Annotated in this window: 60 protein-coding genes (2 of these 60 only partly in view); 13 read left to right on the top strand and 47 right to left on the bottom strand. The window is 31.1% G+C overall.

The genetic code is table 11. The features are described 5' to 3' along the window. The 4 genes from D1815_RS12195 to D1815_RS12180 all read left to right on the top strand — a co-directional run. A protein-coding gene (locus tag D1815_RS12195) for a hypothetical protein (RefSeq protein ID WP_035084936.1) crosses the window boundary here: on the top strand, position 1 shows a 1-nt sliver of it. 401 nt of this gene lie to the left of the window's left edge; just 1 of its 402 coding nucleotides falls inside the window; the start codon falls outside the window, past its left edge; its stop codon straddles the left edge of the window (only 1 of its three bases is visible, at position 1). Positions 2-145: 144 nt separating this feature from the next. Further along, complete coding sequence (locus D1815_RS12190; RefSeq protein ID WP_118387243.1) at positions 146-1,414, top strand: alpha/beta hydrolase-fold protein; 1,269 nt, start codon at positions 146-148, stop codon at positions 1,412-1,414. A gap of 82 nt (positions 1,415-1,496) precedes the next feature. After that, entirely contained in the window at positions 1,497-2,252 is a 756-nt protein-coding gene (locus tag D1815_RS12185) for an isocitrate lyase/phosphoenolpyruvate mutase family protein (protein WP_118387241.1), read from the top strand. A 3-nt stretch (positions 2,253-2,255) separates the two neighbouring features. After that, on the top strand, positions 2,256-3,305 hold the full coding sequence (locus tag D1815_RS12180; protein WP_118387239.1) for a bifunctional transcriptional activator/DNA repair enzyme AdaA: 1,050 nt from the start codon (positions 2,256-2,258) through the stop codon (positions 3,303-3,305). Between the two features lie 88 nt (positions 3,306-3,393). On the opposite strand, the gene D1815_RS12175 is transcribed toward D1815_RS12180, so the two are convergent. Further along, positions 3,394-6,624 carry a chondroitinase-B domain-containing protein gene (locus tag D1815_RS12175; RefSeq protein ID WP_118387237.1) on the bottom strand — a complete coding sequence of 1,077 codons (3,231 nt, stop codon included), beginning with the start codon at positions 6,622-6,624 and terminating at the stop codon, positions 3,394-3,396. A 326-nt stretch (positions 6,625-6,950) separates the two neighbouring features. Between D1815_RS12175 and D1815_RS12170 the strand changes: the two genes are divergently transcribed. The 3 genes from D1815_RS12170 (at position 6,951) to D1815_RS12160 (ending at position 9,702) form a co-directional block, all read left to right on the top strand. Beyond that, a complete protein-coding gene (locus D1815_RS12170; protein WP_118387235.1) occupies positions 6,951-7,361 on the top strand; it encodes a DUF3010 family protein in 411 nt (136 codons plus the stop codon). A 144-nt stretch (positions 7,362-7,505) separates the two neighbouring features. After that, a complete protein-coding gene (locus D1815_RS12165; RefSeq protein WP_027392620.1) occupies positions 7,506-8,885 on the top strand; it encodes an exonuclease domain-containing protein in 1,380 nt (459 codons plus the stop codon). Between the two features lie 94 nt (positions 8,886-8,979). Next, positions 8,980-9,702 carry an alpha/beta hydrolase gene (locus D1815_RS12160; protein WP_158594433.1) on the top strand — a complete coding sequence of 241 codons (723 nt, stop codon included), beginning with the start codon at positions 8,980-8,982 and terminating at the stop codon, positions 9,700-9,702. 69 nt (positions 9,703-9,771) lie between these two features. Here the strand turns inward: D1815_RS12160 and gcvP are convergent, their stop codons facing one another. Continuing rightward, the gene (gene gcvP, locus D1815_RS12155) at positions 9,772-12,624 is read right to left on the bottom strand and encodes an aminomethyl-transferring glycine dehydrogenase (RefSeq protein WP_118387233.1); all 2,853 of its coding nucleotides are present in this window, start codon (positions 12,622-12,624) and stop codon (positions 9,772-9,774) included. A 135-nt stretch (positions 12,625-12,759) separates the two neighbouring features. Here gcvP and D1815_RS12150 point away from each other — a divergent pair, with 135 nt between their 5' ends. Continuing rightward, entirely contained in the window at positions 12,760-13,587 is an 828-nt protein-coding gene (locus tag D1815_RS12150; protein WP_147404144.1) for a hypothetical protein, read from the top strand. Here D1815_RS12150 and D1815_RS12145 read toward each other — a convergent pair. Genes D1815_RS12145 through D1815_RS12135 form a run of 3 tightly spaced genes read right to left on the bottom strand, consistent with a single transcriptional unit; the run spans position 13,576 to position 14,693 of the window. Then, a complete protein-coding gene (locus D1815_RS12145) occupies positions 13,576-13,830 on the bottom strand; it encodes a hypothetical protein (protein ID WP_027392617.1) in 255 nt (84 codons plus the stop codon). The two genes, D1815_RS12150 and D1815_RS12145, sit on opposite strands and share 12 nt — an antisense overlap. A gap of 42 nt (positions 13,831-13,872) precedes the next feature. After that, positions 13,873-14,133 carry a hypothetical protein gene (locus tag D1815_RS12140; RefSeq protein WP_035085016.1) on the bottom strand — a complete coding sequence of 87 codons (261 nt, stop codon included), beginning with the start codon at positions 14,131-14,133 and terminating at the stop codon, positions 13,873-13,875. Between the two features lie 5 nt (positions 14,134-14,138). After that, complete coding sequence (locus tag D1815_RS12135; protein WP_027392615.1) at positions 14,139-14,693, bottom strand: sigma-70 family RNA polymerase sigma factor; 555 nt, start codon at positions 14,691-14,693, stop codon at positions 14,139-14,141. A gap of 177 nt (positions 14,694-14,870) precedes the next feature. Between D1815_RS12135 and D1815_RS12130 the strand changes: the two genes are divergently transcribed. Then, positions 14,871-15,434, top strand: a complete 564-nt coding sequence (locus D1815_RS12130; protein ID WP_118387229.1) for a hypothetical protein — start codon at positions 14,871-14,873, stop codon at positions 15,432-15,434. Between the two features lie 166 nt (positions 15,435-15,600). On the opposite strand, the gene D1815_RS12125 is transcribed toward D1815_RS12130, so the two are convergent. The 11 genes from D1815_RS12125 to D1815_RS12075 form a co-directional block, all read right to left on the bottom strand. Further along, entirely contained in the window at positions 15,601-16,062 is a 462-nt protein-coding gene (locus D1815_RS12125) for an SRPBCC family protein (protein WP_118387227.1), read from the bottom strand. Beyond that, a complete protein-coding gene (locus D1815_RS12120) occupies positions 16,059-16,976 on the bottom strand; it encodes a TIGR01777 family oxidoreductase (RefSeq protein WP_118387225.1) in 918 nt (305 codons plus the stop codon). The genes D1815_RS12125 and D1815_RS12120 overlap by 4 nt, the downstream gene beginning before the upstream one ends. A gap of 10 nt (positions 16,977-16,986) precedes the next feature. After that, the gene (locus tag D1815_RS12115; RefSeq protein ID WP_118387223.1) at positions 16,987-17,427 is read right to left on the bottom strand and encodes a hypothetical protein; all 441 of its coding nucleotides are present in this window, start codon (positions 17,425-17,427) and stop codon (positions 16,987-16,989) included. A 4-nt stretch (positions 17,428-17,431) separates the two neighbouring features. Next, positions 17,432-18,313: a methyltransferase domain-containing protein gene (locus D1815_RS12110; protein ID WP_118387221.1), complete on the bottom strand. Its 882-nt coding sequence runs from the start codon at positions 18,311-18,313 to the stop codon at positions 17,432-17,434. A gap of 15 nt (positions 18,314-18,328) precedes the next feature. Next, positions 18,329-18,739 carry a hypothetical protein gene (locus D1815_RS12105; RefSeq protein WP_108802930.1) on the bottom strand — a complete coding sequence of 137 codons (411 nt, stop codon included), beginning with the start codon at positions 18,737-18,739 and terminating at the stop codon, positions 18,329-18,331. A gap of 19 nt (positions 18,740-18,758) precedes the next feature. Next, positions 18,759-19,103 carry a hypothetical protein gene (locus D1815_RS12100; protein WP_118387219.1) on the bottom strand — a complete coding sequence of 115 codons (345 nt, stop codon included), beginning with the start codon at positions 19,101-19,103 and terminating at the stop codon, positions 18,759-18,761. Then, entirely contained in the window at positions 19,078-19,452 is a 375-nt protein-coding gene (locus D1815_RS12095; protein WP_118387217.1) for a hypothetical protein, read from the bottom strand. Before D1815_RS12095 ends, D1815_RS12100 begins: the two co-directional genes overlap by 26 nt. 95 nt (positions 19,453-19,547) lie before the next feature. Next, complete coding sequence (locus D1815_RS12090) at positions 19,548-20,051, bottom strand: GbsR/MarR family transcriptional regulator (RefSeq protein ID WP_118387215.1); 504 nt, start codon at positions 20,049-20,051, stop codon at positions 19,548-19,550. A 525-nt stretch (positions 20,052-20,576) separates the two neighbouring features. Next, complete coding sequence (locus D1815_RS12085) at positions 20,577-22,598, bottom strand: M3 family metallopeptidase (RefSeq protein ID WP_118387213.1); 2,022 nt, start codon at positions 22,596-22,598, stop codon at positions 20,577-20,579. Between the two features lie 583 nt (positions 22,599-23,181). After that, positions 23,182-23,667 (bottom strand): 5-(carboxyamino)imidazole ribonucleotide mutase, encoded by a 486-nt coding sequence (gene purE, locus D1815_RS12080; RefSeq protein ID WP_108802935.1) that lies wholly within the window; start codon positions 23,665-23,667, stop codon positions 23,182-23,184. Positions 23,668-23,738: 71 nt separating this feature from the next. Continuing rightward, complete coding sequence (locus D1815_RS12075; RefSeq protein ID WP_108802936.1) at positions 23,739-24,896, bottom strand: 5-(carboxyamino)imidazole ribonucleotide synthase; 1,158 nt, start codon at positions 24,894-24,896, stop codon at positions 23,739-23,741. 169 nt (positions 24,897-25,065) lie between these two features. Here D1815_RS12075 and D1815_RS12070 point away from each other — a divergent pair, with 169 nt between their 5' ends. Both D1815_RS12070 and obgE read left to right on the top strand, forming a co-directional pair. Continuing rightward, a complete protein-coding gene (locus D1815_RS12070) occupies positions 25,066-26,172 on the top strand; it encodes an adenylate kinase (protein WP_108802937.1) in 1,107 nt (368 codons plus the stop codon). A gap of 96 nt (positions 26,173-26,268) precedes the next feature. Next, entirely contained in the window at positions 26,269-27,267 is a 999-nt protein-coding gene (obgE, locus tag D1815_RS12065) for a GTPase ObgE (RefSeq protein ID WP_118387211.1), read from the top strand. A gap of 6 nt (positions 27,268-27,273) precedes the next feature. Here the strand turns inward: obgE and D1815_RS12060 are convergent, their stop codons facing one another. The 6 genes from D1815_RS12060 to D1815_RS12035 form a co-directional block, all read right to left on the bottom strand. Then, positions 27,274-27,597 (bottom strand): GNAT family N-acetyltransferase, encoded by a 324-nt coding sequence (locus tag D1815_RS12060; protein WP_027392602.1) that lies wholly within the window; start codon positions 27,595-27,597, stop codon positions 27,274-27,276. A 99-nt stretch (positions 27,598-27,696) separates the two neighbouring features. Beyond that, positions 27,697-28,113, bottom strand: a complete 417-nt coding sequence (locus tag D1815_RS12055; RefSeq protein ID WP_118387209.1) for a DoxX family protein — start codon at positions 28,111-28,113, stop codon at positions 27,697-27,699. 21 nt (positions 28,114-28,134) lie between these two features. Beyond that, positions 28,135-28,587, bottom strand: a complete 453-nt coding sequence (locus D1815_RS12050) for a carboxymuconolactone decarboxylase family protein (RefSeq protein WP_118387207.1) — start codon at positions 28,585-28,587, stop codon at positions 28,135-28,137. 76 nt (positions 28,588-28,663) lie between these two features. Beyond that, positions 28,664-29,239 carry a Crp/Fnr family transcriptional regulator gene (locus D1815_RS12045; protein WP_027392599.1) on the bottom strand — a complete coding sequence of 192 codons (576 nt, stop codon included), beginning with the start codon at positions 29,237-29,239 and terminating at the stop codon, positions 28,664-28,666. 38 nt (positions 29,240-29,277) lie between these two features. Next, complete coding sequence (locus tag D1815_RS12040) at positions 29,278-30,327, bottom strand: SMP-30/gluconolactonase/LRE family protein (protein WP_118387205.1); 1,050 nt, start codon at positions 30,325-30,327, stop codon at positions 29,278-29,280. Positions 30,328-30,342: 15 nt separating this feature from the next. Beyond that, positions 30,343-31,791, bottom strand: coding sequence for an amidohydrolase (locus D1815_RS12035; protein ID WP_118387203.1), 1,449 nt, complete (start codon positions 31,789-31,791; stop codon positions 30,343-30,345). 304 nt (positions 31,792-32,095) lie between these two features. Here D1815_RS12035 and D1815_RS12030 point away from each other — a divergent pair, with 304 nt between their 5' ends. Further along, positions 32,096-32,692, top strand: coding sequence for a fasciclin domain-containing protein (locus D1815_RS12030; RefSeq protein ID WP_027392596.1), 597 nt, complete (start codon positions 32,096-32,098; stop codon positions 32,690-32,692). A gap of 71 nt (positions 32,693-32,763) precedes the next feature. On the opposite strand, the gene D1815_RS12025 is transcribed toward D1815_RS12030, so the two are convergent. The 24 genes from D1815_RS12025 to D1815_RS11905 all read right to left on the bottom strand — a co-directional run bounded on the left by D1815_RS12025 (position 32,764) and on the right by D1815_RS11905 (position 56,720). Continuing rightward, positions 32,764-33,699 carry a hypothetical protein gene (locus D1815_RS12025; RefSeq protein WP_118387201.1) on the bottom strand — a complete coding sequence of 312 codons (936 nt, stop codon included), beginning with the start codon at positions 33,697-33,699 and terminating at the stop codon, positions 32,764-32,766. 546 nt (positions 33,700-34,245) lie between these two features. Beyond that, positions 34,246-35,256, bottom strand: a complete 1,011-nt coding sequence (locus D1815_RS12015; RefSeq protein WP_118387197.1) for a transglutaminase domain-containing protein — start codon at positions 35,254-35,256, stop codon at positions 34,246-34,248. Between the two features lie 15 nt (positions 35,257-35,271). Next, positions 35,272-35,949, bottom strand: a complete 678-nt coding sequence (locus tag D1815_RS12010) for a carboxypeptidase-like regulatory domain-containing protein (RefSeq protein ID WP_027392593.1) — start codon at positions 35,947-35,949, stop codon at positions 35,272-35,274. A 590-nt stretch (positions 35,950-36,539) separates the two neighbouring features. Next, positions 36,540-37,190 carry a CPBP family intramembrane glutamic endopeptidase gene (locus D1815_RS12005; RefSeq protein ID WP_118387194.1) on the bottom strand — a complete coding sequence of 217 codons (651 nt, stop codon included), beginning with the start codon at positions 37,188-37,190 and terminating at the stop codon, positions 36,540-36,542. A 115-nt stretch (positions 37,191-37,305) separates the two neighbouring features. Continuing rightward, positions 37,306-38,145 (bottom strand): LytTR family DNA-binding domain-containing protein, encoded by an 840-nt coding sequence (locus D1815_RS12000; RefSeq protein ID WP_118387192.1) that lies wholly within the window; start codon positions 38,143-38,145, stop codon positions 37,306-37,308. 50 nt (positions 38,146-38,195) lie between these two features. Then, on the bottom strand, positions 38,196-38,957 hold the full coding sequence (locus D1815_RS11995) for a DJ-1/PfpI family protein (protein WP_118387190.1): 762 nt from the start codon (positions 38,955-38,957) through the stop codon (positions 38,196-38,198). Positions 38,958-39,151: 194 nt separating this feature from the next. Beyond that, positions 39,152-39,727, bottom strand: a complete 576-nt coding sequence (locus tag D1815_RS11990) for a hypothetical protein (RefSeq protein WP_035084928.1) — start codon at positions 39,725-39,727, stop codon at positions 39,152-39,154. Positions 39,728-40,033: 306 nt separating this feature from the next. Further along, entirely contained in the window at positions 40,034-41,281 is a 1,248-nt protein-coding gene (locus D1815_RS11985) for a hypothetical protein (RefSeq protein WP_118387188.1), read from the bottom strand. Between the two features lie 151 nt (positions 41,282-41,432). Then, positions 41,433-42,941, bottom strand: coding sequence for a serine hydrolase (locus D1815_RS11980; RefSeq protein ID WP_162897361.1), 1,509 nt, complete (start codon positions 42,939-42,941; stop codon positions 41,433-41,435). 107 nt (positions 42,942-43,048) lie between these two features. Next, positions 43,049-43,600 carry a helix-turn-helix domain-containing protein gene (locus D1815_RS11975; RefSeq protein ID WP_240337552.1) on the bottom strand — a complete coding sequence of 184 codons (552 nt, stop codon included), beginning with the start codon at positions 43,598-43,600 and terminating at the stop codon, positions 43,049-43,051. A gap of 626 nt (positions 43,601-44,226) precedes the next feature. After that, positions 44,227-45,441 carry an alpha/beta hydrolase-fold protein gene (locus tag D1815_RS11970; RefSeq protein WP_118387184.1) on the bottom strand — a complete coding sequence of 405 codons (1,215 nt, stop codon included), beginning with the start codon at positions 45,439-45,441 and terminating at the stop codon, positions 44,227-44,229. A gap of 123 nt (positions 45,442-45,564) precedes the next feature. Then, positions 45,565-46,302, bottom strand: a complete 738-nt coding sequence (locus D1815_RS11965) for a LytTR family DNA-binding domain-containing protein (protein ID WP_118387182.1) — start codon at positions 46,300-46,302, stop codon at positions 45,565-45,567. A gap of 357 nt (positions 46,303-46,659) precedes the next feature. Next, positions 46,660-47,100, bottom strand: coding sequence for a hypothetical protein (locus tag D1815_RS11960; protein ID WP_120650534.1), 441 nt, complete (start codon positions 47,098-47,100; stop codon positions 46,660-46,662). Between the two features lie 102 nt (positions 47,101-47,202). After that, positions 47,203-47,763: a DUF2004 domain-containing protein gene (locus D1815_RS11955; protein ID WP_118387178.1), complete on the bottom strand. Its 561-nt coding sequence runs from the start codon at positions 47,761-47,763 to the stop codon at positions 47,203-47,205. Positions 47,764-47,996: 233 nt separating this feature from the next. Beyond that, positions 47,997-48,512: a hypothetical protein gene (locus tag D1815_RS11950; protein WP_118387176.1), complete on the bottom strand. Its 516-nt coding sequence runs from the start codon at positions 48,510-48,512 to the stop codon at positions 47,997-47,999. A gap of 386 nt (positions 48,513-48,898) precedes the next feature. Further along, entirely contained in the window at positions 48,899-49,528 is a 630-nt protein-coding gene (locus D1815_RS11945) for an MAE_28990/MAE_18760 family HEPN-like nuclease (RefSeq protein WP_118387174.1), read from the bottom strand. Further along, the gene (locus D1815_RS11940) at positions 49,529-50,587 is read right to left on the bottom strand and encodes a DUF262 domain-containing protein (protein WP_118387172.1); all 1,059 of its coding nucleotides are present in this window, start codon (positions 50,585-50,587) and stop codon (positions 49,529-49,531) included. A 221-nt stretch (positions 50,588-50,808) separates the two neighbouring features. Beyond that, positions 50,809-51,243, bottom strand: coding sequence for a cupin domain-containing protein (locus D1815_RS11935; RefSeq protein WP_027392581.1), 435 nt, complete (start codon positions 51,241-51,243; stop codon positions 50,809-50,811). Positions 51,244-51,258: 15 nt separating this feature from the next. Beyond that, a complete protein-coding gene (locus D1815_RS11930; protein ID WP_118387170.1) occupies positions 51,259-51,792 on the bottom strand; it encodes a cytochrome b/b6 domain-containing protein in 534 nt (177 codons plus the stop codon). 5 nt (positions 51,793-51,797) lie between these two features. Next, a complete protein-coding gene (locus D1815_RS11925; protein WP_118387168.1) occupies positions 51,798-52,415 on the bottom strand; it encodes an O-methyltransferase in 618 nt (205 codons plus the stop codon). A 111-nt stretch (positions 52,416-52,526) separates the two neighbouring features. Beyond that, on the bottom strand, positions 52,527-53,063 hold the full coding sequence (locus D1815_RS11920) for a hypothetical protein (RefSeq protein WP_147404303.1): 537 nt from the start codon (positions 53,061-53,063) through the stop codon (positions 52,527-52,529). 61 nt (positions 53,064-53,124) lie between these two features. Next, positions 53,125-54,579, bottom strand: coding sequence for a nuclear transport factor 2 family protein (locus D1815_RS23930; protein ID WP_233557631.1), 1,455 nt, complete (start codon positions 54,577-54,579; stop codon positions 53,125-53,127). Positions 54,580-54,684: 105 nt separating this feature from the next. Beyond that, positions 54,685-55,563: an AraC family transcriptional regulator gene (locus D1815_RS11910; RefSeq protein ID WP_027392576.1), complete on the bottom strand. Its 879-nt coding sequence runs from the start codon at positions 55,561-55,563 to the stop codon at positions 54,685-54,687. A gap of 62 nt (positions 55,564-55,625) precedes the next feature. Beyond that, the gene (locus D1815_RS11905; RefSeq protein WP_118387164.1) at positions 55,626-56,720 is read right to left on the bottom strand and encodes a serine hydrolase; all 1,095 of its coding nucleotides are present in this window, start codon (positions 56,718-56,720) and stop codon (positions 55,626-55,628) included. A 138-nt stretch (positions 56,721-56,858) separates the two neighbouring features. On the opposite strand from D1815_RS11905, the gene D1815_RS11900 reads away from it, so the two are divergent. Beyond that, positions 56,859-57,446 carry a hypothetical protein gene (locus tag D1815_RS11900; protein ID WP_118387162.1) on the top strand — a complete coding sequence of 196 codons (588 nt, stop codon included), beginning with the start codon at positions 56,859-56,861 and terminating at the stop codon, positions 57,444-57,446. A 55-nt stretch (positions 57,447-57,501) separates the two neighbouring features. Here D1815_RS11900 and D1815_RS11895 read toward each other — a convergent pair whose 3' ends face one another. After that, on the bottom strand, positions 57,502-57,671 hold the end of the coding sequence (locus D1815_RS11895; RefSeq protein WP_118387160.1) for a hypothetical protein. It continues 553 nt past the right edge of the window; the window shows 170 of its 723 coding nt (coding positions 554-723); its start codon lies off the right edge, out of view; its stop codon occupies positions 57,502-57,504.

The following is a 57,671-nucleotide window of genomic DNA, read 5'->3' as shown; positions in this document are numbered from 1 at the left end:
ATTATATTATGATACGGTGTTTCATTGCTTTAGGTTTTTACAGATAATCAGTTTAATTAAAATTACCATATTTTTAATAGTATCATAATTGATGTTTCTTATTTTGCAACGCAAAGATTATTCTACCTGATTTTAAATCATTTTTATGAAACATTTCCTCCTCTTATTGGTATTAGTTATAACGTTTAATACTTTTGGTCAGGTTGTAGATAATGCGTTGATTCCTGTGGAACGAAACTTTCTTAATTCTAGTATTTTAGGAGAGAAAAGAAGTTTTCAAGTGTATTTGCCACCTAGTTATTTTTATAGCGATCAAGGGAACTTTCCAGTTATCTATTTAATGGATGGAGACTATAATTTTTATCATGATTCTGGATTGGTAGAATTTCTGTCAAGTGTAGCAGATAAAATACCGGAAATGATTTTGGTCGCGATTTCTGACAAAGGAAGTGCAAAGTATCGAGAATATTGTCGTCCCAACGCAGAAGGCTCAGAAGGTGGAAGTGCAAATAAGTTTATGTCATTTTTGGAACAAGAATTAAAACCTTTAGTGAATAAGAAATACAGGACATCTTCTTATGATATATTAGTAGGACATTCTATGGGAGGTTTATTTGTTGTAAACCATTATCTAGAAAAGCAAACTGCATTTGATAGTTTTATTGCGATTGATCCTTCTTTATGGTGGAATGATTATATACTTAATAAAACAGCAGATACGGTTTTTGAAAATCAAAAAGAATTAAGTGCTAACTTATTTTTGTCTTTAGCCAATACGCAGGGTATGGGTGTGAGAGGTTTTGTTGGGGTATTAGATAAATACTTTCCTTATGATACTAATTGGAGTTTTACATATTATAAGGATGAGAATCACGGATCCGTTCATATGATTGCATTGAAAGAGGCATTAATTCAATTATTTAAAGATTGGGAGGTTAGTAGAGATAAATTTTACTCATTTTCATCTGCGAAAGATCTAATAAATTATTATAAAAAATTAAATACAGAATTCGATACTAAGTTTTCGTTACCAGCTTATAATTTTGGTAATATGATGAATTATTATTATCGCAAAAATTTAAGAGAGGATATAGCAATTTTGGAATCGGAGATAGAAATTCATTTCCCAAATTCATTAGATACTTTTTATAGTGTGTTAGGAGGGTATCAGTTAGAAGATAAGAAATATAATGAAGCGGAAGTAACTTTTAAAAAGAGTCTGGAAAGCCATCCTAACTCGTTCCGTGCTTATGATGGTTTGTCAAAAATATATACCGCTAGAAAAAAAATAAAAGAAGCTGAACAGGCGAGTCGTCAGTCTATTTTACTAGCTACAAAAGCCAACGCAAGGCAATGGCAATTAAATGAATTACGATCTAATTTAGATTTGATTCTTAAGCTTTCCAAAAAATAAATTCTTCAGAATAAAAATACTTGTCAAGTTTTCGGTTGCTGAATAAATATCGTCATCGGTACTTTGTGAAAAACAAAAAACGATGAATTTTAAAGAATTACATAATCAAGAAAGACCATTGCTTTTAGGAAATGTATGGGATGTTCCTAGTAGTAAAATGGCAGAAAAACTAGGTTTCCAGGCGATAGGAACATCGAGCTCCGCCATTGCTGCTCTATTAGGATATGAAGATGGCGAACAAATGGAATTTTCTGAATTAAGATATTTTGTCGAACGAATTAAAGTAAATTCTAATTTACCTTTATCTGTAGATTTGGAGGCTGGGTATAGCAGAAACCCTATAATTATTACGGAGCATATAAGAAAAATGGCTGATTTAGGTGTTTCGGGAATTAATATAGAGGATAGTATTGTTGATGATAAAAGAATATTGTTACCAGCGAAAGAATTTGTTAATAAGTTGGAAAGAATAATGAATGTAGTATCAAAAGAAAATTTGGATATTTTTATAAATGTAAGAACAGATACTTTTTTGTTAGAACATCCTAATGTGCTTGAGGAAACTAAAAAACGAATACAATTGTATGAAAAGACAGGTGCGGATGGAATTTTCATTCCCTGTATTAAAAAAGAGTTAGAAATTAAGGAAATTGTAGATTATACTCAATTACCTGTCAATGTAATGTGTGTCCCTGATTTATTAGATTTTGATACTTTGAAAAAATTAGGAGTACGAAGAATTAGTATCGGTAATTTTTTGTTTGATAAAATGTATAGTCAATTGGGTAGCATTACCAAAAGGATACTAGATCAACGATCATTTCAATCCATTTTTTGAGATATGTTAGTAACTGAAAATGATAAAATAGAATTATATTATAAAGCTTTATTGGAACGAAAAGAAAGCTTTGTGGGTATCTTTTTTGTAGGAGTAAAAACAACTTCTATTTTTTGTATAGCGACTTGTAGAGCTAGAAAACCTAAATTAGAAAATGTAGAGTTTTATACATCGATTAAAGATGCTTTGGATAATGGATACAGACCTTGTAAAATTTGCAAACCAACAGAGAATGCCAATATGGCTCCTGATCATGTAGAAAGAGCAATAGCTTTAGTGCGACAAAATCCAAAAGAGAAAATTACTGATAATCAATTGCGAAAATTGGCAATTAGCCCAGAGATTGTGAGAAGATGGTTTAAGAAAAGCTACGGAATGACATTTCAGAGTTATCAAAGAATGTATCGAATTAATAATGCTTTTCAAGAAATAAAAAAAGGTAAAAACGCCACACATACAGCCTTTGATATGGGCTATGAGTCTTTAAGTGGTTTTGGGTACACTTTTAAAAAGATGATAGGAGATTCTCCAAAAAAAAGCAGTGATAAAAAAATAATTTTAATTGATAGATTAACAACACCGTTAGGTCCAATGTTTATTTGTGCTACCGAACAGGGAGTTTGTCTTTTAGAATTTGTAGATAGACAATTACTAGAAACAGAATTTGAAGATTTGCAGAAGCGATTGAATGCTTCGATACTGGCAGGAAATAATAAACATATTAAACAAGCTAAAAGAGAGGTGGCTGAATATTTTGACGGAAAACGAAAGGTTTTTGATGTTCTTCTTGAAACACCAGGAACTGAGTTTCAAAATATAGTTTGGGATGGCATAAAAGAAATTAAATATGGAGAAACAATAACATATCAGCAACAAGCAGAAAGGATATGTAAACCAAAAGCGATTAGAGCCGTAGCTTCTGCTAATGGATGTAATAGAATATCCATAATAATTCCTTGTCATAGAGTTATAGGAAAAAATGGAAATATGACAGGATATAGTGGAGGAATAGAACGCAAAAAATGGTTATTGTCACATGAAAAAGATAGTTAGTTTTTGGGACTATGTGATATAAAAACTATGGCTGAATAGTTAGTGTAACCTAAAAAATCAGCCATAGTCTGAAAGGAATAAATATTTTTTAGTAATTATTACTAATTACTTTTTTCGTTTTAATTACTTTGTTTGCAGAGTTCAATAACCTCAGGAAATAAATACCCTTAGGTAAGTTTGTGATAAAACTAACGTTGTTAGATGAGGAGTTCGGTATAGATTTACCAGCAACTTCTCTACCAAATACATCTATTATTTGTGCTTTGGTAATTTCGGTATTGTTTTTTGGTAATTGAATCGTAAGGTTTGTTGTAAAAGGATTCGGATATATCAAAATTTCATTATTCTCTAAAGGTTCGCTTCTGTTTGATAAACTTTGACTACTACCAGAACAGATTACTTCAAATTCTTTAATAGATGACCAATTGCCAGAATATCCAGATGCACCTGTTATTGTAAGTTTGACATATCTAACTGATTGCTCCGAAAAATCCCTGTTAATTACTGAGCCGCCAGAGGTATTATTGGAAGCATTTGTTAAAATGGAAAAACCAGAAGTAGGGGAGTTGCTAGAACCTTCTACAATGAACTGATATGCTCTGTCATTATACGGATATAAGTTAATTTCGTTGATAGTATATTCTTCTCCTAAATCTATTACCGCGTTTTGCGGAAACCCTTCTGCAGACCATCTGTTATCGGTATTGTCATCCAAAATATTGCTTGCTGGATTTTCTGTTTGTTGGTTGCTGTAACTAGAAAGGTTTGCGTTTAATGATAGATTACTTCCTGCAATACAATTTGGAGTATCAATAGAAGAACCAAAAGCTCTAAATTCTAATATACTAATCCAAGGTCCTGAATAACCTGACGCTCCGGAAACAGCTACTTTAATGAAACGAGCATTAACAGGAGAGAATAGATCGGTTACGGGAGCAGCAACGGTTCCAGGAGTTGAGTTATTGCTTCTGTCAATTATTTCCGTGTATGGCCCATTAGATTCTGTAGCTATCTCTATGGTATATTGATAGGCTCTATCTTGGTAAAAAACCAGCTCTGTTTTATTAATACTATAAATAGCTCCAAGGTCTACTGTAAAGGAATTAGGAAAGCCATTAACAGACCAACGTGACGTAGTAGAATTATCTACAAGATTGGAAGCAATATTATTGCTATCTGGTGTACCTGTAGCAGTGATTGGTTTATTTAAAGCTAGATTTGTTCCTGTTGTTGGGGTAATTACATTTATAGTAGTGGTGTCTGTGAATCCTCCGTCATCTGTTGTAACTGTTATAACGGCTTCTCCAACATTAGTGGCGCTAATCAATCCATTCGAATTAACTGTTACAACAGTTGGATTATTACTGGTGTAAGTAATATTTTGATTGGTTGCGTCCGATGGAGATATGGTGGCTGTTAACTGTAATGTATTTCCAATTTCAAGAGTGGTATCGTTGGGTGTAAGAACCACAGAATCTATCAAAATGTCTGATACAATACCTAATTGCGTAATTGTAATAGTTCTAGTTATTGAACCTCCAGCCACCGTTATTATCCCGGTTCTGGAGGTGTTTTGGGAATTAGCAGTGACCGTTATTGTAGCATCTCCATTATTTGTTCCAGATAAAGGGCTTACAGTAATCCAAGAACTATTATCAGATATTGTCCAGTTAACGTTGGATGTTATGGTGAGTGTTTTGCTTTGAGAACTAGCACTAAAATCATCAATGTTGGATACGGCTAATATATCAGTTGGTGGTGTGTTACTACAAGAACCAAGAGGATTTCCAATAGAATTAACAAAGCAAGCACCAACGTTAGATCCTACATCATTATTAGAGTAAGGAGATTGTGGTATGTTGGACCCTGCACTAGTGCCAGAAATATTAAAAATCTCACCATTACTACTAGCGGATAAATTTGCTGGAGAAAACCCATTAACAGATGCCCCTAAGCTTGTATTGTTATATACGTTTCCGGAATAAGTTACTGAAGAACCGATATCTGAAAAATCTCCAGGATCATCTTCGGTTATAACATCGGTAATATTTGATGAGTTATTAGAGAAGAAAACAACATTGTTAGAAACGTTACCGGTATTACTACTTGTACCCTTATCTCCATTAAAAAATAATGGTGCATTTGTATTTACTATAGTGTTGTTTGAAACAGTAATATCTTCTGATTTTTGATACCCATTAGAAACACTTGTGGAGTTGCAATTATCTTGAGAATTGGTGGAACCTCCCATAAATGTAATTCCATTATTCCATTTTGCTTGATCAATAACGGTAATACAATCCTGAATGTAATTGTTAATAATCGAATGATCACTATCAACGATTCGAATTCCTCCTGTTCCATCAACATTTTCTCCTAAAAAATAATTCCCTTCTACCGTAGCACCAGAACCATGACGTAGTGTTAGAGAACCTCTACATCTTCTAAAAGTGTTGTTTTGGTAAATGTTATTGTCACTTTTATTAGTAATAATTTCATTTTCTCCATCAGCTTCAACAAAATAGTTATTACTAACTGTTGTTCTACAATCTACATTTTGGAATTCGCTTGTACCCACGCGAATTGTTTCACTATCACCAGAATTTGATAGTGAAGGATCCATTTTTTCATATTTGTAAAAATAATTGTTGCTTATTGTGTGACCGACAATGTCACATCGATTAGTTTCTGCATTGTACTCTAGTTCTACTAGCACTAAGGCACCAGCAGTAGATTTATTTAAAAAAGAACAATATAATACACTATTATTGTTTCCGTATAATACAATCCACCTATGTTTCACGATTGCCCCATCTTGTTCGGCTTCTGCTGCATCACCTGGTTCAACCCCTAAACCATCAATTACGCAATTTCGTATTGTAGAATTTTGTGCATATGTAGTTCCATTTCTGAATTGGATGAAATTACTAGCTCCGTAACCTCCTTTCCAATGAAACCCTTCGACTATTAAATAATTCCCAGCAATATCCATTTGTAGTCCATTATTAAAAACAACGCCACCTGGAGTTTCGGCTTTTAATGTAATTGGATTTGATGAGGTACCATTAGCTCTAAATACAAGTCGTTCATCATCATTATAGACTCCATCTTCCCAAATAACAACATCACCTGGAGATAAGCTTAAATTGTTGAAATCATCTATTGAACTAATTGTGTATTCAGTAGCAAAAATGTGAGACGAAAACAGAAAAGAAATTATAAATAATTCTTTCAGCCTTCTTTTTTTTAGTAACCCTGTATTGTGAAAAACGGCAAAATCATATTTTTTTTCAGACCAAAATGTGCGAAGATTTTTCATATAAAATGTGTTAAATAGTTTAGTTGTAAAAATGAGCTAGCCTTCGAATTTTTGGTTTGATGTTTTAAAAGCTAGTATTAATTTTGTGTTTTAAATTGGTTGACCAATTTAAGGTTTTTTAATGATATGTCAATTTTGTTTTACTTTAAATGTGATAGACATATTAATTTCGTTAATTAATTGAATAAATAAGAGTGGTTGCATTCCTGATGTATAAGAATAAATATTAAGAAAGCTTATATCATTCTAGGTTGGTTTTGTTAAATGAGATTTTCAAATAAATGTTAGAGGATATCTTTTAGAAATTATATACTAACTTTGATAAAATGAAAGTAATCGGAATCGAAATAAATAAAAAAAGAGCCATCTCTGTAGTGTTGTCTAAGGATGAACTGGGTAACTATATAAATCTGACAGGTAAGGATAAATATGTAGAAATTATCGATGATCAAAAAAACGAGGATGTTCAGACTTTCCTAAAGGAGATTCATAATTTTTTTGATACTGTTAAACCTGATCATATTGCTATTATTACTAGACAGACTAAGGGTAAATTTGCAGCGGCTGCGGTTTCTTTTAAATTAGAAGCATTGATTCAATGTTACTCAAAAGCAACAATGAGTTTTGTCTCTAAACAAACCTTGACTGCCTATTATAAAAAGAATGAACTTCCTGTTTCTTATGCGAATACATATCAGGAGAATGCGACTCGGTTAGCTGCTTATCTTCTTAGATAATAGTTAGTGTTTTATATCAAAGATTATAGGCAACAATTTTCTCTTATGTTTACTATAAGTTTTGTTTAGGAAAAATTCCATTGTAAAAGGAAAAATTCCAAATATCGAATATTTCTTTTAGATTTGCATTTCAAAAGAAATGTAATGTCAGAAAAATTATATGCTATTATTGATGTCGAAACTACGGGTAAAGGCATTAATGGTAATCGCATTACAGAAATCTGTATTGTATTGCTAAAAGACGATATTGTTATGGATAAATTTACTTCTTTGGTGAATCCTGAATGTCATATTCCTCCTTTTATAACGGGATTAACAGGAATAGATAATGATATGGTAAGAAATGCACCAAGGTTTCACGAAATTGCAGAGCGAATTATAGAGATGACATCGGATGCTGTTTTTGTGGCTCACAATGTGAACTTTGATTATAATGTGATCAAAGGTGAATTTAAAAATTTAGGATATTCTTTTGTTCGTAAGAAGTTGTGTACAGTTCGTTTATCTAGAAAGTTAATTCCCGGTATGTTTTCTTATAGTTTAGGGAAATTGTGTTCCTCACTTAATATTCCATTAGAAGGTCGACATAGAGCAGAAGGCGATACAGATGCTACTGTTATCTTGTTTCAGCGCATTCTTAGTCTTGATCCAGAATTTGAAATTATCAATAAGTTTTTAAATGTACGATCTAAAGAAGCAACATTACCTCCTCATCTTAAAATAGAAAATATAGATGTATTGCCCGAAGAAACGGGGGTTTATTTGTTTAAAAATCAAAAAGGGAAAGTGATATATGCAGGTAAAGCGAAGAATATTAAACAACGTGTCATTAGTCATTTTTATGATAAAAAAAATAAAGAATATGCTCTAGGTCAGGAAACATATGCCATAGATTATGAGGTTACTGGTAACGAATTAGTAGCGCTATTATTAGAATCAGAAAAAATTCAAAAGCACTATCCGAAATTTAATAGAGCTCAGAAAAAACCAGTAGCTCCATATTGTATTATGTTTTATACGAATAGAAAAGGTGTTGTGCAATTGGCTATAGATAGATCACAAACGTTTGATCACTCTGTGGAGATTTTTTATAGTAGAGCAGAAGCGATAGAGAAGTTGGAACAGCTTTGCGAAATGTTTCAATTATGTCCTAGGTATTGTAGTCTGCAGAGCACTACAGATAACTGCTCTCATTATAAAATTAAGAACTGTAAAGGTATTTGTATTGGAAATGAGTCTGTTGCGTTGTATAATATGAGAGTGCAAAAAGCATTGTCTTCTCTTAGGAGAGATCAAAAAAGTTATTTTATAAAGGAAAAAGGGAGAACTTTTAATGAACAAAGTTTTGTAATGATACAGGATGGGATTTATAAGGGGTTTGGATATATTCAAGAAGATGAACAAATTGTTTCTATAGAAGATTTTGATAATTTCTTGAATCTTCAGAAGCATACGTATCATACCACTAAAATAATTAAAAGTTATCTCCGTAAAAATGGAGATAGAAATATTGTCCCTATATAATAGCTCTAGAAACTATAACAAAACAATAAGATTAATCAAGTAAGTAATTTAGTATTTTAACGACGGTATGGTCTTAACTAATTATTTATTTTCTATGAAAAGTATTCTTACTTCAGCAATCATATTTTTAACAGTATCACTGTATGGTCAAAAAACAATTGATTTTCCGTCTAAAGATGGATTAATGATGACCGCGGATCTATATGAAGCCAAAGAAAGTGATCCGTTTATTATTCTTTTTCATCAGGCAGGATGGAGTAGAGGGGAATATATGGAGATTGCTCCAAAACTAAATAAATTAGGGTATAATTGTTTTGCTGTTGATCAACGATCAGGAGGTTCAGTAAATGATATAACAAATAAAACGAACACTGTGGCTAAAACAGAAGGTAAGCAAACTGAATTTAAGGATGCTTATCAAGATGTGGAATCTGCTATTGCATATGTAAAAAAGACATATAAGCCTAAGAAAATTATTATTTGGGGAAGTTCATATTCTTCATCTTTAGTATTAAAATATGCAGGAGATTATCCAGATGTTGTGAACGGAGTATTGTCGTTTTCTCCTGGGGAATATTTTGGCGAAAAGAATTATATTACTAGTAGTGCTGCTAACATTAAGATTCCGGTATTTATTACTTCTGCACAAAATGAAAAAAAGAGTTGGTCAGGAATCTATAATGCAATTACCTCAGAAAAAAAACAATTCTTTTTACCTAAGACTAAAGGGAATCATGGTTCTAGAGCGCTTTGGGAAAGGTTTTCGGATAATGAAAGCTATTGGAAAGCTGTCAAGGGCTTTCTAAAAACCATTTAGTTATAAAATAAAAATTGCCTGAGACTATCATTCTAAGTCTCAGGCAATTTTATTATTTAGTATATAAATTTATACTTCCTCCATATATTCTTCAATAGGAGTACAAGTACAAATTAGATTTCTATCACCATAAGCGTCATCCACACGTCTAACTGTAGGCCAGAATTTATTATCTGCAACATAAGTTAGTGGATAAGCAGCTTGCTCTCTGGTGTATGGGAAGTCCCATGTATCTGCTGTTAGCATTGCCATTGTATGCGGAGCATTTTTCATTATATTGTTTGGATTATCGGAACTTGCTTCCGAAATTTCCTGACGGATACTGATCATCGCATCACAAAAACGATCCAGTTCTGCTTTACTTTCACTTTCTGTTGGTTCGATCATAATAGTTCCTGCAACAGGAAAAGAAACAGTCGGTGCATGGAATCCATAATCCATTAATCGCTTAGCGATATCAGTTACTTCGATCCCGTGTGCTTTAAAAGGTCTACAGTCTATAATCATTTCGTGAGCTGCACGACCACGTTCACCAGAATATAGTGTGCTATAATGACCATCTAATCGATCTTTAATATAATTAGCATTAAGGATTGCGTATTCTGTCGATTCTTTTAAACCTTGTGCTCCTAGCATTGTTATATATCCGTAAGAAATCAAACAAGCCAAAGCCGATCCCCAAGGAGCTGCAGAAATTGCAGTTATTGCTTGATCACCTCCTGTAGTTATTACTGGATTCCCAGGTAAAAATGGTACTAGTTGTTTGGCTACACAAATAGGTCCAACACCTGGTCCACCACCTCCATGAGGAATTGCAAATGTTTTATGTAAATTCAGGTGACATACATCTGCTCCGATAGCACCTGGATTAGTTAATCCCACCTGAGCATTCATATTAGCACCATCCATATATACTTGTCCTCCATTATCGTGAATTACTTGAGTAATTTCTTTGATAGCAGATTCATATACTCCATGAGTGGATGGATATGTTACCATTAGTGCAGAAAGATTGTCTTTGTATTTCTCTGCTTTTTCTTTAAGATCTTCTACATCTATATTTCCTTCTTCGGTTGCTTTTGTTACTACGACTTTCATTCCCGCCATTACCGCTGATGCAGGATTTGTTCCGTGAGCAGAAGAAGGGATTAAGCAAATATTTCTATGATGATCTCCTCTGGATTCGTGATAAGCACGGATAACCATTAATCCTGCAAATTCTCCTTGCGCACCTGAATTAGGTTGTAAAGAAGTTCCTGCAAAACCAGTTATTTCTGTTAATTGATCTTCTAATTTTTTTAATACTTCTTGATATCCTTTAGCCTGTTCAACAGGAACTAACGGATGTATATTACCCCATTGTGCATTACTTAACGGAAGCATTTCTGATGCGGCATTTAATTTCATTGTACAAGAACCTAAAGGAATCATAGAATGATTTAAAGAAAGATCTTTACGTTCTAGTTTTTTGATATAACGCATCAATTCTGTTTCAGAATGATAGGTGTTAAATACATCGTTTGTTAAGAATTCAGTATTTCGTTTTACAAAATCAGGAATACTCGTGGCAGCATCAATTGCTGTTATCTTGATAGATTCCTTTCCAGAAGCTTTTGCAAAAATTGATACGATATTATTGATGTCAACAATTGTGGTAGCTTCATTCAAAGAGATAGATACGGTTTCTGTATCTGGATAATAAAAGTTTACTTCTTGAGCTTCAGCTATTTCTTTAATTTTATTAGTATCTGCTTTAAATCGAATCGTATCAAAGAATACGGTGTTTAGTTGCTTATAACCTAGTTTGGTTATAGCATTTGCAAGACTTGTAGTAGAACTATTTACTTTATTGGCGATATATTGTAGTCCGTCTTTACCGTGATATACAGCATACATTCCCGCCATTACAGCAAGTAATACTTGAGCTGTACAAATGTTTGAAGTAGCTTTATCACGTTTGATATGTTGTTCACGTGTTTGTAACGCCATACGCAAAGCACGATTTCCATTCATATCTTGGGTAACTCCAATGATCCTTCCTGGAATATTTCTTTTATATGCTTCTCTTGTTGCAAAATATGCTGCATGAGGACCTCCATATCCTAATGGAATTCCAAATCGCTGTGTTGTTCCAACTACTACATCAACATCAAAACTACCTGGAGATTTAAGGCTTACCAAGCTAAGAATGTCAGCAGCAACAGCAACTTTTATTTCTGATTGATGCGCTTTTTCTACAAAAGATGCGTAATCATACACCTCACCAGATACTCCTGGGTATTGTAAAATAGCACCGTAAAAATCAGTAGAAAAATCAAATGTAGTATGATCACCAATAACTAATTCAATTCCCAAAGGAATTGCTCTTGTTTTTAACAACGAAAGTGTCTGCGGTAGAATTTCTTGAGAAACAAAAAATTTGTCAACGTTTTCTTTTTTCTGAGCTCTAGATCGCACTGCAAATAACATGGTCATAGCTTCTGCAGCAGCTGTACTTTCATCAAGTAAAGAGGCATTGGCTAATTCCATTCCTGTAAGATCACAAACCATCGTTTGATAATTCAACAAAGCTTCTAATCTACCTTGAGCAATTTCTGCTTGATAAGGAGTATACGCAGTATACCAACCTGGGTTTTCTAGAATATTACGTTGTATTACTGCGGGTAAACTTGCTTCGTGATATCCTAAACCAATATAAGTTTTAAATACTTTGTTTTTAGCAGCTAACTGTTGCACATGAGCAGAATATTCTTGCTCACTCATAGCTTCATCTAGCTGTAAGGGTGATTTTAATAAAATATCATCTGGTACCGTTTCGAAGATAAGTTGATCTATAGAATCAGCTTTGATGGTGTTTAACATGTCACCTAGATCTTTTTCTGAAGGCCCAATATGACGTAGTTTAAATGAGTCAGTTTTCATAGCAAAAAAACAGTTGAGATTTAAAGCGCAAAAGTACATATTTAATCCATAAAATTTTCACAATAAATTAACCTAACACTAGTAAGTTTTTAACCAACTTAGGGTGTTATTAACAGATTCCCCTAAATTAGCAAAGTGAAAACCATACAAAGTATATTTAATTTTTATCTAAATAGTAGTATTCACGTGGCTTTAGCTGTGGCTTCCTTGGTAAAACTTACTTTTTTGAAGTTCGAGATTTTGGAAGGTGATATGTATGTGTATTTCAGTTTTGTTGGAGCTATTGTCGCATATAATTTTGTAAAGTATGCCACGATTTCGAAATTGTATCATAAGCGATTAACAAAATCAATGACTGGAATCAAAATATTAACAAGTATCTGTTTAGTGATATTTGTATATTTTACTTTTCAATTATCTTTAGATATATTGATGTATTTATTTCCTTTTGTACTGCTGACGATTCTTTATACGGTTCCAGTTTTTCCAAATAAAAAAAATTTAAGAAGTGTTGCAGGGATTAAGATTTTTATTATTGGAACAACCTGGACAGGAATTACTGTTCTAGTGCCTATGCTCTATGCAGAAGGAAGTTTAGGTCTTGACATGGTTATGGAAATTATTCAACGTTTCTTGTTCATAGTGGTAATAATGTTACCTTTTGAAATAAGAGATTTGCAATATGATAGCAGAGAATTAGAAACGATTCCCCAGAAAATTGGAATTACTAGAACTAAGGTTTTTGGAAGTATATTATTGGTTATCTTTCTACTATTAACAGCATTTAAAGACGATCTTTCCTTTGCAGAAATTTTAACCACGGTATTGATTACAATTGTAAGTTTACTTTTTTTATGGGGTACTGATAAAAAACAATCGGAATACTTTTGTTCCTTTTGGGTAGAAAGTATTCCGATTATGTGGTTGTTTACATTGGTTCTGATGCAAAGCCTATTTGGCTAATTTCTTTTGCAAAGCCTGTTTCATTTCTTCTTTTACAGAAGCTTCTATTACTTGAACATTAGATTTGCTTATTGTTTTGGTAAGCTTAGTATTTCTTTTAGAATATGCACGTGTTACTTTACAATAGATTAACCTAATATTTAATTTGATGATTTCCATAATGGATGCTTCACCATATTGATTTTTATCACAAATGTATTTTGCTTGTTCGCAGGATACAAATAAATTGTTACTCGTTTTCATTACAATTTTTTAACTAATTATTTGGGGTGTTATTAACTTTTTTTATTCCAGCTCTGACATTTTTTTCTTTAACTGTTCTTTCATAGTATCTTTAGCGGATTGATTGATATTTATCACTTTAGGATCCTTAAATAATTTAGTTAGTTTCGTATTCTTAGACGAATATTTTCTACAAGCCTTACAATAAATTAAATGAATATTTAATTTTACTTTTTCCCAAAAAGAGGCTTCTTTATATTGGTTTTTATCGCAAATGTGATTTGCATTCTCACAACTTACAAATATTTTGTTTTCCTTATTCATGTGTATTAAAACCAGTTTTTTTCTAGACATTCCGCCATCGCTGTACGAGCACGATGAATGATCACCCATAAATTAGACGCAGTGATATCAAATTCATTACAGATTGCTTCTGTATCAAATCCTTGAATCGTTTTCATAGAGAAAATACGAGCTTGTTTTTCTGGTAATTTACCAATGCAATTGTGTATGGCAACCCCTAATTCTGTGTTTTCAATTTTACCTTCAGCATTTTGGTCAAAAGGGTCAGCTACTCTTTCTTCTAACCAATCTCCTTCAGTTTCGCCATCATTCGTATAGTTGATTCGTACTTCTGCCTTTCCCTTATTACTATTTATTTTCCTGTAGTGATCAATGATTTTTCTTTTTAATATTGAAATTAACCAAGTACGTTCACTGGCTTCTCCTTTAAAGTTTTTCATTGATTTAAGACCTGCAAAAAAGGTCTCCTGCACTAAATCTTGCGCAATTTCTCTGTCGTCGACTCTTACTATGGTATAATTAAATAAATAATCACTGTATTTGTCAATCCACGTATTAGGGTCTATCGTGTTTGTAGGCATAGTCTATTTGCTCTTTTCTCCAAAAATAGGATAAAAAGTTGAATCTCAAATAAGTTTGAACCATTGAATTAAGGGAAAGGTGTATTAAGAACCCAACAAAATACCAGTAACTGGGTATTTTTTTAATATCGATATGACCCTATGTTTGTGCATATCATTTTTTTAAAAAACAGTCAGATGAAAAAAATTACATTTCTTTTAATTATTCAATTAGTATTGTCAAACGGAATAAAAGCACAAGAGGTTGAAAAAAACTTTGTTCCATATTTTATGAAAGATGGCGAGGTAACATCATTCGAACGTAAAGGTGCTAAAATTGAAGCCAAAGCTATCGGTTTTGGTTATGGAGGAGTAAACCAGTACTTAACTATTTTTAATAGTAAATATTCTAGTGTTAGATTTAAATCTAATGATGTTCCTAAGTTTATTATGTCCTTAGATGAAGGGATTGACCCTCTTGATATTGTAATTATCTCTAAGGCAGATGTGGTAAAGAAGCGAAAAAAATATAGAAGATTTATACAGAAAGGAAATTCTATGGGAGGTGGTAGTAAAGATATAAGTCAACATCTAATCGTTCCGGAACTTAAAAAAATGGATGGAAATCTTTATGAAATTATGATGCCATCACTGGTTCCTGGTGAGTATGCTTTTCAGCCTATTTACAAAGGTATTGAAGCTAATAATATTATGGGCACATCGGGAGAAGTGCGTATTTATTGCTTTGGTATTGATGAATAGAATTTATAACTGATTTGGAAGTTGTTTGCCTGGGAGGTGAGTACCGATATGTTTGAATGAGTAAAAACTAGTTGTGATTAATGACGTTCGTAATTAGACTCCACCAGAATTGCCCACGATGGTAAATTCAGCATGCTTTACTACTGCTTTTCAGGTAAACTCTTATTTATGGTATAGTAGATTGTTCGGTTTTTAACTTGATAAATTGATTCCTTGTTTTTAGAAATTTAGTTAAGTGTTTTTTTAAAATTATTTGGTCAAATATTTTTCCTAATATGCTATAGGGGGTTGTATATTCTAAAACGTCAATCATCTCAGTTCCCTTTGATAATTCTTTAAAAATGTGTTGATGCTTAAAAGTTTTAAAATGGCCACTTATCATTTCATCAATAAAATAAGTAGAATGCCTTAATGATGTTATTTTACTTTGATGTTTTAGGTATAAACCAAAATGTTTTCCTCTCCAGGTAACTGTGTCATAGAGATCAATTAATCCAGAAGTTTTACCAGCAATAGCGACCTCTTTTGTTTTCGAAGCGGAACCCATGTGTATATCAATATTTCGAGCTGCATCAAAAACAACTTTAATCGGGGCTTCTATTTTGGTATATAATCGGATTGTGGTCATAACTTATTAGTTAATTCTTTAGTAGCGTTTACTAAATCTGGATATTTAAATTGAAAACCATTTTGTAATAGTTTTTTTGGAATAACGTTTCTGCTTTTTAAAATTAATTCAGTTTCGGTTTTAATAATACGTGCACCAATTTCCAAAAGTGGTTTAGGTAGTGGAATTCCAAAAGGAACTTTTGTTACGTTTCGTAATGTTTTCATAAGATTATTATTGTCCGTTGGTTTAGGTGCAACGATATTAATAGGACCTTGGATCTCTTCATTTTCTATAATAAATTCTAAACTTCGCGCAAAGTCAGTTTCGTGAATCCAACTAAATTTTTGATTTCCTTTTCCTTGTTTTCCACCAAAACCAATTTTTACTAAATTGATAATAGGTTGCAATGCACCACCATTTTTTCCTAATACTATAGAAGTTCTGAGAGCTACTTTTCTAGTTTTTGGAGTTTTATGCGTAAAAAAAGCATTTTCCCAATTGGTAGCTACATTAACAGAGAAGCCTGTTCCAATTTCGCCATCGATTTCATCCATTTCTTTATCTAAAGAATGTCTATAGATGGTTGCTGTGGATGAGTTAAGCCATACTTTTGGTGGATGTTCACAAGATGCTATAGCTTCACCTAATATATTCGTAGATACGACTCTAGAAGAAAGAATTAGATCTTTGTTTTTTTGATGATATCTACAGTCTACAGATTTTCCTGTCATATTAATTAAAACATCAGATCCTTCTAATTCGTTTCTCCAAGCTCCTATAGTTTTACCATCCCAATGCTCATATTTAATAGTACCTTCAATTTTATTCTTTCCTCTGGTTAGAATGACAATGGTCTCAACTTTAGTTTTAAAATAATCGACGAGTACGTTTCCTAAAAAACCGGTTCCTGCAGCAATAACTATTTTTTTCATGTTTTTTAATTTAAAATAATAATATGGGTAGCCATAATAATCTATAGGTTATCCAGGTGACAGTTAGATACCCAGGTAATTTAAGTTTTTTGACTCTTCTAGTATGATCTAATATCATAAGACATACAACTAATAAGAAAAGTAAAATTTTAATTTCTAGAACAATTACTTCTTGTTTATACAACAATATCAAAGGGATTAATGCTAAAGATCCTAATAAAGAAACTGAAATCATATTATATAAGTAACTATGAATTTTTTTCTTTATAAAAATCATAATAATACTACCTTGCCAAACTAGTTGACCAGAACACATTACTATTTCTTTTATTAGATTGTCATTAGGAATTAACTCAGGGAGCTCTTTTGCATAATGATATAACACTAATGTCGATAGTAACGTAGCAATAATTATATATATCCAACGATATGTTATTTGAAGTAGACTCATAGGTTTATTTCTCGGCTGTTATAATATAGTACCCAAAACTTTTCATATGCAATCCAGAAAGTAAAGCAAATAAAGAACCTTTAAGATTTTTCCAACTTTGGAGTTTTAATTTTTCTCTCTTAAAAAACTTTCTGAAAATAAAACCCATAATAGCAAAAGGCACATGTAATACAGAAGGAGCTACTCTAAAAGAAATATCTTCTATGGATACATTTCTAAAACCGATTTGTTCTAAGGATTCTTTTACATTTTGTATGCTACCTAGACCTTCTAAACTCCATCCTTTACATAATTGCTGATAACAATAATGACTTCCTGGACATAATTGTTCTACATCTTTTTTAAGAAAAGCATCAGCTATAACTAATTTTCCACCTGGTTTAATAATCCTATATGCTTCTTTAAAAGCAACAGTACTATGTCCAGAATGGCAATAACTTTCTATAGCATATGCACTATCAAAACTGTTCGGAGTAAAAGAGGTACTATTATAGTTTTCATTAAGAATAAGACCATTCATATTTTTTAGTCTTTTATTCCCTTCAGTTACCTGAAAATCAGAAAGAGAAACTCCTAGGATATTGATTCTAGGATATTTGCGTAACCCATACTTCATGGTACCTCCTATTCCGCACCCTAAATCCGCAACAATGCCATTTTTTTTATTGAACTGTAATCGGTTAAAAACTTGATTATTCATTTCATTAAGCATTGTATCTCTTTTGAGTAATGTCGTTTTAAAAGGGATATAATACCCGAAATGCATATTAAAATCTTTACTCCAGAATTCATAATCTTCTGTTGCTTCGTCATAAAGTTCAATCAGTTTTTCTTTATTTGATTTTTGAAATCTAATTTTATGTAATAATGGAAGTGTAGTACTCATAATGATATGTTTTAATTATTGAACTTGAGGATTATTGGGTCTTATTACCTGAGTCACAATGGGAGTCTTTTGTTTGGATTTTTTTCTTCCTCTAAAGAATAGATACATATTTAAGAATAACATTAACCCTAAGTAGATAGAAAACCCACCAATTTTGAAGCTTAATATTTCTATTAAATTTTGATAAGTATCATTGAAATGGTAGCTATCAATTTTTAGAATTAATAATGCCCAACCAATATTTAAAAGGTAGAAACCTACTTCAAAAAGACGATTGGTTGCAATCGCGATATCATCTTTACCTTTAAAAATATCAATCATAAAAGTTTTTCCATTTTTGAATAAAGTTTTAGATACAAAGTATGTAAGTACAATTGCTATAGGTAAGTAGATGATGTATCCAATAAAAATTTTAGAAGTTTCCATATAGTTGTTGTATTTGTAGTTATTTAAAGTTTTTAATAAATTTTGTTATCCAGAATAAGTTGAAATAATGCAAGATTGCTAGTATACAGATAATGATTGCTGTGTTTTCTGATAAACTTTCTATCAGTTGGGAAATAGAATTTACAGTAGTCCAATCTGATAAAGTAATTACGGTATATCCGATATTTATGAGATAGTATCCTAGTAAGAGAATGTTGTTTACTCGTAAACAGAAATCCTTGTCGTTAGGAACCAAATGGGTTACAAAAACATTTCCGTTTCGATAGCAAACCAATCCTACTTTTATAATGATAAAAACAGTAATCAATATGTATATGCTATATGTAACTAGGTTTAAATTCATTAATGTTTATTTTACTTTTGTAAGTTATGTATACGGAGTATGATGCGATTAACATAGGTATGATGCAGATAAATAAAATATAAGGATCCATCACCATTGAATTAGTTCTCCAAGTATTAAATATATCTGTTGTCCATAAAAGGCCATATGTTAAAACTATGAACCAATATATTAGAAGGTGTCGTTTTATTTTGATATTAAGTTTTTTCCAATGGAATAATATTATTACTCCTAGAACAACCTGAATAACACCAAGTGCCATTTGAGCTAATAAACCTCCTATGATGGTAGTGTAAAGAATTAAGGTGATAATAAAACTCCATTTGTTAATGTTATGTATTGTTTTCATAATTCTAATAGTTTTAAAGTTTCAATAATTTTTGAAATATAATTTAAAAAAGAAAAGGAATTGCTTCCCTTATCTCTTTTATTATATTATGGTTCTTATTTAATTAGTTTCATCAAAGTTTTAGTAATCCAATTAGATTCTTGATTCACTATCTTATTCATCATTGTATCAGCACTATCCGCTAATTCGTATAAAGCCTTGGTTTGCTTAATTAATTCTTCTGTTTTTTTTGTTCCATCATCCTCAATCGCGGATACCTCTTTTAGTACTTTAATAACTGGCTTTATTTCTCGTCTGCTTCTTTCTTTTGCTACTTGTCTTGCGAGTTCTTGTACATCCTTTTCCGAAGCAAAATATTCCTTTCTCTCTCCCGGTTTACTTTCTTTAAAGACGATACCCCAATCCATAAGTTGGCGTAAATTCATACTTGTGTTTCCTCTGGAGATATGTAATTCTTCCATAATATCTTCCATAGATAAAGGATCAGGTGAGATCCATAGTAGCGCATGGATTTGTGCCATTGCTTTATTGATTCCCCACAAGGTACCTAATGACCCCCAGGTGGATATAAACTTATCTTTTGCTTCTGTGTAATTCATAGAGCAAATATATAATAAATTTTAAACTTTCAGTAATTTTTGAAAATTTAATTTTTTCAATTATGTTAAAGCCATAAGCTAAAAGGTTGTGGTACAGTTGTTTTTTTGTGGAGAAGCCGTTTTTATAACACATTGATTTTGTGTAATTTACAGATTAAATACTGACTTGTTAAGAATCAAAAAAAATGACTTTATTATTCTATTAATATTCCCTTGTTTTTTTTGAATATAAGAGTCATGGAAGATGAATATTAGATATGTTTGGTCTAGTTATGTGAGTAAATAGTGTTTTTAGATTGAAAAAAGTTCACTATTAAGTTAGGTCAGGTAATAAATGTTATTGTAGAATTACCTTATCATCATGTTTCGAATTGCATCAGAATATAGTAGCCTGATTAGAAGAGAAGTTAGTTGTTTGTACGCTAGTAATTAAATAAGACGATCAATATCCTCAGAACCTTAATCCAAAAAAGGTGCTTCTAAGAATTTTGAAGCACCTTTTTTATGAATAGGTTTTAAAAATTATTATTTAATCAATCCAGCACGTTTTAATAGTGCTTCAGGTTTTGGTTCTTGTCCTCGGAAACGTTTGTATAAAGTCATTGGATTCTCTGTACCACCTTGGGATAATACGTGATCTTTAAATTTAGTAGCTATTTCTTTATTAAAGATCCCATGTTCTGTAAAATATTCAAAAGCATCTGCGTCTAATACTTCTGCCCATTTATAAGAGTAGTACCCTGCAGAATAACCTCCTTGAAAAATATGAGAAAAAGAAGTACTCATGCAATTTTCTGCTACATCTGGATATAACGAAGTTCCTTCAAAAGCTTTCTTTTCGTGTGCTTTTACATCTTTGATATTACTTGGGTCTTGCGAATGCCAAGACATATCTAGTAACCCAAAACTTAGTTGTCTCATGGTTGTCATTCCTTCCATAAAAGTGGATGAATCTTTTATCTTTTGTACCATTTCCATCGGAATTACTTCTCCTGTTTCATAATGTTTAGCAAATAATTCTAGCGCTTCTTTTTCGTAACACCAGTTTTCTAAAACTTGAGATGGTAGTTCAACAAAATCCCAATACACACTGGTTCCTGATAGACCAGGATATGTTGTATTAGCTAACATTCCATGTAATGCGTGACCAAATTCATGGAATAAGGTAGTAACCTCATTAAATGTTAATAAAGATGGTTTGCTAGGTGTAGGTTTAGTAAAATTACACACAATAGAAATATGGGGTCTTATATTATGATCATCTTTTTTCATCTGTGGTTTATAAGATGTCATCCAAGCACCATTTCGTTTTCCAGATCTTGGATGGAAATCCGCATAAAAAACAGAAATAAAATTACCTTGAGTGTCAGTTACATTATAGGTCTTTACTTCTTCATGATATTTATCTACCTGATCTGTTTCTTCAAATTGTAGACCGAATAAATTCGAAGCTACTTGAAAAACACCATCAATAACATTCTCCAACTTAAAGTATGGTTTTAGCTTTTCATCGTCTAGATCAAAAAGTTTTTGCTTTAATTTTTCGGAATAGTATGCTCCATCCCATTTCTGTAATTGATCAATTCCGTCAAGTTCTTTGGCAAAATTTTCTAATTGTTTAAACTCTCTTTCCGCGGCTGGTTTAGCTTTATCAAGAATTTCATTTAGGAATGAGAATACTTTTTCTGGAGTTTCTGCCATGCGTTCTTCTAAAACATAATTGGCATGAGAAGTGTATCCTAAAACTTGAGCACGGTTATGTCTTAATTGCGCTATTCGAAGAACAACTTCTTGATTATCTAATTCATCATTGTTAAAACCTTTAGAGGCAAATGCTAGAGATAATTTTTTTCTTAATTCTCGATTATCTGCGTATGTCATAAAAGGAATATAACTAGGGTAATCGAGAGTAACCATCCATCCTTGTTTTTCCTTAGATTCGGCAAGAGCTTTTGCCGCTTCTTTAGCTCCTTCTGGTAAACCAGAAAGTTCGGATTCTTTAGTTAATAACATTTCGAACTTGTTGGTTTCTGCAAGTACATTTTCTCCAAATTTTAAACTTAATTGAGAAAGCTCTTTATCAATTTCTCTTAGTTGTTCTTTTTTGTCAGTAGGAAGATTTGCACCATTTCTAGAAAATGATTTATATCTTTTTTCTAACAAAGTAGTTTGTTCAGGAGAAAGATTTAGTTCATTCTTAATGCTATATACAGCTTCAATTTTTTTGAAAAGATCTTCATTTAAAGCAATATCATTTCTAAACTCAGAAAGTAATGGAGAAGCTTGTTGAGCGATCTTTTGAATCTCGTCGTTAGTTTCTGCACTATTTAGATTAAAAAATATGCTCGTAACTCTATCTAATAATTCACCACTATATTCTAACTTCTCTATTGTATTAGAAAAAGAAGGAGACTCAGAGTTTTTAACTAAGGTGTCTACTTCTTGTTTAGCAATTGAGATTGCATTTTTAATAGCGGGTAAAAAATGTTCAGGTTTTATTTTAGAAAAAGGTGCTAAGTCGAATAATTCTAATAATGGGTTTTTCATTATTTATCTATATTTTTTTATGAATAATGTGTGCTTTTGTCGAAAAACTGTGTTCGTTGTCGATAAATGCCTTTCTAATTGTTTTATTTTTTGACACCAACGTATAGGATACGATTACATTTGTGTAGGTTTATTAGTAATGGTCTAAACAAAGTAATAAACACATTATTGTAATCAGGGGTATGGATATCAATAATACGCTTTGTGAAGACCAAATATATTGAAAGAGCTACAATTATTGTAGCTCTTTTTTGTTGATTTTTGGTTTACAACCTACTATTTTGATAGAGAATATTGAAAAATGTATGTTTTTTCTAAAAAAAACATGCAATAAACGCACGTTTTATGCGTTTTAACGGTATAATATGTAATTTATCGAAAATGTTAATAAGTTTTGACAGATAATTATTGCGTAATTAAAGTAAGGGATTACCTTTGTATCAGGTTTTAAGAGTATGGTCTTACGATGAATTTTTTGTGTAATATATTTAAGTTGGTTAATAAATATTGTTATATTCTATTGTAAGACCTGATATTGGAAAGAGTCGCTGAGGAGCGGCTCTTTTTTTTTCGATACTCTTTTTTACTTTTTTATCTGTTTTGCCCCTTCGATTACTTTTTGTTTAAGACCTTCTTTATAAACTAAAATTTTATCCAATACACAAGTGTCGGATGCTCCGATAATTTGCGCTGCCAGAATCCCTGCATTCATAGCGCCATCTAAAGCTACAGTTGCTACAGGTACACCTCCAGGCATTTGTAATATAGAAAGAACAGAATCCCAGCCATCAATAGAATTTCTAGATTTTACAGGTACCCCTATAACCGGTAGCGGAGATAAAGAAGCAACCATTCCAGGAAGGTGTGCCGCTCCACCAGCGCCAGCAATAATAACAGAAATACCTCTAGTATGCGCTTTTTTACTATAATCAAATAATTTTTCAGGAGTGCGATGCGCCGATACAATATCCACTTCTACTTCAATATCAAAACCTTGTAGAATTTCGATTGCTTTTTCCATCACTGGCATATCACTTGTGCTTCCCATGATGATTCCTACTTTACTCATGTATCTAATTTTATTATATTTTTTAAAAATTCAATAAGAATATATTATTAAGCTAGAAATAATGAATGGACTTATTCACTAACTACTTTTATGGTTTTCTTTACTTTTTCTGCAATTTCTCGGGCTTCAGCTATATCCTCATTTATGATAGTTACGTGTCCCATTTTTCTAAAAGGACGTGTTTGTTTTTTTCCATAGATATGAGGAGTAACACCTTTCATTTTCATAATAGTATCGATATTTTCATATACAACATTTCCTGTATACCCTTCAGCACCAACAAGGTTCACCATTATTCCGGCAACTTTACTTTCCGTATTCCCTAGTGGTAAATCGAGTATTGCTCGTATATGTTGCTCAAATTGATTGGTATAACTTGCTTCGATACTATAATGGCCACTATTATGAGGCCTTGGAGCTACTTCATTAACTAAAATTTCATCATCTTTTGTCTGAAACATTTCGACAGCTAATAAACCTACGTGCGTAAAAGCTTTAGAAACATTCTCGGCAATTGTTCTTGCCTTTTCAGCTATCTTATCATCTATCCTAGCGGGACAAATAACATATTCTACTTGATTTGCTTCTGGATGAAATTCCATTTCTACTACAGGATACGTTTTAATCTCATCCTGAGGATTGCGTACTACAATTACTGCTAGTTCATTTTTAAAATCAATCAGTTTTTCGGCAATACACTCTGTGTCAGGTAGTTTGGCTATATCGGCACCTGTTCTAATAATAGAAACTCCTTTTCCGTCATATCCACCTTGCGTACTTTTCCATACAAAAGGTAGTTTTACTTTTCCACTAGTAATACCTTCTGTTAAATGGGCTTTGTTAGAAAACTGGACGAAAGGGGCAGTAGGTATTTCTTGGTTCTTGTAAAATAGTTTTTGCTTCCCTTTATTTTGAATTTTTTCTAATGTTTTAGAATCAGGATATACTTTTTTTCCTTCTCGTTCTAGTCTGGCTAATGCCTTAGTGTTGACCGTTTCGATTTCAAAAGTTAGTACATCTACTTTCTTGCCAAAGTTGTATACAGTATCATAATCCATTAAATCACCTTGTTGAAAGTGATCACATGCAATTCTACAAGGAGCATCGGGGTTGGGGTCCAGAACATAAGTACAGATATCATATTTCCGAGTTTCGTAGAGCATCATTTTGCCCAATTGACCACCACCCAGGATACCTAACTTAAAGTCTGACGAAAAATAGTTTGTCATTTTTTGGAGTATCTTATTTTGCCTTAAGGAACAAAAATAAATTTTTAATAAGTAAAAACCTCAATATTGTACGGCAAATGCAGTAGATATCTATTATAAGTGTTGTTTGTAATCACTATCTTTGCGCCTTTGAAAACGAAACGGTTACTGTGATAATCTTACAAAGACAATGATTACACTACATGATTTACAGTTTACGCCATTTATTGCAGAGGATAAAATAACCAAAGCAATAGATAAAATATCCGATAAACTTAATAGAGATTTATCTGATAAGAAACCTCTTTTTATAGGGGTTCTTAATGGTGCATTTATGTTCGTGTCTGAAGTACTGAAAAGATTTGATTACGATTGCGAAGTAAGTTTTGTGAAATTAGCGTCTTACGAAGGAACAGAAACTACTTCTTCTGTTCAAGAACTTATTGGATTAAAGGAAGATGTAACGGATAGAACAATTATAATTCTTGAGGATATTGTAGATACCGGAAATACTGTTGTAGAATTATTAAAAATGTTTAAGGATAAAGGATGTAAAGAGGTAAGAATTGCCACTTTATTTTTTAAACCTGAAGCATATACTAAAAAATATACGATAGATTACATAGGGATTGAGATCCCAAATAGATTTATTGTAGGATACGGACTAGATTATGATGGTTTAGGTCGTAATCTTACAGAAGTTTACCAATTAAAACAAAACAACATGACAAATTTAGTGTTATTCGGACCTCCAGGAGCAGGAAAAGGAACACAAGCTGAAGTTTTAAAAGAAAAGTATGATCTAGTACATATTTCTACAGGAGATGTGTTTAGGTATAATATAAAAAATGCTACAGAATTAGGGACATTAGCAAAATCATATATTGATAAAGGACAATTAGTGCCAGATGAAGTGACAATTAATATGTTGAATGCTGAGGTAGATAAAAATCCAGATGCTAAAGGTTTCATTTTTGATGGGTTTCCTAGAACAGAAGCTCAGGCAGAATCATTAGCAGAGTTACTATCTTCTAAAGGAGCAGAAGTTAGTGCAATGGTTGCTTTAGAGGTAGATGATGAGGTGTTAGTTAATCGTTTATTGGAAAGAGGAAAAACATCCGGTCGTCCTGATGATGCTGATGAAGGTGTAATCAGAAATCGTATTAAAGTATATTATAACGAAACAGCAATACTAAAGAATTACTACCAAAAACAAGATAAGTATTTTGGAGTTGATGGAGTAGGTGGTATCAGTGAAATTACTGATCGATTAAGTAGTGTTATAGATAAATTATAGATTTATTATTGCAGAGTAGTAAATCTCTGTTTTTAGTAAAAGGTTTCAAATTCAAAAGGTTCTGATCTATTGGTTAGAATAATTAGGTAGCGTATTATGACAGAAGGAAATTTTGTAGATTATGTAAAGTTACATGTTACTTCCGGAAATGGAGGTAAAGGATCTGTGCATTTACATAGAGAGAAATATATTACCAAAGGTGGTCCCGATGGAGGAGATGGTGGACGTGGAGGTCATGTTATCATAAAAGCGAATCCAAATATGTGGACGCTTTATCATCTAAAATTTAAAAGACATTTTAGAGCGGAACATGGAGGACACGGAAGTAAAAACAGGAGTAGTGGTGCTGATGGAGGTGATGTATATGTAGATGTCCCTTTAGGAACTGTGATCCGCGATACAGAAACCCAAGAAATTTTACACGAAATTACAGAAGAAGGACAGGAAATTGTCATCGCTGAAGGTGGAATGGGTGGTCGTGGAAACTGGCATTTTAAAAATTCGGTGAATCAAACTCCTAGATATGCGCAACCGGGTATAGAAGGACAACAATTTGATATCACATTAGAGCTAAAAATATTGGCGGATGTAGGTTTAGTAGGTTTTCCGAATGCCGGAAAATCTACTTTGCTTTCTGTTATTACATCAGCAAAACCTAAGATTGCGGATTATGAATTTACCACACTCAAACCAAATTTAGGAATTGTAGAGTATAGAGATTTTCAAACATTTGTGATGGCTGATATTCCTGGAATCATAGAAGGAGCTGCTGAAGGTAAAGGAATTGGTCATCGATTTTTGAGACATATAGAACGGAATTCTACATTATTGTTTTTAGTTCCTGCAGATGCTCCAGATATTAAAGAACAATATGAAATCCTATTGGATGAATTAAGAAGGTATAATCCGGATTTATTAGACAAAGAACGATTGATAGCTATCTCTAAATGCGATATGTTGGATGATGAACTGAGAACGGAACTAAAATCAGAGCTAGATGCTCAATTGAATGTTCCGTATTTATTTATTTCTTCTGTTGCTCAACAAGGTTTGCAAGAGCTTAAAGATAGACTTTGGCAAATGCTAAATGACTGATATTTCTTATTTAATAGAATATCCATCTTTTAATATTCCATCTGCTTCTTTTGGATGCTTTTTAATATAAGCAGCTACGAATGGACAAAGTGGTATCATTTTATATTTTTTTTCTTGTATATATTGTAATGTCTTCTTTACAATAGTACTCCCTAACCCTTTTCCTTCCATTGATACAGGGACTTCAGTGTGGGTAAGGTATATAGAATTATCACTAGTAAGTATATATTCTATAAATATAGTTTCATTTTCGACCTTGAGTTCGAATCTCTTTTTAGGGTGATCAGTATTATTTATTAACTCTAGTTGTGACCAGTTATTCTTTTTCATAATTAATGATTGTAGTTATATTGTAAAGCTAAAATATAAAAAGACATCAATGACTTAATCAATGGTTAAAGCTACAATACCAAGTTTTAATGTACTTCTTTAAAACAACTGATCAATTTCTAGATATTTTTCTTTTATTAAACTTAAACCAAATGCTGCTGCAGATGCAGAAAATACTGAGTAATCTAAAGGAGCCTTAATACCTAATGTAATTGTCATAGAAATTCCAAAGATTAGTAATAAAACTCCACTAGCTTTTGCAAATAATGAAGTTTTGAATCCTATAAGTAAGAAGATTGACAATAATACCTCTGCTAGCGTGGCTATGATACCAATAACATTAATAATAGATTCGGGAGCCCAAGGATTTAGCAGTTTAGTGTATTCTAGAAAATTACCCCAAGTTCCCCAGGCAGAATTTTCTTTTGACCAAAATCCAAATCGGTCTGCTACTGCAGAAATAAAACCAATAGCGATACTAACTCTTAAAAAGAGTTTGATATAAATGATTTTCATAAGAAAATAACTAACGGTTTTTTATTCTTGTGATGGTGCAGGGGTTAGCAATGTAGCAACTCCAATTCTATTCCAAGCATTGATTCCGCATATAGCCATAATGATATCGATTACTTTTTCTTCTCCAAATGTATTGATCGCTTTTTGATATAAGGTTTCTGATAATCCATTATTAGAAATAAGAGTAATTTCTTCAGTCATTGCTATAATGATTTGCTCTTCAGATGTAAAAAATGGAGAATCTCGCCATACAGGTAACGCGTGGATACGATATTGTTTTTCACCTTTTTCGATAGCTTCTTTTATGTGCATTTGTATACAATAGGCACAACCATTGATTTGAGAAGCTCTTATTTCAATCAATAAAAACTCTAGATCTGTTAAGGTACTTTTTTTGCAATTTTTATGTAAATCAAACAATGGTTGGTACGCACTTGGTTTAATCTTACCGATATCTATTCTATCTGCTTTCATAAGTATGTTGTTATTTGTTTAAAGCAAAATTCAACATATGAAATGATGAAAAACTTAATCTAGATTAAGAAACATATTAAGAACGCTTTTTTGCTCTTATTTTACTTAAAAATTCTGGAGTAAATCCTAAATAAGAAGCTAACATGTACTGTGGAACTCGCTGTACAAACTCTGGATTATATTTATAAAAGGTGTTATATAATTCTTCTCCTGATAGGTTGAACATATATTGTATTCTTTTTTGATCGGCTATTCTAACTCGTTCTTGAATAATTCTAAAATATTTATTGATTTCCAAAGAGTTTTGTAATATACTATCTAGGTTAGATCTACTGATTTTTAAAATTACAGCATCTTCGGTAGCTTGGATATTAAGTTGTGTTTGAGTTTTATTAATAAAACTATCAAAATCCGTTAACCACCAATCTTCTATGCCGAAATTCACTGTTTTTTCTACCCCTTTTTTATTGACGAAAAATGATCTAAAACAGCCTTTTACAATGAAATGATTATGATTACAATGATTTCCTTCTTTTAAAATAAATTGTTTGGGAGCAATATTTTCAATTTCAACAAGGTTTATGAAATTAGTTATTTCTTTTTCTGATGGATGTACAAACCTTAGGATGTGATTTTTTAAAGATGCTGTCATTGTAGTGAATAAATAAATACATTATTTAATGGAGTGATCTATTTTTTTACTTTTAAAATTAGAAAATGGTCGTCCATAACATTCCCAGTAATGATAAGATTTTTATAAGGTGTAGCCACAGTGGATCCAGACATTCCCGTTCCGTCATCTGTATATTGTTGTTTAATGGTATAGTCATTCTTTCCGTTGTAGGTGATTTTTATAATTTCTGAAGGAGAGGTTTCTTTTTTACCTTTAGCATAAGATCCAAAGCGCAATAGATTAGGATGGGCTCCTATCCACAGATTTCCTTCAGAATCAATTTCAATATTATCTACTCCTGTATTACAAGGAATGTCTTCTATGAATTCTAGCGTACCATCATCTTTTTTAGTATATGCTTTGACCAAAAAAGCTCTTGGAGACGCTACATATAATAAGTTACGCTTACGGTCAAAATTAATTCCGTTGGCATAGGCAATTCCGTCTGCAACTTCTATATAGTTTTCTCCATCATAGTACAAAACATTAGAAATAGAAAGTCCCAGATACTCCTCTAATATTTTACCAAATCCATCCGTATATTTATGATCGTTTGTTATATAGAATCGGTTTTCATCAATAAGAACTAGATCGTTTGGACTAATTAGTGAAGGATGCTTAAGAGTTTTTTTGTGAATCAGGTTTTTATCCTGCATCGAAAAAACTTCTATAGAATGCCCTTTTGGAGTATGATTAATAGCCATAATTGTATAGGTGCTATCTTTTTTAATCATCGATATACCGTGTGGAGCAAAAGGTTTATTAAAAGAAGAGGTAAGATTAGTTAAATTAAAACTATTGTCTTTGAGATCCATAAAATATAAAGCTCCTTTTTCTTCCATAATAGGAGGGTAGATTTCTCTATTGGTAGATGAAATTAGCGCAAAACCTTCTGATATATTTACCGTAATATCTTCGGCACCTTTGATAGAAATCTCTTTTAAAACTGTTCCTTCAAAATTGTTTTCTACAGACCTAAAAAAACCAGTTGATATTAATATATGTACTACAAAAATTAGTAGTATTAGTAAAAGCGATAGTGCGATTCTTTTTGTCAAAAGTTTCATATGTTACCAGTCATATTATTTTTTACTGTTACTTGGCACCGGAGGAGGACCTTCGGGAACAATAGCTTCATAGACTTCATCTCCTTTACGTTCTTTGTATTCTGCTTTTACCTTTTCTAATGCTTCTGGATTTTCATAAAGATCTGTCATGGTCATTGCCATGGCTTTTGATGCATAAAGCATTCCTTTATGACCTATACTCATTCCGCCGCAAGCGACCACTGCCCACGAATGCCAAGGCGTGTCTTTTGGAGCAGTAGTTACTCCTAGATTAATATTAGGAACGTTCCAGCTTACATCTCCTACATCTGTAGAACCGCCTCCTGGATGTTCTTTAGTCTCTTCAAGAGGATTAATGGCACTGTCCATTCCTACTTGTTCTTTTTTAGTAACCTCTTGAATCTTTTTTCCAAAAGCAATTTCATCATTAGTATAAGTAATAGGCCCAAGAAGTTCTAGATTGTTTTGCATTAATTTCCCGCCTTCACGATTTACTAATACTTCATAAATACCTGATATTAAAGAGATTTTGTAGTCTACATTTGCCATAATTGCTGCACCTTCTGCCATTTTCTTTACTCGCTCATATACAGGCATCATTCCAGAACGCTTCGTGTCACGTACTCGCATCCATAACCTAGAATAATCGGGGACAACATTAACTACTTGTCCTCCATCCTGGATATGATAGTGCATACGAACTGTTGGTTTTACATGTTCTCTATAATAATTAATTCCAGTCGTATAAATTTCTAAGGCATCAGAAGCACTTCTACCATTCCATGGATCTGCAGATGCATGGGCTGCTTGTCCAAAAAATTCAATTTTAAAGTCTACAAGTGCTAATGAACTTTGCACATCTGCTTTGGTAGATGCAGAAGGGTGCCAGCTAATATTAGCGTCTACATCATTCCACAATCCTTCTCTTACCATCCATATCTTTCCAAAGTATTTTTCTTCACTTGGCGTACCAAAAAATTTCACGGTTCCTTTAATTTTTCCACTTTCTATCAATTCCTTTACAGCAATAGCTGCACCAAGACTTCCTGCTCCAAAAAGATTATGCCCGCAACCATGTCCTCCAGCTCCTTCTTTCAGTGGAGATTTGGTTGGTTGCGCTTTTTGTGAGATACCCGGTAATGCGTCAAATTCTCCTAACACACTTATTACAGGTTTTCCTGATCCATAAGTGGCAACAAAAGCTGTAGGCATTCCTGCTACTCCACGTTCTACAGTAAATCCTTGCTTTTCTGCATAATCAGCGAGTAGCTTGGAAGATTGATTTTCTTCGAAAGCAGTTTCTGCTAATGCCCAGATCTCATCGCTGATTTTAGTAAGCTCTTCTTGATGTTTTTCTATAGATTTTATAATAGCCTTTTTATTGTTGGAGAGTTTTTTTTGACTATAAATCGGAATAAATAATATAGCACATAAGAGAATACTTAAAAAGTTATTTGGTTTCATAATGGCTTGAATTAAATGAGTTTGCTTAAGATGATCATGTTAAAAATAACATTTTTTAAGTTGATAGTATATTTTAGATTGTACTTATTAGCATTCATTTTAATTAGAAAACACTGGTTTTTATACTAATTACGGTACAACCACAAGGGTGTGAAAACGCATACTAATTAGCTTCTTACGAATACTCATTTATTAACATTTGTTAACGTTAATTACAATAGTTTTAACCCGTTATCAAGTAATACTTTGATTATAAAATTGTTATCAATAACTAATAATTACTCCATTAAAATCAATTTAGAACATGAAGATTAAAAGTCTATTTAACGTTTTTTCACTTATCTTAATAATCACGTTTGTTTCCTGTGAAGGACTTGTGGTTAAGAAAGAATCTAAATCCTTAGATGATAAGTTAATTGCGCAAGCGGATATTCCTACTGTAGAAACGAATACTTCAACAATTAAGGAATTGATATCTTATGATATCGCTTTTGAGGAATTGAATAAAATAGTTCAGTCTTCTGAATATGCTACGAAATTTAACGGAACCAAATCATATACTGTTTTTGCTCCATTAAATGGTGCTTTTAAAAAATTGCCTGAAGGAATAATAGAAAAGCTTATCGAAGAAAAAAATGAAGAAAAGCTTTCTGCTATTATGAATTGTCACATCATTTCTGGGACAATAAATGAAGAAGACATCATTAAGGCTATTAATGATGGTGGCGGAAGTGTAAAATTAAGAACTCTTGGAGGGACTAGATTAATAGCGAGTAGAAAAAGAGGAAAAATTTATTTAATAGATAAAAATGGTAATGCCGGTAGGTTAATGAAAACCGATATAGAGGCTTCTAACGGTATGATTCATACATTAGAAACTGTAATGTTACCAAAAAAATAGGAAGAGCATAATTTCAATGTGTTTGTTTAAAACCGGAAAACCTCACAAGAGATAGAGTTGTGAGGTTTTTTTTATGAAGCATCACTAAATGGTACTTCGGATAGCGAATTTTTAATAAGATACATAGTATTATTCCTGAAATCAAAAACGGTATTAAACCTTTTTAGTAATTCATTTCCTAAAATATGAGTTTTGATTCCTGCCGGGTTTTCTCTGTTTAAAAGTTGTGTCGGTAATTTATGTATGTGTTGTCCAGCAATCTTTAGAGTAGGAATCTCAACTACTTTGGTTATGAATATATCTCCAGCGCCATTTCTTAACTGATTGGTTTTGATAAGATTTAAGTCCTTAGGGAATGATTGCTCACTTAATATGATACTGTCTAGGAGTAAGGCTTTTTGATATCCTGTGTCGAATAAAAAACGACTGTTATACTTTTTGTTTCTAATAGAAATTTCTCCGTTAAGACATAATATAGTTTTTACAACTTCGAGTTTCGTTTTTGTGTATCCTTTTAGATCGGGTAATTCATTGTGTACAGTCAAAAGATTTTTATCATAATCTAAGGATATTATTTTGTCTTTAAATAGATCCCAACCAAAACGGCCATCCGTTCCTTGACCAGAATGTTTTACAGGATATACTTCTAGATTATCCCATACTAATTCTCCTATTTGTAACGAGGCTGGAGTTTTGAGCTTTACATAGTTTTGTGTTGGAGTTATTTCTTTTTTGTGGTCCAATAAATTAGTTTTTTCTTTTATGGCTTCGTGAGTAAGTAGAAGACCCGTTGTTCCTGAATCAAATTTTAGAAATAATGTATCTCTACTGTTTAGGACCGTTTTTATTTTGATATTGTTATATGGAGTTAATTCAAATGGAATTTTTATGTTTTTAGTGTCTACAGTTTCCGAAATCTTCTTCTCTTGATTTTTGCAACCACAGAGTATAACGATCAGAGTTGCCATTAATAATAATGATCTAGGTATAATCTTTTTAGGTTTCATAGAATTGTTTTATGCTGTTTGTTTCTCCAAAAAATAAGATAAGATATCTTGTTCTAGGATTTAGCAACTGTTAGTTCTAAATTAATCAATACAAATATGATCAATATTTCTATGATAAAGTAAAGCAACCCGATAACAGTTAAATTTTCGTAAAAGTAGTATAGATATCCAATTGTAATAAAGCAGTATAAAAGATTAGCGTAAGCTATTATTTTTAGCAAAATATTCCAATTAACGGGTTTTAAGAAATAACAAGTCATAGAATACACCGAAAAAACCAAAGCAAAGATGGATAAAAAATAAAGTTCTTTTTTAGGCATCCCAATATACTCCTGAAACCTTGTTAATACCACAGCTAAAAAAAATAGCGTAACCAGCGCTCCCAATCCATCAATTAGAAAAAGTCGTTTAGGTTCTTTTCTTAAGGATTCAAGGAATGAAGAGAATTTAGAGGTCACTTTTTTTATTCTTGTTATTAAGATTTAAGTTTTTTTCTGCAATAAAAGATACTAAATTTTGAGCGAATTTAACCTGTTGATTAGGTACCTAACTCTTAGTAACATTAATAGTATAGGTTGCTACAATATCACCGTTGATTTTTAAATGAGTATCATAAATGCCTTTGTTTTTAAATGTATGTTTAAACGACTGGATATCATCAGATTTTTCTTTGTTGTAAATTTCTAATGTTCTTTCTTCAATGCCTATATAGTAAACTAATGCAATGTTTTTATCCGAAACAATTTTATTCGATTTAAAACTAAATATAACCTCTTGATCTTTATTTATTGATAGGTCCATATTTTGTGGATAAATAGGAGTGATGTTATTTTCAAATGTTTCTCCGTAGACTAATGGTGCATTTACAAAACTAATCGCTGTAATGTTTTCAGTCAATAACCATTTTTGTTTTATGGGGAAATGATTTTTTCCAAATAGTGGAGGAGCTGTTAAAAAATAACCATCATTATATGCTCTTACAAAAACGTTATATTCATTTAGATAACCACTAGACCAAGTAGCATCGCATAAATACCATTTATTATTTAGTAAAACTGCATTCCAAGAATGGTTTGCCATTTCTAATGTTTTGATGTTAGATTCCACAGATCTACCATATCCATCCACAATTTCTGCGGTTATATTAGACAAATGGCATAATTCTTTAATTAAATATGCATATCCTGTGCACATTGTCTTTTTGCGTTTTAATAATTTTTTAAAAGCAGTTTTTTTATATTTATGGTTCCACCTCATAAATGAAATGGAATCTTGTCTTAGTTTCTTTCTTTTTTTATTCACTTTGGTAAACTGCGTATTATCGCCTTTTATATTTTGACAAACCCACACATAGATCGCTCTAAATTTTTCGACTTCTGTAGGCAGTGAATTCGTAAGCTCATGTGCTAATAGTGGTAGATTCTCTAAAGAAGCTCCTTTGTGTAGTTTAGCAATATTATCCGCTCTGGTGAAATCGATATGCTTAAAGTCCGAGACTTGAGCATTTAAGTAATTACCAAAAAAAATGAATAAAAAAAGATAGAGACTAGTTTTCATAACAATGCAATTTGATTAATTTCTTTTTGAGCTATATACTTTTTTTACCGCAACTTTACCCATTAATACACAACCATCCATTTTTAAGTTTACTTTTAGAGCTATATCATTTGCGGATTTTTGATCTCTTATTACTACTTTTTTAGAGGTAAATCCTATATAACTAAATACTAAGACATCTCCTTTTTTAAGTGCTACTGGAAATTCGAAATTTCCATCAAAATCGGTAGATGTGCCTATGGTTGTTCCTTGTAAAACAATATTGGCGCCAGGTAAAGGAACTCCGCTTTCTGATACGATACCTTTTACGGTAATGTTGTTTTGAGCACTAGCGACCTTAAGTTCTGAAGGATTATTATCGGAGATTCTTGTTTTATTTTTTAGATCTTGTCCTTGTGTTTTAGTAAATGAAAACAAGGTTAAGAAAGCAAATGCGATACCGCTGATGTAACTAATACTTTTTCTCTTTACGCTATAGTTGTATGTTTTTAGTTGACTACTATTAAATCTACCACACGTATTTTTTGTAGAATTAGTTTTAAAATAATTAATGATCTCTGTAGAATTCATCTTAGAGAAATCGATGACTTCTCTGCTACAAGAATTACAGAATCCACCTTTTCTTGTTGAAGAAAAGTCGTTGAAATTTTCAGTACATGGAGTTTTGATGTTTAAGCTAAATTGATTCTTCATAGTATTGTTCTTTATAGTTAATACCTCAAACCTAGGATATCAATAGCTTTTATGAAACGTAGAATTAGAGAAAGCATCTTTACAGTCACTAAAGTGCTTGTTTTGGTTAGGGAGTATGATATTAACTATATATGTAATAGGACGAAAGAATTGATATAGGCTTCTTTTATAATCTAGATCAATAGTTAGTGCAGATCACTTTTATCTAGGCGGCTTTGCCGTTTTTGATTGATATACTAAAATTAGTAAAGAATATTATTAAAGTGATAAACACAGAACACGATCATTAAAAACATTTTTTTGATTAAATCCTTCGATCTTATTTTATGTTATTTGCCTTTATTGCAATAATCATAGGGCGGATGATAAACGATACGTTTCGGATGTGTACTTAGCCAAATATAAATATTTTACTCTTATGATTTCTGCAAATGCCTATCGCAGGACTACAATTTTAAAAATATAGGATAAGACATTAGTAGTGAATTTTATATTTGGCGATTTTGTAAATAACCGTAAACACTTCCGTTAAATATAAAAACCTTGTGTTTCTTTATACATTATTATACATAGATTTTATTATTTAACTATTAAAGCCAACCATAATACATATATACTAATGCAACAGTATCAATAAATCCGTGAACAGCAATATTGAACCACAAATCGCTCTTGCGGATATGAAAAATAACAGCTAAAAGCATACCTGTAATACCTGATAAAATCTGTCCACTTATTCCTTGATATGCGTGTAGCCAGCCAAAAAGAAATCCAAATAGTAGGATATTAATGACAAGACTAATCCTACTTGATCCAAAAAACTTAGTGAATTGTCTCATTAGATACCCTCTAAATACAATTTCTTCGCCGAACGCAGCCGAAGCCCAAATAAGAGCAAGTAAGCTTAATGAAGCAGGCAAGTTCCCTTCATAGGATTCAAATTCAGAAAAGTCTATAGGTTTCCCTGTTAGATAGGTAACGCCTGGCATCAAGACATAGCCATAAAATAAGAAGATAACTATACCCAAAAGTGGTGCTACAATTAACAGCCTTTTTATATTTAAATTTTTACGCTGAAAACCTAAAGAGCTAAAAAGTTCCTTTTTGTATTCAACCGCACTTGCTATTATTAATAATAAAGCGGCTATCATCATTTGAAAGGATCCTGATAGGTATAAAATATAACAAATGATTATTGCGATTACCGGTGTCAATTTTGTTGTAAAAAAGCTTTTGTTCATTTTTTTATCGTTTTTAATTTTAAGCGAAGTAATAACGATAAAGCAATATAAACAGTGATCTACGGCTTGTTTTTACTGAATGGTATCAAAATAACAGCTGAATAATCATTACATTTTATAGCTTACTCTTAAACCAGTTCATAAATTCTTGTTTTTTATATCTACTGATATTTATTTGAAAAGCTTTTTCATCAGAAACTGTGGGTTTGAGTAAGACTGATAACTTGCCGTTTTCTATAGATTTTATTTGTTCAACAGCACGAGTGTGAAGTATAGTTTGTCTATTGGCTCTATAGAAACTTTGTTTGTTGACTTCATTTTCGACTTCGTTGAGGGTAAAATCTGTTATAATGGAGGTTCCATCAGTTTTTGTTACATACACTATTTTGTTTTCACTATATATGAATGCAATTTCAGAATAGTTAACCAAGGTTGTTTTACCTCCTTGTTGCACTTTAAGAACGCCTTTTATCGAGGTAAGCTTGTGAAGGTTATAAATATCGGTAGAAAATAAAAGGGCAATTCCTAGCGTACAAACTAGTAGAGAGAGTGAAAGTCCTGTTAGTAAATGATAAATACTGTATGATTCAATTCCATTAATCAAACCGTTTAAACCAAAATAAAAGAAGAAATAGAGTATAGTGATATACCCTAAAGTTGAAAATAAGAAACGTAAAAGTAGTTGTATACTAATATTTTTAGTGAAGTATTTTTTTTTAAAATATATAAAATTAAAGCGAGCAATAAGAATCATTAGACCTCCACCAATAATAGAAACCACTATAGGAAATAAAGGAAATTCATAATCTTCATTAAATGGAAAATGTTTTGGTTCGAAAAGATGATTTAATACAATTGAAATTACTAAAAGTATAACACCATTTCTAACCCAGAAATTTGAAAAATTAATATTTTTTGTAAAAAAAATAACTATTGTTTTTATGAAAGATTTCAATCTGTCGTTCTAATTTTTAAAGTTTTATACACCTTGTTGTAAGCCGTTTCTTATTCGACTGGATTAATGAACTTAAGAACTTCATCTGCTACAAATTTTCCACTATTTGCGAAAGATGCTGTTATTAATCTATTTTGGGAATCAACAATTTCATAATTTATTTTCTTTTCGTGATTATATATTTTCAAATTAGCTCCTCTTTTTTTTAATTCAATTTCCATATCATAAGGTAATAATTTTCCAAAATCAGACTGTTTCATTATATTTTTTTCATTCCATGTAGGGAAACTGGTCATTGTTTTGTCTTTGACCAGATATTGACCCGATTTTAATTTCACATCGATAAGTGTAGCAGTTCCGTGACCAATTGTTCCGATAATCCCTCCTGAATCATATATTTCCGATATTGTATGAAGAACATCTGTATTTTTATGAGTGTCCCAAAATTGCCCATACCCACCAGGGATTATGACAGCTAAATATTCCTCTGAATTTACTTCTGACGGTTTTAAACTATTTTCTGTTTTATTTTTGAATAGTTCACTTTTGATAATTTTTTTGACTAAATCCGTAGTATCTCCGTTATGATAGATTGGGATTTTTCCACCTTTTGGTGATACAATATCAATTTCTATATTTTTTTCAGAAAATTTATTGAAGGGGATTGCCAATTCAATCAGATACGTTCCATTTGGTTCATTTTTCATCTTATCTACATTGGTTGTAATGAAAAGAATTTTCTTTTTTTCGATATTCCGTGTACAGGAAATACTTAAAATAAAGATTAATAAAAATGCCAAAATTTTATTCATAGTTCTGTTTTTACAAATTGCTTAGATTGTTTAATATATATGTCGTAGCAAGGCAAAATGTTACCTAATTTTTCGAATTAACACAGAGCCGAACTTTTGTTTTTAACTTTTCTGTTCTAAAAGTCAAATTTAAAAATTTAACGGTTTTTATAAGTAAGTACAAATCTATCGGTTTAGAATTTATTAGCTAGGTTTTATATATCCTGTTGTGCAACGTTTTCATTTGTGTTTATTTTACTAAGTATTAGAATTAAACCTAAAGAAAAAATTGATACACCCAATGCAGTATAGATTAAATTATTCCACAAGAAGTAGCCTAATCCCATGAAAATGGCTCCAAATACCGTTAGGATGTATCCAATAAGGTTTGACTTGATAAAATTTATAGCGTGAATTGTAAGTCCTAAAAAAAGTAAAGATGGACCAACATAAACAAATGGAAAAGCTATCGCTGGTGTGCTAGCTAATTGGTTTAAAAAGATATTTCTTGCATTATTATCATTTCCAAAACTCCACGAAATAAAGTCGATTGTATTTAGTCCAATAAATGCGACTACTCCTATGAATGTTAGTACAGAAGCGATTTTTCCGATTTTATTTTTTGGAAATACTTTATTGAAATTCAAGAGTAAAACTGCTCCAATCAAATTTAGCCAATGAGCAAAATCAATTGGTTTTTGACTGTGAGCAAATTCATTACCTTTTGTAAATATCCAATAACTTATAACGAATAAGCAAAGTCCGATTATGCAAATGATTTTTGATTTCATCGTAGTATTTGATTGATTAATATTTTCAAAAATTACATTTTTTTTAATATTTAAATACTTTATAAAGCTGAATTGTTGGATAATGGTGTTGAGTCGTCGTAATGAGATATAGTGCCGAATATATGCGATCATGCCTACTTATATTCTAGTAATCTGGGTTAAGAATAAGTACTGTTTATATTCGTTATTACGAATATATCACTTTATCTTAATCATGCAAATGCAGTAGTATATATTGCTGATATTTTGGTCATCAATATTAAACCATCATCCCAGTATTACATATATATAAAGTACTAGACAATATTAATTTTCTTCTTCTTCAATATCAGGAATATCGTTTCGATGATCACTTTCCATTTCCTTCCTTAGCTTTTTTAATCTTTTTTCATAATTTGGATCACAAAAAAATATAGCATTTGTTTTATTGATTGTTTCATTTGAAGCAGAGTTGTGATAATCAATTTTTCTTAATGTTGTTTTTACGGGTTCATTATCAAGGCAATTACATTTTATAATCCAATTAGCATTTTTATCATATTTATACTTAAATTTTTCATTTATACTAGAAACAGTTTCTGAATCGAAAGAAGTTTCCTTGTAACTTAAGATATTATTATGCTTATCATATGAATATGTTTTGAAATTTTTATATACAATGCTATCTCCTTTTTTATTAATCATTGTACGAGAAAGCAAATTACCTTTTAAATCATATTCATTAATTTTTTTTCTGATAGTATTGTCTGTGGGGTTAGTAATAATAGTACTTAATTTTTTGAAATTAGTATAAATTACCTCTATAACTAAATGGATTTTATCATTTTTATATTCTTCTGTATATTCTTTGGTTACAATTCCTTTGTTATTAAAAAAAGATGTAGTTTCTTTTTTTAATTCCTGATTGTTATATACCTTATATTTCTCTTTTAAAATTTTATTTTTCTCGTCATAAGAATATTCCCTCTTAAAAAATATTTTTTCATTACTGTCATAACAATCTATTGATTTCAAATTACTGCCATCATATGAAAAGTTACAGTTAGAAATCTTTTTGTTGTTGTATGATTTGTATTGGTAGTATACTTTTGAAATCCTACCTTTCGAATCATAAAAATTTTTCATGGGTAATGATGTAGATTTATAGCTCTTTAGAATTCCCGTATGGGTCATCATTTCTTTTCCGAAATGTGCGCTAATTTTATTTAATCTTCTATTTAAAGACGATTGTTGGTTATATTTAATGTCTATTAACGAGTCATTTTTGTCATAAATGTATTGGCACTTAACAACGTCTCCATATTTATTTTTCTCATATTCGTCAATAAGCATATTCTTTTTATTAAAAGACAAAACCCTGTGATCTTCTAGTTTAGATTGCTCTGCTAGTTTACCATTTGCTTCGAGTATAGCTATAAATATTAAAGAATATGACTTTTCTTCTACCTTTTTAACATCTCCTAATAAATCAAAATCACTTGTATAATCGATTAAATTTTGTCCAAATATTGAGCTATAACAAATAACAAAAAGTATAAATAGTATAGGTTTCATAAAATTATTTAACAGCGGTTTTGTATATAAAAAGTAGCAGATTTGTTTGCTAATTTTCCGTTGGCAAACAAAGATAGAAGAAAAGAACTAATCCATAATTTTGGCTTTTAATAGTTGTTTTTATATATGTTATTATGTGCCGTACTTTTTCTTATTGTTCTAAATTTCTTCTAACAATTTCTTCTCCAATAGCTCCGAAATATTCAGATATAATTTTTTGCCATAAAACCATTCCGTTCTCTGAATTTGAAAATAGTACTAAACCATCTTTAGAGTTTTTAAGGATTATTGCAATAGTTTTTATGCCATAATCTCCACCTGTATGCATAAATGCAGTTTCATTATTAGGTAAGTTAGTTAACATTTGCATTCCTAAACTCCAATCAATTCCTACTTTTTCGTTTGCTTGGACTTTTAGAAAATCATTATAAGTTTTTTCAGACAAACCTGCTCCGTTCAATATATACCCTAAAAATTTAGCGTAATCTTCTACTGTAGTTAATAAATTTGCCGAAGCATTTGCAACAGTATGTTTTTCGTAATTTATTGGTTTTCCGTTTTCATCGTGCTCAACCGCATATTGTTTATCATCAATCTTATCTGTCCAATAAAAATAGGTGCTATTCATTCTTAATGGATTAAATAATTTTTCTTGGGCAATTTCTTCAAAAGGGCGGTTAAACTTCTTTTCAATCGCTTTACGTAAGTACTCAAAACCTTCTCCAGAATATTGCCATTTTGATCCAGGTTTAAATTGAAATGATAATTTTTTGTTATCCGTCAAATATCGCCAATTAGGAAAACCAGATTGATGCGATAAAATATGTCTTGTAGTTAGTTTGTTTACATATTTACTATACTTTACATCTTCATCTATAAAATATTTTGAAACAGGTTTGTCCAAATTCCAAACCCCTTCATCAATTAATTTTAAAGTCACAAAAGCAGTAATGGGTTTGGTTAAAGATGCAACTTTATATATACTGTTCTTTGAAATGGATTCACCTGGTTTTTTATCCCCAAATGTTCTTATTTGTTGAATTTTTCCCTTCTTTATTAGTCCTATTGCGATGGATGGAATATTATGTTTTTTTAATAATTTCTCTATTTCTTTATCATTATCAAATAGTTTATAAGCATAATCAGCATCGAATTTAGCTCCATAATTTTTTTTGGGTGGTTTATGTTCATAACTTAAAATTCGTTTCACTTTCCATTGTCCATTTTCTAAAATCCAAGTGTGAATAAATCTACCTCGCTCGGTAGCATATAGCTTTTTATTAGGCTCTTTAATAAAAAAAACATGATCACCTGTTTGTACTGCGCCATATATTTCTCCATTATTTTTTAAAGGAAATACTTTTAATGTTTCTTTTACCAATTTTCTAATGGGTTTAAAATTAGGATTCGAGCAAATACTGCTGGTAAATGATTTATAAAAATCTTCTAAATTTGAACTACCATTTTGATCGTGAAAAAATTCTAAATCTTTATGAAGTACTTTTTTTAGAGCTAAGTAATTACATTTATTAAACCCTTCTTTAAAAATTAAGCTATCTGCTTCTTTTAACTCAATAAACAAGTTTGAATTATTTGATACTTGAGCAAAACTGTTTTTTGCTGTTAGAGTTAATACGATTACAAAAATTAGTCTGTACATTTTCATTTTAAATTTTGATTGATATTTGAAGTTTCAAATCTCCAAATACCAATCAAAAAAACAGCAAAAAGTTATCTGACAATGAGGTGACAATTATCTGACACTATTTATATGATGTTGAAATTCAGTTTAATGTATAGCTTCTTGTTTTTGTCAAGCTCTACTGCATTTCTTAAAATTATAAAGATGTTAAACAGAATGGTACAACTTAAGAATAAAATGATTTTACCATTTTCGGTAAAAAGTACGATTAAAAAAAAGAGAACTATAGAAAGAATAAACCAAAGAATTTGCAAAGAAATTATTTGCTTGGTCAGAGGATTGAATTGTTTTTTTATACCTATGATAAGTAGGGGTAAAACAATACTTCCTAGAGGGATCATAATAAGGGGTAGGGACGAAAGATTAATGTATTTTATAAGTTGATAATTGATACTCTCAGATTTAATTTGATTTTCTTTTAAATCATTTTCGTTAATTTCTAAAGCCTTGGCCAAGACTTTTAGGGTGTGTCCTTTGGGTTCAATACCTTTTTCTATTCGCTGAATCGTTCTTGTAGAAATACCCGCTTTTTCAGCTAGTTCTTCTTGAGTGAGGTTTAATTTTTCGCGATATTTTAAAAGTTTGTTCAATCTATAAAATGTTTTTTCAAATGGCACACAAAGTTGTGTACTGTTTTATTTAGATCAAAATTAATAATAAATAAAGGTATTGTTGTTCAGGTTTTATAACAATTTATAATCCCAACTTTTTCGGAGGTATTCAAACTTATGGAATATACATATCCTGTATGATCCGTTGGTAAAGGAAACTGATATTTCATTTCCCTTAGATTAACACATCACAACTCCGCTTCAAATTTGAATTTATAAAAAATTATCACGACCATGATCTGGTATTTAATAGCGTGCTAACGTTTGGATAGCGTAACTCTCCACGATACCATCGTAAAATATTTGGGCAATTCCTTTTTGCAAAGTATTTGTCTGTTTTGTTAATCAGAAGAAAACTCCATACTCTCAGCATATCCCTCCTAAAAAGTTGTCCGATCAAAAGTGAATAATTGCCTGTAACTGTTTGTATACGATTAGTCGGATTGTTTAAACAACTAAGTTAGCAAATAGAAACAGAACATAATATTTGGAAAGATTTTCAGAATTAGATCTAGATAAGTAATTAATTTTATGCTGTGTTGTTATTTTGTTGATTTTTTAAATTTAAATTATTCAACAATATCTTAACATTTTAGTTATCTATAAAGCTGTACTGTTCTAGGTTACAATTTTTATTTAGTTAGTTTTTTTAGCTTTTTTTGAGCATCTTTATTACCATCAATTTCAATAGCTTTTTGATATTGTTCTATGGCTTTTTGGTTTTCTTTTGTTTTTGAATAGAAATCACCCATTGCTACATAACTTCTAGATTCTTCTGGATAAAAATGTAGGTTAATATCCAGATAGGCTTTGGCTTTTTTGGGTAAGTCGTGTACGTCTAGCATAAAGAACCCTAAATCATTTACAAATTCCCATTTTGGTTTCATATCACGTTTAAACCGAATGCTAAGTTTATTAAAGTGAGTATAAAAAGGTTGTGTTAGCTCTTCTTTACTATATCTTTTTGGAGTATTAAAGCGCCATCTTTCTTTAAATTTATACCATTTATATACAGATCGTAAACCATTGTACATTCCCAGTGTTACAATACCTCCGTGATCTTCTTCTGGATAATATTTCCAAGATGTTTCAAGATGTTTTTGATTTTCTACCAGTATATCATGAAATTTAAGATTGGCTCTTAACCCTTCGGTGGGTTCATCATCCATTCTTCTTACTTTAACAGTATCTACTTTATAACTATTTGCTACAGCAAGATGTAAAGATTTGTTTTGATAATTGTCTTTTTTAAGTAATTTTTTAGATTGCTTTACTAGATTTTCTTTATCCCACCAAAGGCTTGGATCTATAGCCAGATAATTGTCAAAAACATCTGGGTGATTTACATAGGCATATACCGTAAAAAGTCCTGCTATAGAATGCCCTACAATGGTACTCAACTTATCTGTAGGATATTTGTTTTCGAGATATGGAGCAAGTTCGCATTGCATAAATTCTAGAAAATTAGAAGCACCGCCAGAAGTTTCGACAGAATTTCCTTGTCGTCCTATAAGAACATTTGTAGGAGTAAAATCTCTAGTGCTATCTGTATTAGTAATTCCCACAACAATAGACTTTGGAATATCAAAATCTTCTAATAGTTTTAACATGCCTGTAACGGGATAAAAATGCCTGGGAGAATTCAATACATATATTACAGGGTATTTTTTTTCTTCTTCTATTTCTTCTGGAAGATGTACCCAAATATCACGTTGTTCTTTAAGTACATGAGAATATAAAGAATCTGCTGTTCCAATAACTATTTCATTTTTTTCGTTTTTACAAAACTGGGCATTCATCTGAAAATGTATGCTTATAAGAACGAGTAATAATGATATGTTTTTCATTTATGAAGCTTTTTTGAAGAATCGTTAGTAATAAATATCACGGGATAAAAATACATTTAAAAAAGCTTCAAACCGTTAAATAATATGGGCTTGGGACGAAAGATGATTTTTCAGGTACGAAAATTATAAGGCTAGAATACTATCCTTATAATTTTTAGAAACACTAACCTCCATTTGGGTAAGGAAAATCGTGTTTTGGTTTTTCCAGGACTTAAAATGTGTTGGATTTATAAAGTGAGAACGATGCACTTGTACCAAAAAAGGGATCTCTTGATGCAACTTTTTTAATGAAGAACGAATAAGTTTTGAACTTAATTCTCCATTATCTAAATAGAAAATCTCTACATAGTTTTGGGAGCTAGATGCACTTACTAGATCTGAAGGGTATACTTTAAGAATATCTAGTTTATTATCACCTCGTATAGTGAGTAAGGCCTCTTTAGGAGGAATAAGTCTTACAACATATAGTCTAGAGAATATTAATAATGGGACTAATACAATAGATGTCTTAGCAAATAGAAAAGAAAAGAAAGAAAAGTTATAGACACTATTTATAATTGAACTTTTAGAATACTTATAGAAAACAATATTTAAAATCAAACATAAACATAGAATAGTTATAATCTCAAAAACAACATTCCATCTTACTATCTTTTTATAGATCCTGTTTTGTATAACAGCTACAATAGCGTAACACAAAAATGTAAGAAAGGAAAACCCAATTCCGAGACCTACCCAATTGGTGTTTGAAAAGAATTCAATCTCAAATGGTCTTATAAAGTAAACGAAACAGAACATCCAAATTCCTATAAATACACCAATTAATAAGTGATGTTTTATAGAGGGATTAAGTTTATTCATTTGTTAATACTATTTGAGTTTGGGACTAATTTAAGCATTTAATAAATTATATAAACGTAGTGGTGATTTGGTTGTTATTTGTAGAATGAGCAGAATTTCTTTAGCTAGTTGTTTTGATGTTAATGCTGTACAGAGGTTCTTTTCTAGTAAAATGGAAGAATGTGTTGTGTAGGCTTCTATTTGTGATTTTCATTCCGATAGTGCTCTGGAATTAGATACAACGGTTTTGTGTATGAAACGTGGAGTGTAAAAGACACTAACTTTTCGGATTAACACAGCCTTTTTTTATATTTACTTACCTCCGTTTTAGCGATTAAACCGCTATTATTTTTTATACATTGTTGTAGCCAGTTATTTTTAGTTCCGAAATAAATCATTAGGCTGAATTACATCAACTCGAATAACTTTTCCATTTTCAAAAGTAAAAATCTCAACAATATTTTGCCCTATTTTATCAGATTCATCTAGCCAAACTTTGTCATGCATAATTACTTTATTATCTATTTCAACTAGATGTTGTATTTCCGAGCGAACGTTTGGATGACTTTCAAAGTGTATAGCTCTGTTATTAATTAAGTTTTCTTTTCCGTCAACTTTTAAATCGGATTCGACATACACTTGTACTTTATCCGCAAAACCTTTCACGTATTCTTTAGCGTTTTTTTTGTTTACTGCATCTATCATTTCCTTTATGATAATACTTTGTTTTCCACTTAGCTCGTATTTCTGATTTTGTTTAGTTTCACATCCAGTGATAAATATGGAAATCAGAATTATGATTTGAATTACTCTTTTCATTTCTATTGTCTTTAACGGACTTTCTAAATATACACAAACCTTTCGGTTAAGCACTTATTAGCTATGTTTTATACACTGTGTTAGCTGTAGTTATTTTTGCTCTCAACTTTCCCAAGTTATATGGTCTAAAGTTCCATCTTTATTAATATTAACAACTAAAAGTTGATTACAAGGCTCTCCATCAATGTCAATCGAATAGTCAAAAGTTCCGAAATAAGAAGCTTGCGGATAAATACCTACTCTTATTAAGTTCAGTTGTTCCATTAAAAGACTATTTCTTGATTTTTTTCGATTTTTTATGTTAATGATTCCAGCCAATTCACTTTCGTCAAGTTCTTCAAGATAGAAATTCAAATAATCAGATGTCATACTTACGTCTTGTTCAAAATCTGATTTTATAAAAGTCCGATTTTGATTATCAAGTTCGGGTATTTTATTCACGAACTCTTGAATTTGTTCTAACTCAGATTGATTAGTCGATTTCGTCTCAAAATTGAAATCTAAATTCAGTTCTCGCTTTCCAAACTTTAGGTTCCAATTATAATAATCCTTTAAGTTCTCTAATTCAATTTCTTTAAAGTCGGGTTTTTCCAAAATTAGAATTTCCTCTTTTTCGTTTTCTGTTTCTTCTTTTTTTCTTTTAAAAAGGTCAAATATTCCCATTTTATGGTTTTTCAGAATTGAGTGAGTTAATTACAGCTAACGGTTAGGCTATGATTAGTACGGGATTAAAAAGCGATTAATTTTCAATTAAGCACTTAGCCAAAACTTTTTATTTTGTTTTATCTTTTCTGTTCTAAAGCCAAATCAAAAGATTTGGCGGACTTTATAAAAATACACTAAACTTTGAGTTAAGCACCAAAACCTGTATTAATTATAGTCAATGTTGTGTGCAATTATTTTTTTATTTCATTTTTTAAGTCCAACAATTTCAATTCTTTGTGGTAGTTCTCAATTCTTGAGTGTGCATTTCCATCAATTAATAAAATGACAATTAAAATTGAAATGGTAGTAATACTAATTGCTCTCCAAGTTGGTGTATTAATAAATAGAATTAATAATGCTGCTGCGATAATTAATATTGGAACTAATTTAAATACAAATTTAAATTGCTTTATAGTGCTTTCAGAACGTTCAATTTCTGACTGATAAAAGGCAGTTTTATCGGTATTAAAATCCTTTTCAAATTGTTTAAGTCTTTGAACATTGGTGTAGTTAGTACCACTACCAATTACTAATAGTAATATACCTGCAACTAAGGTTGGAATGATATAAGCCTTTGCTAAATCTGTTTTTCCGAATTGCCAAAATCCAACACTTGCGATTAAAAATCCAATTGCGAAGAAAATAAAGAAACGTGTTGAGAATACTTCGGCTTTTGCCCATTCGATTGCTAGTTTTATTACGTCCATAGTTTCATTTTTTAATCTTGACTAACGTCAAAAAATGACACTAAAATTCAAGTGTTTATATTTTTCAAAATTATCATTTTTAACTCATTTTTGCTATCCGTTTTTACATTAGCTTAAGGAATTAATAAGCTCTGTATAAATAGATATTTTAAAATTCCACATCTATTTTGAAAGTGTCCTGACGTGGGGAATTACAGCTAACGGTGAGTATATGCAGTCGTGCGAGCTAAAATTCACGGAATTTCTGATAGAGCACGAGCGCATATTTTTTTGTTTAGCGCTAATTTAACTCAAAATTCGATACATCAAAATAATATGCGTGGGATACCAAAAATAAACCAAACCTTAATTCAGAACAGCTAAACAAGCATGATGTATATATAGTGTTACAAACTGTTTTTTTGATATGATTTACTTTTAAGATACTCTTCAATTAATAAAAGTATTTCATACATCAGATTTTCTATAAGTAATGAGAATTCTTCAATATCTTTTTTATTTACTTTTATTGAGTTTTCTCCATGAGCAATTTTATTTCTAAATAGTAGTAGTCTATCTAAAGGTCTTTCATATTTCTTATTAAGAAAATTAATATTAAATCGTTCTAATATTTTGTTTGTTACCTTATAATTTATATTCGATTCGGTAGGTATTCCTTGTTGAATTACTAAAATAGAGTTGTATGTTTTTAATGTAGACTCTACTAGCTTAATTTTTTTGTCGAAATGTTTTCTTTCATTGCCTAAGTGATATTCATTCTCAATAGCATGCGTTAAAACATTTATGTGAGCCAATGACGATTCTATTTTTAAATTATTCAGATATGTTGTTAATAATTGACAACAATTTTTAATAAAACCTTCCCAGAGAGCATATAAAGATGGAACTGAATATAAGGTTAATGTTTTTTTATGCTGATCTAGTAAATTATACCTTAGAGGTATTGTCTTAATATTAGATATCTCTGATATACGCCAACTTATATCCGATTGAATTTCGCCTAGCAGTAAGTACATCTATTCGTTTTCAAATAAAAGGTTTGCAACCTTTAATCTTTTATATATCCTACTTTTACTATGTGCACCTGACCCAGAAGCTTTTCTAAATTCAAGATCATTTTTAAGTTGATCAATTTTACTCAATAAATAATTTGTGTCTCTAATCTCAAATTTTGATATATTTTGTGCTATACCAATAGTTATTCCATCATAAAGACTTGTAGAAAGGACATTGTTTGACCCTCTAAAAACTTCTTTGCCAAGGGGCTTAAGTAAATTTATTGTGCGATTAAATATATCTTTAAATAATTCTATTTTTTGAGGTTGTGAAACTATAGTTTTCATAAATGATGTCATATGCTCGGATATAGTTTCTTTTACGTTCTCTCCGTTATTATATAAAGAGCAAAACCTTAGGACTAGTTCATCAAGGTACAATTCTTCTATTTGTTTTTCCGTAGGTCCAATTAAGTCAATAAATACAGGCTTTTTCGATTCACTACTTAAAAAGGTGTTAAATTCACTAGAAACTCCTCTGAAAATACAATTTCTGATTTCTTGATCAGTCAATCTAGCTCCTCCAGTATTTAATCTATTAAAGAGCTCATATCTCATATCATATTTACTATTCCATTTTACAATTTCAATTCTACAAACAGAACGTTTAATATTTAGTTGAAGTTTTAATGGTAAATCCTTACACGAATAATTGTCTAATTCAGGAATCAAGTCTCCATTTTTTAAAATCCAACTATTCTTTTCAGGAAGTTTTTTTAATAGACCAAAAAAAGAGAAAACAGTAGAAATTCTTTGTAAGCCATCAACTAATTCCCAACGCCCATCTTTATCCTCAGCAACAAAGATTGGAGGGATTGGAATACCAAGTAAAAGTGATTCAATGAATCGAGTTTGCTGAAAATTTGTCCATCTAAATAATCGTTGAAATATTGGATCAATAATTATTTCGTTTCTTTCGTACATACTCATGATTTCCCCAAAAGACATATCCAAACGATCAGTACTAAGACTATTTTTAGTGTTTTCTAATTTTTTTAACAAACTCTCATCTTTGTTCATAGCTTTTTTAGATTATTTTTTTAATAGTTTGTAACATGCGTGTATAGTTATTGCATATAGTACCGTTTGTAATTACTTGTAAGCGTTTACAAATGTATTATACCTCGTTAACTTTACAGGCATTTTTGTTTTATGGATCTAAAAATAGTGTAAAATTCCCCACAAAACAAAACCACATATGAATTCATATGTGGTCTAAGTACATTGTTATGTAGTATTCCTTATTCTTCGTAGATATCAAATTCTGCAGCTATAGCTTTCATAAGTTCAGCATCTTCAAAATCACTATCAGACATCTTTGATAGCTTTTCTAGATATAAATCAAATTGACCATTTTTAAATATACTAAGCATTTTTCCACCTTCTGCACAACCTGCAGCGTGCCATACGTTTGGTGGCACAGTAACCGTGTCTCCTGGTTTTGCGATAATCGTTTCATCATCAAAAATTAGTTCTACTTCTCCTTCTAATATATAAAATACTTCGGTCATGATTTTATGATGATGTCTAGCTAGATAGAATCCAGGTTTTAAGGTGTCCTCTACAAAACATAACTCTCCTTGTGTGCTATCAGAAGAAAGTTTGATAAAGCAATGATCCTGAGAATAATTGTAGTTGTCACCTTGTCCGTTTCTAATAATCTCTTTTTCTTTCATTTATATATATATATATTAATTAAACCAAATTCTCTTTAACGTGTTTTCTTTTTTCTGTATCAAGTGCAATACAAATCCAGAAATATGAAATAATAATAAAAGGAATATCATTTTGGCCATTATGTGATGCGATAACATAATGGGATGAAAACCATCTACACTTATTTCTGGTAAATCTTGCCAATTACTAGATTGTAATGAGTGAATAATTCCTTCTAAAAAAAGAGATGTTAATCCAGACACGCACATCCAGATGATACTAATATAGAAACCATAGTAAACGCATTTTCTAACCCTTTCTCTTACAGATTTTTTAGGGTATAAATTCTTAGGTTTCCTATCTGTACATAAAGCAATGACCCTAATGATCGTTACTAGAAATACTAAACCCCCTAATGAGAAGTGTATTTGGTACAGTATAAATTTACGCTCACTGACAGCTTGATGCTCCATATTAATTCCTGTATAGATTAATCCAAAAATAAGTACTGTAGAAACCCAATGAATCCAAATAGTACGTTTGCTATATGTTATAGATGGCTGTTGCATTGTAATTATAGCACGCTAATTAAGAATACCTTGCCATTATATAGAGGTTGTAATCTGTATTTTGGTTGTTGCCTAATAACGTCTAAAAACTGTTGCGTTTCTTTCATATTGGCGTTGTCTACATAAATGGTAGTGTTGGTATGAAAATTGGATTCTAGCATTTTAAACAATGGGAGATACACATCTTTCCAACCATCTAAAAACAATAGATCTATAGGTGTCTTATGATTTTCTAAAGTTTTCATAGCATCCCCAATTCTTAGATCAATAAGATTGTCTACTCCTGCTTTTTTGAACGTTTCTTTTGCTTTATTAGCTTTAGAGGTAATTAGCTCAGTTGTGATAATGTGCCCATTAGTTTCTATCACGCCTAAGGCTAAGTATAAGGTTGATATCCCGAATGAGGTTCCAAATTCGACAATGTTTTTATACTTATTTTGTATAATTAATTTTGTAAGATCTTCTCCTTGTTCTTTAGATATCGAAAGATATACATCTTTAAAATCTTCTGGCTTTAATGGACGGACTACACTTTTAGAAACAGCCTTAATCATTTTAAAAAAATCACCTTTAGAATCACGAAACAATTCGTCTATAATCTTGTTGGTTTTTTCTTTGCTCATTGTATTTTTCTTATATATAAAATTTGATTAAAAGAATAAGACTGCTTTTTTTAGAGAGAACTGTATGTACCCATTGATAGTACATACAGTTAGTTAAGTGTATGTTCTAAATTAATTTAGTGTTATAGTAAAACTAGTTCCTGGATTAAAATTAAATCCTGCTCCAATTTCTACTACTAGAACACTATTAGAATCGATTCTAAGAGTAACATAATCGTTATCAGAAGTAAATCCAGATACATTTTGCGGTTCATCGAATGTAAAATAATATCGATCAAAAGTTCCTGTTTCTAATGTTCTAAATAAATCTCCATAGGTTGCATCTCCAGTTTGTGCAACCAATTCAAAAGAAATGGTGTTTTGATCAATGTCTATATCATATAAACCTAGCAAGTAAGCAGGAAATTCAACAGCATTTTCAATAGTTGCTGTTACTTCTAATGATCCTGCTGGTTGCATGAATAAATCTTCTATGGCAGTTTCAACCCCACTTGTAATGGTAGTTGATTGAAATGTATTAGCTACAGTTACACTGACTCCGGATGTTATTGGAAGAGTAGTGTTATCATCATCACTATCGCAAGAGGTAAATGAACTTAATGCCAAGGATAGTATTAGGTAGCAACTAATTGATTTTAGAGTTTTCATAGTAAGGGTTTTAAAAAAGTTTACGTTCGTTTTAAAATAAATTGTGTGTCCTGGAGATTGTTTAGAACTTTCCATTCTCATTCTTCCATTCGGATTTAGGCGGAATTGTTGTAATTACATCCCAATGCTCTACGATCAATCCATTTTCTAGCCTAAATAGATCATAAAACGCAGTTTGATCTCCTTTGCCAAATTTTCCTTCGCTTAGTGTAAGAACAAAGTTTCCTTGTCCCAAGACTTTGTGCAGTGCTGTATATTCCATAACCAAACCATTCTTGGCAAAGTATTTCATAGCCTCTCCAAAGCCTTCTAATCCATCTGCTACAGCAGGATTGTGTTGCACATATTTTTTGGGATTTATATAATTAGTGATCTTATCCATTTCGCCGTTTAGAAGTATTTTTTCAATAAAATCTTTTACTTTGGCTTTGTTTACTAATGTTTTATCTAAATCGGTAATTTTAGTAGCTCCGTCGAATTGGGTGTGTCCACTTGGATTTGGTTTTTGTACTTCTAATAGGTTATCCCAATGTTCTACAATTTTTCCATTCTCGAAACGGAAAACGTCAAACCCGGCTTTTGGCCCAAAAAAGTCATATTCTGTATGCGTAAATACATAATCTCCGTCTTCGAAAGCTCGTACTACATTTGCTTTAAATCCGCCTTCTGGGGCATTTTTCATTACTTCGCCAAAACCTGCTAATCCATCTCCAACGTCTAAGTTGTGTTGAATGTATTTTTGTGGATTGATATATGAAATTGGAGTTTGATCACCTGTGTTAAAACTATTTAGCAATGCAACTACTTTTTCTTTTTTGGTTACGTGTGCTGGTAAAGATTCATAGCGTCCCATGAACATGCTAGACTGATCCATTTTTGCCATAAATTCCTTTGCTGTTGGATTTGCCATAAAACCATTTAAAGAAGCATCAGAAGCGGTTTTGTTGGTCCAGTAAACAGCAACTGCTTGTGTACCTTTTTCATTTACACCGGTAAGTCTTTGTAAGAACCCATCTCTTTTTCCGGTAAAATCAGTTTCTACCTTTTGATTAAGTTTATGGAATTTTTCTAAATCTGTATCTGGTTTTAAATCAAATGTCATTACCTCTACAAATTCACTTTGGTTTGCATTAAATACTTTATCCATGCTATAACGCTCCATCTTCATGGTAGCGCCATTGATCATTTGTGCATAATCTGCAACGGATGTATCGCTCATAAACTTATTCATAGATGCTTCTGCATTTGCGATACTCTCCCAATATACAATTACGACATACGCTCCGTTTTCATCAATAGCACTTTGTCTTTTTATAAAACCTGGTTGTTTGCTTGTAAAGTCTTTTTCTATAAGTTGATCTCTGGTTTTAAATGCTATTGGGTCTACATTTTCATTGATATTGAAAGTAGTTACCTCCATAATGGTTTTACTTTCTTTTGATGTTTCTTTGGTTTTAGCACAATGACTTAGAGATAAAGTCATTAAAACGAGGGTAAGTTTGATTGCGTGTTTCATTTTACTGTATTTGATAATAATAGAAATTGTATTATCAAAAGTAGTTCAGTATCAAAACAATAAAGTGGTTGATATTATCCCAATTAGTGTCAAAATAGGAAAATATTACTGATGCGATCGTCTAAAGGCTTCTGGAGAGCTTCCTACAAATTTTTTAAAATATTTAAAAAAATTGGCTGGATCGTCGAACCCAGATGTATATGCTATTTCCTTAACCGATTCGTTTGTACCAATAAGTAATCTTTTTATTTGCGTAATGGCGATCTCATCAATAAAATTTTTGGCAGGTTTATTAATTATTGCTTGTACAATATTGTTCAGTGTTTTGGTAGAACAGCCCATGTTTTGAGCATAATACATCACTTTTTTATTGGCAAAGCAATTTTTTTCTACCATATCCTGAAGCAATAAGAATTCCGTTAAATATTTCTTTTTGTTTGGCAATTGTCCATTGTTAAATTTGATACGGAATAATTTGGTAATTAGTATGTGTAATGCGCTACGGGTGATACTAATGGAGTATTCATCTTTTAATTTATACTCGGATACTATTTGTTCCATTAAAGAGTAAAAATCGGAAAATTCATGTTCTTTTACCTGCAACTCAATCTTAGGAAAGCTTATTAATTCATTAAATAATTGAAATGATTTCAGAGCCTCTAACTTATTGATGTGGCTAACTATAAACTCTTCAGTAAAGATTAGTAAATACCCTTTTGCAGTAGCGCTTTTAGAAAATTTTTGAATTTGATCTTTTCTAACTAATAGAACAGAACCTTTTTGGTATTTATAATCTACAAAATCAATAGTATGATATCCATTTCCTTCTGTGATAAAAATGATAATATAAAATTTTACAATATGGTTTTTACATATATCGTGATCTAATTTTCTGTTTAGTAATTCTTCAAGTTGTACAACCTCGAAGTATGATTTAGGATTGGTTTTATTGTCAAATTTTATATGTTTAATTTTTTCTTTCACTGAGATGCGTACTTGGAATTTATATGGAACTAAGTTCTTGTTTTAGGTTGCTTTAATAAGAATTAATATTCTTTTTCGAAATAATCCCATAGTTCATTTCCTAATTTTTCTCCAAACATGGAATTAGTAAATACTACATATCCCCATTTTTTTTCGACATCCATCATGTACCAACATGTAAAACCATCATTAGATCCACCATGAAAATAAGTATTGTGATGAGGGGAATCCGCTGTGATAAATCCTAAACTATAATAAACATTAACTCCGGTAGATAATGTTGTTATTTTAGAATGATGTTTAAATAGTTCTTTGTAACTAGTTTCGGATAAGATTTTCTTATTCATAACACCAATCATCCATTTAGAAAAATCAATAGGTTCGGAACGAATAGATGAAGAAGAAACGAATATGCCTTTGTCCTTTTTGTACCAATACTCATTTTTCCAATCGATCCAATTACCTTCTTTATCATAAGGTTCTGCTTTATGTTTTAGGGCGTAAGAATCTTCAATAAAAGTAGTATGTTCTAATCCTAGAGGTTTTGCTATTTCTTTCTGAAAATAAGTTTCTAAACCATTCCAATCAGTTCCTAAGATATGTTTTAAGACCATTGCTAAATATTGATATCCTTCTCCAGAATATTCGTAATCTGTATCAGGATCAAATTTGATTTTTAGTTTTTTGTCATCTTCATTTTCTCTCCAATTAGGAAATCCAGACCGATGACTCAAAATCATTCTGGCGGTTATTTTTTTATAACGCTCATCGTATGTAATATCCTCGTAAGGTAGGTATTCATACATAGGTTTATCCAGATCTAGTTTTCCATCTTCTACAAACTTCATTACAAATGTTGAAAAAACCGATTTAGACATAGAGGCTCCTTCAAAAATTGTTTTGACGGTAACCGGTAGTTTTTTTTCGAGATTGGCGTACCCTAATGTTTTATGATAAACAACGTTACTATTATTTATTACCGCTATAGAAAGCCCAGGAATATGTAAAGAATCCATACGTGTCTTAAGGAACGTATTAATGGAATCAGGCGAAATATCAAAACCCTTTAGATTTTGGATTTTATTTTGCGCATAACAATTAGTTAATAAGTTGATTAACAATAGTAAGATGGATTGTTTTAGCAGGTTTCTTTTCATTGGTTTTAAGTTTCGCGAACTATACGGGATAAGATTTTTTAGATGTAAGTGTTACAAATTGTCTTTTTGGTTATCCTTAATGTAAAGATACATCTTTTGATATCTAAAATGTATCTGTAATTAGAAGGGCTTTGCAATATGAAAACGCAAGAATATTTTATCAAAAAGATTGATCGATTTAGAGATGAACTTTATTCAGAAATAAACGAATTCGCTTCTATATATCTAAAATATGATGATAAACGTTTAATTTATCCAAAAACAAATTCTGAAATAGGATTTTGCAATATAGCTTCTGAAAAAATTGAAACTCAAGAAATACAGGACATTTTAATTGATGAAAAAGGGATTTGCATTTACCCAAAATCGGATGCCTTTTTATCATATGATTTAATGGACGTGGTTAATATTTATGATTTAATGATTTTAAGATCGGTTGTTGAAAATGACGGACCTAGGCAAAATGTATACTTAGAAATACGAGAATTGATAGGTAATCAAAAGTTTTCTTTTACCGTTGGAGAGGGAAAGATTCAGTTTTTTCTTAAATCTTCTGAAGCATTTGCACTTGATAAAATAAAAAATATAATTATTAATAAGTTTGAAGTTTTTATCTACCCGCAATCAAGTGATTTTGATCCCTTTTCTTTGTCTGATGTTATAAGTGAAAATGATCTAAAAGTTTTGAAAACTATTATTGAAAAAGAGCTAAAACAAAACACTTAAAAAAACAACTAGTATTATAAAGCTTTTGTTTTAGCTATTTAGTTTAAATAGTTTATTAGAGAGGGTTGTACTCTTTAGCCTTCCAATTTTTATTATCTAAATCCAAGTACTGATAATGTATGATATCTGTTTTGTCAAATTCGCCATCCTTATTAATGTCTTCAACAGTTTTAAAATACAATCTATTTTTGGATACTAATATTTTCCAATTGACTAATTCTTGAT

Source organism: Aquimarina sp. AD1, from assembly GCF_003443695.1.
GTDB lineage: Bacteria > Bacteroidota > Bacteroidia > Flavobacteriales > Flavobacteriaceae > Aquimarina > Aquimarina latercula.
The sequence above is the reverse complement of the archived record's forward strand: the minus strand, read 5'-3'. Positions and strand labels throughout refer to the sequence as shown.

What these genes read in the sequence shown, in the direction of transcription:
- D1815_RS12190 (WP_118387243.1), top strand. Translation starts at nt 146, where the DNA reads ATGAAACATTTCCTCCTCTTATTGGTATTAGTTATAACGTTTAATACT.
- D1815_RS12185 (WP_118387241.1), top strand. Translation starts at nt 1,497, where the DNA reads ATGAATTTTAAAGAATTACATAATCAAGAAAGACCATTGCTTTTAGGA.
- D1815_RS12180 (WP_118387239.1), top strand. Translation starts at nt 2,256, where the DNA reads ATGTTAGTAACTGAAAATGATAAAATAGAATTATATTATAAAGCTTTA.
- D1815_RS12175 (WP_118387237.1), bottom strand. Translation starts at nt 6,624, where the DNA reads ATGAAAAATCTTCGCACATTTTGGTCTGAAAAAAAATATGATTTTGCC.
- D1815_RS12170 (WP_118387235.1), top strand. Translation starts at nt 6,951, where the DNA reads ATGAAAGTAATCGGAATCGAAATAAATAAAAAAAGAGCCATCTCTGTA.
- D1815_RS12165 (WP_027392620.1), top strand. Translation starts at nt 7,506, where the DNA reads ATGTCAGAAAAATTATATGCTATTATTGATGTCGAAACTACGGGTAAA.
- D1815_RS12160 (WP_158594433.1), top strand. Translation starts at nt 8,980, where the DNA reads ATGAAAAGTATTCTTACTTCAGCAATCATATTTTTAACAGTATCACTG.
- gcvP (WP_118387233.1), bottom strand. Translation starts at nt 12,624, where the DNA reads ATGAAAACTGACTCATTTAAACTACGTCATATTGGGCCTTCAGAAAAA.
- D1815_RS12145 (WP_027392617.1), bottom strand. Translation starts at nt 13,830, where the DNA reads ATGAAAACGAGTAACAATTTATTTGTATCCTGCGAACAAGCAAAATAC.
- D1815_RS12140 (WP_035085016.1), bottom strand. Translation starts at nt 14,133, where the DNA reads ATGAATAAGGAAAACAAAATATTTGTAAGTTGTGAGAATGCAAATCAC.
- D1815_RS12135 (WP_027392615.1), bottom strand. Translation starts at nt 14,693, where the DNA reads ATGCCTACAAACACGATAGACCCTAATACGTGGATTGACAAATACAGT.
- D1815_RS12130 (WP_118387229.1), top strand. Translation starts at nt 14,871, where the DNA reads ATGAAAAAAATTACATTTCTTTTAATTATTCAATTAGTATTGTCAAAC.
- D1815_RS12125 (WP_118387227.1), bottom strand. Translation starts at nt 16,062, where the DNA reads ATGACCACAATCCGATTATATACCAAAATAGAAGCCCCGATTAAAGTT.
- D1815_RS12120 (WP_118387225.1), bottom strand. Translation starts at nt 16,976, where the DNA reads ATGAAAAAAATAGTTATTGCTGCAGGAACCGGTTTTTTAGGAAACGTA.
- D1815_RS12115 (WP_118387223.1), bottom strand. Translation starts at nt 17,427, where the DNA reads ATGAGTCTACTTCAAATAACATATCGTTGGATATATATAATTATTGCT.
- D1815_RS12110 (WP_118387221.1), bottom strand. Translation starts at nt 18,313, where the DNA reads ATGAGTACTACACTTCCATTATTACATAAAATTAGATTTCAAAAATCA.
- D1815_RS12105 (WP_108802930.1), bottom strand. Translation starts at nt 18,739, where the DNA reads ATGGAAACTTCTAAAATTTTTATTGGATACATCATCTACTTACCTATA.
- D1815_RS12100 (WP_118387219.1), bottom strand. Translation starts at nt 19,103, where the DNA reads ATGAATTTAAACCTAGTTACATATAGCATATACATATTGATTACTGTT.
- D1815_RS12095 (WP_118387217.1), bottom strand. Translation starts at nt 19,452, where the DNA reads ATGAAAACAATACATAACATTAACAAATGGAGTTTTATTATCACCTTA.
- D1815_RS12090 (WP_118387215.1), bottom strand. Translation starts at nt 20,051, where the DNA reads ATGAATTACACAGAAGCAAAAGATAAGTTTATATCCACCTGGGGGTCA.
- D1815_RS12085 (WP_118387213.1), bottom strand. Translation starts at nt 22,598, where the DNA reads ATGAAAAACCCATTATTAGAATTATTCGACTTAGCACCTTTTTCTAAA.
- purE (WP_108802935.1), bottom strand. Translation starts at nt 23,667, where the DNA reads ATGAGTAAAGTAGGAATCATCATGGGAAGCACAAGTGATATGCCAGTG.
- D1815_RS12075 (WP_108802936.1), bottom strand. Translation starts at nt 24,896, where the DNA reads ATGACAAACTATTTTTCGTCAGACTTTAAGTTAGGTATCCTGGGTGGT.
- D1815_RS12070 (WP_108802937.1), top strand. Translation starts at nt 25,066, where the DNA reads ATGATTACACTACATGATTTACAGTTTACGCCATTTATTGCAGAGGAT.
- obgE (WP_118387211.1), top strand. Translation starts at nt 26,269, where the DNA reads ATGACAGAAGGAAATTTTGTAGATTATGTAAAGTTACATGTTACTTCC.
- D1815_RS12060 (WP_027392602.1), bottom strand. Translation starts at nt 27,597, where the DNA reads ATGAAAAAGAATAACTGGTCACAACTAGAGTTAATAAATAATACTGAT.
- D1815_RS12055 (WP_118387209.1), bottom strand. Translation starts at nt 28,113, where the DNA reads ATGAAAATCATTTATATCAAACTCTTTTTAAGAGTTAGTATCGCTATT.
- D1815_RS12050 (WP_118387207.1), bottom strand. Translation starts at nt 28,587, where the DNA reads ATGAAAGCAGATAGAATAGATATCGGTAAGATTAAACCAAGTGCGTAC.
- D1815_RS12045 (WP_027392599.1), bottom strand. Translation starts at nt 29,239, where the DNA reads ATGACAGCATCTTTAAAAAATCACATCCTAAGGTTTGTACATCCATCA.
- D1815_RS12040 (WP_118387205.1), bottom strand. Translation starts at nt 30,327, where the DNA reads ATGAAACTTTTGACAAAAAGAATCGCACTATCGCTTTTACTAATACTA.
- D1815_RS12035 (WP_118387203.1), bottom strand. Translation starts at nt 31,791, where the DNA reads ATGAAACCAAATAACTTTTTAAGTATTCTCTTATGTGCTATATTATTT.
- D1815_RS12030 (WP_027392596.1), top strand. Translation starts at nt 32,096, where the DNA reads ATGAAGATTAAAAGTCTATTTAACGTTTTTTCACTTATCTTAATAATC.
- D1815_RS12025 (WP_118387201.1), bottom strand. Translation starts at nt 33,699, where the DNA reads ATGAAACCTAAAAAGATTATACCTAGATCATTATTATTAATGGCAACT.
- D1815_RS12015 (WP_118387197.1), bottom strand. Translation starts at nt 35,256, where the DNA reads ATGAAAACTAGTCTCTATCTTTTTTTATTCATTTTTTTTGGTAATTAC.
- D1815_RS12010 (WP_027392593.1), bottom strand. Translation starts at nt 35,949, where the DNA reads ATGAAGAATCAATTTAGCTTAAACATCAAAACTCCATGTACTGAAAAT.
- D1815_RS12005 (WP_118387194.1), bottom strand. Translation starts at nt 37,190, where the DNA reads ATGAACAAAAGCTTTTTTACAACAAAATTGACACCGGTAATCGCAATA.
- D1815_RS11995 (WP_118387190.1), bottom strand. Translation starts at nt 38,957, where the DNA reads ATGAATAAAATTTTGGCATTTTTATTAATCTTTATTTTAAGTATTTCC.
- D1815_RS11990 (WP_035084928.1), bottom strand. Translation starts at nt 39,727, where the DNA reads ATGAAATCAAAAATCATTTGCATAATCGGACTTTGCTTATTCGTTATA.
- D1815_RS11985 (WP_118387188.1), bottom strand. Translation starts at nt 41,281, where the DNA reads ATGAAACCTATACTATTTATACTTTTTGTTATTTGTTATAGCTCAATA.
- D1815_RS11980 (WP_162897361.1), bottom strand. Translation starts at nt 42,941, where the DNA reads ATGTACAGACTAATTTTTGTAATCGTATTAACTCTAACAGCAAAAAAC.
- D1815_RS11970 (WP_118387184.1), bottom strand. Translation starts at nt 45,441, where the DNA reads ATGAAAAACATATCATTATTACTCGTTCTTATAAGCATACATTTTCAG.
- D1815_RS11965 (WP_118387182.1), bottom strand. Translation starts at nt 46,302, where the DNA reads ATGAATAAACTTAATCCCTCTATAAAACATCACTTATTAATTGGTGTA.
- D1815_RS11960 (WP_120650534.1), bottom strand. Translation starts at nt 47,100, where the DNA reads ATGAAAAGAGTAATTCAAATCATAATTCTGATTTCCATATTTATCACT.
- D1815_RS11955 (WP_118387178.1), bottom strand. Translation starts at nt 47,763, where the DNA reads ATGGGAATATTTGACCTTTTTAAAAGAAAAAAAGAAGAAACAGAAAAC.
- D1815_RS11950 (WP_118387176.1), bottom strand. Translation starts at nt 48,512, where the DNA reads ATGGACGTAATAAAACTAGCAATCGAATGGGCAAAAGCCGAAGTATTC.
- D1815_RS11945 (WP_118387174.1), bottom strand. Translation starts at nt 49,528, where the DNA reads ATGTACTTACTGCTAGGCGAAATTCAATCGGATATAAGTTGGCGTATA.
- D1815_RS11940 (WP_118387172.1), bottom strand. Translation starts at nt 50,587, where the DNA reads ATGAACAAAGATGAGAGTTTGTTAAAAAAATTAGAAAACACTAAAAAT.
- D1815_RS11935 (WP_027392581.1), bottom strand. Translation starts at nt 51,243, where the DNA reads ATGAAAGAAAAAGAGATTATTAGAAACGGACAAGGTGACAACTACAAT.
- D1815_RS11930 (WP_118387170.1), bottom strand. Translation starts at nt 51,792, where the DNA reads ATGCAACAGCCATCTATAACATATAGCAAACGTACTATTTGGATTCAT.
- D1815_RS11925 (WP_118387168.1), bottom strand. Translation starts at nt 52,415, where the DNA reads ATGAGCAAAGAAAAAACCAACAAGATTATAGACGAATTGTTTCGTGAT.
- D1815_RS11920 (WP_147404303.1), bottom strand. Translation starts at nt 53,063, where the DNA reads ATGAAAACTCTAAAATCAATTAGTTGCTACCTAATACTATCCTTGGCA.
- D1815_RS23930 (WP_233557631.1), bottom strand. Translation starts at nt 54,579, where the DNA reads ATGAAACACGCAATCAAACTTACCCTCGTTTTAATGACTTTATCTCTA.
- D1815_RS11905 (WP_118387164.1), bottom strand. Translation starts at nt 56,720, where the DNA reads ATGAAAAGAAACCTGCTAAAACAATCCATCTTACTATTGTTAATCAAC.
- D1815_RS11900 (WP_118387162.1), top strand. Translation starts at nt 56,859, where the DNA reads ATGAAAACGCAAGAATATTTTATCAAAAAGATTGATCGATTTAGAGAT.